Origin of the sequence: Sphingobacterium puteale, assembly GCF_050986225.1 — a bacterium.
Lineage (GTDB): Bacteria > Bacteroidota > Bacteroidia > Sphingobacteriales > Sphingobacteriaceae > Sphingobacterium > Sphingobacterium puteale.
Window position 1 is genome coordinate 1,095,758 of sequence record NZ_CP158959.1, and the last position, 57,671, is coordinate 1,153,428.

General features: G+C 40.4%; 36 protein-coding genes (2 of these 36 running past the window's edge). 4 read left to right on the forward strand and 32 right to left on the reverse strand.

Going from position 1 to position 57,671, the window contains the following annotated elements; translation table 11 throughout:
* A protein-coding gene (locus ABTV71_RS04545) for a hypothetical protein (RefSeq protein ID WP_433902362.1) crosses the window boundary here: on the forward strand, positions 1–505 show its 3' portion. 389 nt of this gene lie to the left of the window's left edge; 505 of the gene's 894 nt are visible here — the last part of the coding sequence; its start codon lies beyond the left edge, outside the window; it ends in the stop codon at positions 503–505.
* 36 nt (positions 506–541) lie between these two features.
* On the opposite strand, the gene ABTV71_RS04550 is transcribed toward ABTV71_RS04545, so the two are convergent.
* The 13 genes from ABTV71_RS04550 to ABTV71_RS04610 all read right to left on the reverse strand — a co-directional run bounded on the left by ABTV71_RS04550 (position 542) and on the right by ABTV71_RS04610 (position 13,424).
* Entirely contained in the window at positions 542–832 is a 291-nt protein-coding gene (locus ABTV71_RS04550) for a chaperone modulator CbpM (protein WP_108635895.1), read from the reverse strand.
* Positions 833–836: 4 nt separating this feature from the next.
* Positions 837–1,772 carry a DnaJ C-terminal domain-containing protein gene (locus tag ABTV71_RS04555; protein ID WP_121126263.1) on the reverse strand — a complete coding sequence of 312 codons (936 nt, stop codon included), beginning with the start codon at positions 1,770–1,772 and terminating at the stop codon, positions 837–839.
* A gap of 90 nt (positions 1,773–1,862) precedes the next feature.
* On the reverse strand, positions 1,863–4,547 hold the full coding sequence (locus ABTV71_RS04560; RefSeq protein WP_433902363.1) for a carboxypeptidase regulatory-like domain-containing protein: 2,685 nt from the start codon (positions 4,545–4,547) through the stop codon (positions 1,863–1,865).
* A gap of 221 nt (positions 4,548–4,768) precedes the next feature.
* Positions 4,769–6,343 carry a M28 family peptidase gene (locus ABTV71_RS04565; RefSeq protein ID WP_433902364.1) on the reverse strand — a complete coding sequence of 525 codons (1,575 nt, stop codon included), beginning with the start codon at positions 6,341–6,343 and terminating at the stop codon, positions 4,769–4,771.
* A 165-nt stretch (positions 6,344–6,508) separates the two neighbouring features.
* Entirely contained in the window at positions 6,509–6,955 is a 447-nt protein-coding gene (gene rpiB, locus ABTV71_RS04570; RefSeq protein WP_433902365.1) for a ribose 5-phosphate isomerase B, read from the reverse strand.
* Between the two features lie 13 nt (positions 6,956–6,968).
* Positions 6,969–7,829, reverse strand: a complete 861-nt coding sequence (tatC, locus tag ABTV71_RS04575; protein ID WP_121126267.1) for a twin-arginine translocase subunit TatC — start codon at positions 7,827–7,829, stop codon at positions 6,969–6,971.
* A 76-nt stretch (positions 7,830–7,905) separates the two neighbouring features.
* Positions 7,906–9,261: an acetyl-CoA carboxylase biotin carboxylase subunit gene (accC, locus tag ABTV71_RS04580; protein WP_108635889.1), complete on the reverse strand. Its 1,356-nt coding sequence runs from the start codon at positions 9,259–9,261 to the stop codon at positions 7,906–7,908.
* A gap of 71 nt (positions 9,262–9,332) precedes the next feature.
* A complete protein-coding gene (gene accB, locus ABTV71_RS04585) occupies positions 9,333–9,812 on the reverse strand; it encodes an acetyl-CoA carboxylase biotin carboxyl carrier protein (RefSeq protein WP_121126268.1) in 480 nt (159 codons plus the stop codon).
* A 75-nt stretch (positions 9,813–9,887) separates the two neighbouring features.
* A complete protein-coding gene (locus ABTV71_RS04590; RefSeq protein WP_104384883.1) occupies positions 9,888–10,877 on the reverse strand; it encodes a beta-ketoacyl-ACP synthase III in 990 nt (329 codons plus the stop codon).
* A 6-nt stretch (positions 10,878–10,883) separates the two neighbouring features.
* Positions 10,884–11,822 carry a phosphate acyltransferase PlsX gene (gene plsX, locus ABTV71_RS04595; RefSeq protein ID WP_121126269.1) on the reverse strand — a complete coding sequence of 313 codons (939 nt, stop codon included), beginning with the start codon at positions 11,820–11,822 and terminating at the stop codon, positions 10,884–10,886.
* A 106-nt stretch (positions 11,823–11,928) separates the two neighbouring features.
* Positions 11,929–12,120 (reverse strand): 50S ribosomal protein L32, encoded by a 192-nt coding sequence (gene rpmF, locus ABTV71_RS04600; protein WP_046672269.1) that lies wholly within the window; start codon positions 12,118–12,120, stop codon positions 11,929–11,931.
* A 14-nt stretch (positions 12,121–12,134) separates the two neighbouring features.
* Entirely contained in the window at positions 12,135–12,671 is a 537-nt protein-coding gene (locus ABTV71_RS04605; RefSeq protein ID WP_433902366.1) for a YceD family protein, read from the reverse strand.
* 102 nt (positions 12,672–12,773) lie between these two features.
* Positions 12,774–13,424, reverse strand: coding sequence for an epoxyqueuosine reductase QueH (locus tag ABTV71_RS04610; RefSeq protein WP_104385119.1), 651 nt, complete (start codon positions 13,422–13,424; stop codon positions 12,774–12,776).
* Between the two features lie 177 nt (positions 13,425–13,601).
* Here ABTV71_RS04610 and ABTV71_RS04615 point away from each other — a divergent pair, with 177 nt between their 5' ends.
* Positions 13,602–14,750 carry a hypothetical protein gene (locus ABTV71_RS04615; RefSeq protein ID WP_433902367.1) on the forward strand — a complete coding sequence of 383 codons (1,149 nt, stop codon included), beginning with the start codon at positions 13,602–13,604 and terminating at the stop codon, positions 14,748–14,750.
* Between the two features lie 13 nt (positions 14,751–14,763).
* Here ABTV71_RS04615 and ABTV71_RS04620 read toward each other — a convergent pair whose 3' ends face one another.
* The 5 genes from ABTV71_RS04620 to ABTV71_RS04640 all read right to left on the reverse strand — a co-directional run bounded on the left by ABTV71_RS04620 (position 14,764) and on the right by ABTV71_RS04640 (position 21,886).
* Complete coding sequence (locus ABTV71_RS04620) at positions 14,764–15,615, reverse strand: transglutaminase-like domain-containing protein (protein ID WP_317125739.1); 852 nt, start codon at positions 15,613–15,615, stop codon at positions 14,764–14,766.
* Between the two features lie 96 nt (positions 15,616–15,711).
* Positions 15,712–16,371, reverse strand: coding sequence for an ABC transporter ATP-binding protein (locus ABTV71_RS04625; protein ID WP_077437800.1), 660 nt, complete (start codon positions 16,369–16,371; stop codon positions 15,712–15,714).
* A gap of 28 nt (positions 16,372–16,399) precedes the next feature.
* Positions 16,400–18,802 carry an FtsX-like permease family protein gene (locus tag ABTV71_RS04630; protein WP_433902368.1) on the reverse strand — a complete coding sequence of 801 codons (2,403 nt, stop codon included), beginning with the start codon at positions 18,800–18,802 and terminating at the stop codon, positions 16,400–16,402.
* A gap of 211 nt (positions 18,803–19,013) precedes the next feature.
* Positions 19,014–21,416: an ABC transporter permease gene (locus ABTV71_RS04635; RefSeq protein ID WP_433902369.1), complete on the reverse strand. Its 2,403-nt coding sequence runs from the start codon at positions 21,414–21,416 to the stop codon at positions 19,014–19,016.
* A 245-nt stretch (positions 21,417–21,661) separates the two neighbouring features.
* Entirely contained in the window at positions 21,662–21,886 is a 225-nt protein-coding gene (locus tag ABTV71_RS04640) for a helix-turn-helix domain-containing protein (RefSeq protein ID WP_121126274.1), read from the reverse strand.
* A 136-nt stretch (positions 21,887–22,022) separates the two neighbouring features.
* Here ABTV71_RS04640 and ABTV71_RS04645 point away from each other — a divergent pair, with 136 nt between their 5' ends.
* Positions 22,023–22,694 carry a hypothetical protein gene (locus tag ABTV71_RS04645; RefSeq protein WP_147430514.1) on the forward strand — a complete coding sequence of 224 codons (672 nt, stop codon included), beginning with the start codon at positions 22,023–22,025 and terminating at the stop codon, positions 22,692–22,694.
* Positions 22,695–22,849: 155 nt separating this feature from the next.
* Here ABTV71_RS04645 and ABTV71_RS04650 read toward each other — a convergent pair whose 3' ends face one another.
* Both ABTV71_RS04650 and ABTV71_RS04655 read right to left on the reverse strand, forming a co-directional pair.
* Positions 22,850–25,246: an ABC transporter permease gene (locus tag ABTV71_RS04650; protein ID WP_433902370.1), complete on the reverse strand. Its 2,397-nt coding sequence runs from the start codon at positions 25,244–25,246 to the stop codon at positions 22,850–22,852.
* A 27-nt stretch (positions 25,247–25,273) separates the two neighbouring features.
* Complete coding sequence (locus ABTV71_RS04655) at positions 25,274–27,679, reverse strand: ABC transporter permease (RefSeq protein ID WP_183078798.1); 2,406 nt, start codon at positions 27,677–27,679, stop codon at positions 25,274–25,276.
* A 930-nt stretch (positions 27,680–28,609) separates the two neighbouring features.
* Between ABTV71_RS04655 and ABTV71_RS04660 the strand changes: the two genes are divergently transcribed.
* On the forward strand, positions 28,610–29,227 hold the full coding sequence (locus tag ABTV71_RS04660) for a fibronectin type III domain-containing protein (protein ID WP_121126279.1): 618 nt from the start codon (positions 28,610–28,612) through the stop codon (positions 29,225–29,227).
* A 35-nt stretch (positions 29,228–29,262) separates the two neighbouring features.
* Here the strand turns inward: ABTV71_RS04660 and ABTV71_RS04665 are convergent, their stop codons facing one another.
* From ABTV71_RS04665 to ABTV71_RS04720, 12 genes are all read right to left on the reverse strand, one after another.
* On the reverse strand, positions 29,263–31,647 hold the full coding sequence (locus tag ABTV71_RS04665; protein ID WP_433902371.1) for an ABC transporter permease: 2,385 nt from the start codon (positions 31,645–31,647) through the stop codon (positions 29,263–29,265).
* A 49-nt stretch (positions 31,648–31,696) separates the two neighbouring features.
* Positions 31,697–34,102, reverse strand: coding sequence for an ABC transporter permease (locus ABTV71_RS04670; protein ID WP_433902372.1), 2,406 nt, complete (start codon positions 34,100–34,102; stop codon positions 31,697–31,699).
* Positions 34,103–34,133: 31 nt separating this feature from the next.
* Positions 34,134–36,518 carry an ABC transporter permease gene (locus ABTV71_RS04675; protein ID WP_433902373.1) on the reverse strand — a complete coding sequence of 795 codons (2,385 nt, stop codon included), beginning with the start codon at positions 36,516–36,518 and terminating at the stop codon, positions 34,134–34,136.
* A 53-nt stretch (positions 36,519–36,571) separates the two neighbouring features.
* Entirely contained in the window at positions 36,572–38,965 is a 2,394-nt protein-coding gene (locus ABTV71_RS04680) for an ABC transporter permease (RefSeq protein WP_433902374.1), read from the reverse strand.
* Positions 38,966–38,984: 19 nt separating this feature from the next.
* The gene (locus ABTV71_RS04685; RefSeq protein ID WP_433902375.1) at positions 38,985–41,348 is read right to left on the reverse strand and encodes an ABC transporter permease; all 2,364 of its coding nucleotides are present in this window, start codon (positions 41,346–41,348) and stop codon (positions 38,985–38,987) included.
* 210 nt (positions 41,349–41,558) lie between these two features.
* On the reverse strand, positions 41,559–43,925 hold the full coding sequence (locus tag ABTV71_RS04690) for an ABC transporter permease (protein WP_433902376.1): 2,367 nt from the start codon (positions 43,923–43,925) through the stop codon (positions 41,559–41,561).
* Positions 43,926–44,004: 79 nt separating this feature from the next.
* Positions 44,005–46,386, reverse strand: coding sequence for an ABC transporter permease (locus ABTV71_RS04695; RefSeq protein WP_433902377.1), 2,382 nt, complete (start codon positions 46,384–46,386; stop codon positions 44,005–44,007).
* A gap of 59 nt (positions 46,387–46,445) precedes the next feature.
* On the reverse strand, positions 46,446–48,854 hold the full coding sequence (locus ABTV71_RS04700; RefSeq protein ID WP_433902378.1) for an ABC transporter permease: 2,409 nt from the start codon (positions 48,852–48,854) through the stop codon (positions 46,446–46,448).
* A gap of 37 nt (positions 48,855–48,891) precedes the next feature.
* Positions 48,892–51,294, reverse strand: a complete 2,403-nt coding sequence (locus tag ABTV71_RS04705) for an ABC transporter permease (protein ID WP_433902379.1) — start codon at positions 51,292–51,294, stop codon at positions 48,892–48,894.
* Between the two features lie 57 nt (positions 51,295–51,351).
* Positions 51,352–53,769, reverse strand: a complete 2,418-nt coding sequence (locus tag ABTV71_RS04710; RefSeq protein WP_433902380.1) for an ABC transporter permease — start codon at positions 53,767–53,769, stop codon at positions 51,352–51,354.
* Between the two features lie 85 nt (positions 53,770–53,854).
* Positions 53,855–56,230, reverse strand: a complete 2,376-nt coding sequence (locus tag ABTV71_RS04715) for an ABC transporter permease (protein WP_433902381.1) — start codon at positions 56,228–56,230, stop codon at positions 53,855–53,857.
* Between the two features lie 127 nt (positions 56,231–56,357).
* Positions 56,358–57,671, reverse strand: the 3' portion of a protein-coding gene (locus ABTV71_RS04720) for an ABC transporter permease (RefSeq protein WP_433902382.1). The gene runs 1,092 nt beyond the window's last position; 1,314 of the gene's 2,406 nt are visible here — the last part of the coding sequence; its start codon lies beyond the right edge, outside the window — the gene reads right to left on this strand; its stop codon occupies positions 56,358–56,360.

A 57,671-nucleotide genomic window follows, 5' to 3' on the forward strand; every position in this document is an offset into this window, starting at 1 on the left:
CTTTCAGCGGGAAGAAAACAGGGAAGGACGATATTTCTACAACATAAATGAATTCAAAGGGCAAAAGCTGTTGCATTTTGTTATTCCGTTCAATGACAGGCTTTGGCAGGAAAAGATGGTGAGTATGATCTTTCTGCTTCCGGCTGATTTCAATGACATTGCCTGGGCGAAGGATATTGTGCAATCCAACGTGGCCTTGTACCGCAATCGTTATATTTTTACGCCGAGCAGGACGGCGATACAATGCCCGGACGATGGAAGTCGTTCACATCTTGACTATAAGATTCCTGAGGAAAAGATTAACAAAACCGGATATATGCTGATGAAAGCATATGGAAATGTAGAAGGGAGGCGTACATTGGTGGTCTATCGGCTAATGAAGCCAAAAGATTTTTATGGCTCATTCGTTGTTTGTAAAGGAGATTATGAAATTCTCTATACGACGCTGCAGGATAAAATCGTCTGGCAGACTAAAATCAATACTGAGAAGGACGTGGTATTCTAATTATTCTATTTTATTGACGGGGATAAAAGCCCTGGATTAATAATCCAGGGCTTTTAATTTATTTTTGAGTAATAAGATTTCATTTTGCAGTTGTTCGACCTTATCCAATAAATGATTGGCTACCTGAATTCCCTGTGGATTTACTTCGAGATCGTAATATAGATTTGAGAAACGTTCCAGTTTCTTGAGTTCATCTTCGTCGATATATTGTTCTTCCTGCTGGATGACAATATGAATGAGTCCATATTCCTCCATGGTCTGTAGAAAAGTTGTTTCAACCTTTCTGGACTGACAGAAGTCTATCACTTTTATGAGTGTCGTTTCCATAAGATTATTGCTTTAGATCCTTCAATTGTTGAAATAGCGCTTTTTCGTCATCGGAAAGATTGCTGGGCATTTTGATGTTTAGGCTTACGTAGAGATCCCCAAATTCGCCTTCTTTCCGGTATAGCGGAAAACCTTTGCCCTTGAGCCGCATTTTTGCACCGTTTTGACTTTCGGGTTTGATCTTTAATTTTATTTTACCGCCAAAGGTGTCGAGTGTTGCCTCGCCACCTAAAATCGCCGTATAAAGGTCTACATCCAGCGAGGTGTACAGATCATTTCCCTGACGTTTGAAATTTGCATCGGGCGTGATGTTGATCGTAATATATAAATCGCCTTTAGGGCCACCATTGATTCCTTCGCTACCATAGCCCTTTAATTTGATTTTCTGACCATCCTCAACACCTGCATGAATCGTTATACGGATACTCTTGCCGTTGATATTAAAGGTTTGTTGGTGAGTAGTGTAGGCCTGTTGGAGCGTTAAACTCAGCTCAGCATTAAAGTCCTGTCCACGGAAGGTACTTTGTCTGCCCCCACCGCGTCGACTGCCAAACATCTGCTCGAAAAAATCCGAGAATTGACCATCATCAAAATTTCCGGTATACTCGTAGGAACCCGCACCGCCACCAAATGGGTTCCCGCCGGAACCAAAAGGATTGCCACCGCCCGATTGGGATTGTCGGTATTGCTGCTGTGCTTTTTCGTACTCCTCTCCATGTTGCCAATGTTCGCCATATTGGTCATATTTTTTACGTTTCTCGGGATCGGATAACACTTCATTCGCTTCATTGATCTCCTGAAACCGTTGTTTAGCCTCGTTATCATTGGGGTTGACATCAGGATGATATTTACGCGCTAGTTTTCGATATGCTTTTTTGATATCATCTGCCGAAGCCGTTTTATCAATGCCAAGCACTTTATAGTAATCTACAAAAGCCATAAATTATACGTGTTTTATCCTAAAGATAACAATAAATACAGGTAAAATGTTTCTGCTTGTGGTCAAATCAAACTTTTTCAGATAGACTTATCATTTGGTTTTTATGATATTGAATTTGTGGATATATCCGAGCATAAAATACTGCTTTAAGGTCATTGAACTTCCAAAATAAGTCATGTTCCCCTGACTTCCCCAGTAATTTTGTGTATTTTGATTCAGGATGTCAAAGCCGGTCAGTTTAACTTGAGACTTGTTTTTAAATGTATAGTACATTGAAGCGTTCAATATATGGTAGTTTTTTCTTCCATTTAATCCACTTGCTCTATTATCCAATGAATAAGTACTCTCTAACGAAAACCCCTGAATAGGATTGATATTTAATCCCATGCCGATCTGATGTGTTGAATAAGCTGTTTCAGCAAAGTCTGGATGGTTTTTGGTGGAATTTAAGTTTTTATTCCTGTTATAAGTATACTTGGGTTGAATACCGATCAGATTTCTCCAGGTAACGGAAAATTCCTGTGATAGATCTATTCCCACATTATTTGATTTATTGGAAATGTCATTGATTGTACTGTAATTTTCGAAATTATAAGCAGTACTGGTCTGGGAAAGGTAAAAATTCCAGTTTTCACCGCTTTTAAAACTATATCTGAAGAAACTATATAAAGAAGAATTATACCTGGAACCTGCTAGATAAGATTGAACGGTATAATGACCATTTTTGGCATCACGCCAGCTTCTAGTGCCGATGCTGCGTTCTTGGTAGTTAATATTTCCTCCGGTATTGAATTGGATCTTCGCGTTATAAGCATAAAAAGAGACGCTTGCCTGTTGCGTTTCTATGTTATCGAAAATAAACGCCTTCAATCGGGTTTGTAATGGGTTGAGGTCATTTTCAACCGTGCGAATTCCATTTGTGGCGGGCGATTGGATATTTTTCTGCCAACTGAGTGACAGACTTTTGTAACGAACGGAAATATTAGGAAGCCAATAGCCATTTTTGAACTTTTTATTTTCATTGAGCTGTTTGAGATCGAAATGATCATCCTTTATGGCGTAGGTGGTCCCTATATCAATAAAGATATCTTTGATGGGTTTCCAATAAAACTTAAGACCCGTGACATATTCTTGATAATTGTAATTAAAATTGTTTTCGAGATCGTTTCCATGGACCCTTCCGCTGTTGTTCTGATCAAAATAGAAAGTCTCGGTCTGCGAGCGGCTGTTTTTATTGAGGGAGAAAAATAGATTGAAATCTAACTTTTTCACAGTTTTGTTGAAATAACTGATCGTCGAATTGAATGCACGGGACTTCGTTACCGAACCTTCGTTTGTCCATAGGAGGGTTCTTGGATTAGGGTTGTTGTAAATCTCACTCAGTTGTTCATTGGTGCCATCCACATCATGATTGCTATAATTGATTTCATTGCGAAAAGAAAGGCTATGCTTTTTGTTAAACTGTTTTTCAATATAAAAACTATGTGAATAGTTAAATTGGGCCTGCTTAGAATCCCCCGTTGTCTGTGATTTATTTATGCTATCTTGCTGTGTATCAGTTTTTGAAAAGGACTTCGAGTCGCTGTGATCTCTATTGATCCTAATACTCGGTTTAAATTCAAGATAGGCGGTCGTATCCATTCGGTGCCGGAATAGGGACTTCAGATCATGACCTAAGCGTTTTTTGCGTTCCTCATAATTACTGTTATTGAATTGCTCGATGGAATCGAATTTAGCGATATTACTGGACTGGTTAGCATTTTCGGTGTTATTATGCTTCAGCATATACATGATGTTAAGTTTTGTTTTTGTGCCCCAGTCATTGTTGAGATTGAAACCGATACCGACATCATTTGCTTTCCCCGAATAATTTCGCCCGCCAAAGCTATCAAAACCATAACTTTCTGCTCGGCCCAAACCACCTTGCTGGTTTAATTCATTATAATCGAAACTCTGTCTATTGACATTGTTTCCAAAAGCCAGAAAACTCAATTGCAATGTATCCCGAAACGTGTTAAACAGTGCTCCTGCTTCGTAATGCCCTCTGGTGCCAGCACTTCCATATGCTTTTCCGAAGCTCGCTTTTAAAAACTCTTTCTTGACTTTAAGATTGATCGTAATTGGGAGTCTGTCTTCATCTTCGACATTGATCTTAGATTCGCCTTTGTCACGATATACTTGTACTGTTTTTATTAAAGAAGCATCCAGATTTCGTGTAGCGATGCGTACATCCGTAGAAAAGAAATCTTTGTCATTTACTTTGACTTTTGACACTTCTTTTCCCTGATAGTAGATGGTCCCGTCCATATTGACCTGTAATCCAGGGAGCTGTTTAATTAGTTCTTCTACATTGGCATTTGGCCTCGTTTTAAAGAAGTTTGTATTATATTCCAATGTGTCTTTGTTCATCCGGACGGGAGGGGCAACATTGACCACAACTTCATCGAGGCTTTTAGCCCCGAGTTTTAATTGCCCAAAATTATGTAATCCATTGTGAATACTAAAATCTTGGCTGTAAGGCGAAGCATTGATGTGTGATACAATCAAAATAAGCCTAGTTTCGGCCGGTAGCCGAAAAAACTCGAAGTTTCCCTTGGCATCTGTCAGCAAATACGAGATGACAGCGGAATCCTTTGGAGAGAGCACCGTGACTGTTGCTTTTTCGAGTGGTTCACCTGCTTGCGATAGTATTGTTCCGTTTGCTTTCCCCTTTGTCTGAGATAACGCGGGAATGGTAAAGAGAAGCAGAAAGTAGAAAATAAACAGTATTTTCATAAAGGTTATTTTGGTTATTGGCTTAGTACAATTACTTGGTACAATTATACTAAGTAGTAGGGGAAACAAAAAATAAGAGCCGGTATTAGGGCAGTGTTTTAACAGAGTTTAACACAAAAGGGATAATTTATCTGCTAGCGGAATAACTGGGATTGTGTAATAAAAAAAGGTCAGGTAAACTGCTTTACCCGACCTTTTTTTTATTATAGCGAAAACTATTTTTATTCTTTGTTGCTGTCTATTGCCAGACGGTTTTCTCTATTGGCGATCTGCCATGCTGTAAAAAAGATCAATTTTTCCCGTTTGACCATCAGTGGGAAGTCGATTTTGTCATAGGTGTCCGCGGGTGTATGATAGTCAGGATGAAGACCCGAAAAATAGAAGATGGATGGTATGCCTTTCTTTGCAAAGTTATAATGGTCAGAACGGTAATAAAGACGCATGGGATCTTTTGGATTGTCATACATGTAATCTATCTCCAACTTGGTGTTTTTGTCATTTTCATCTTTATTGATCTGATAGAGTTCAGAGCTTAGTTTGTCTGAACCGATCGCATGAATATAATCGTGATTTCCTTTGAGATGTTTGTCATCAACACGCCCGATCATATCAATGTTGATACAGGCTATGGTATTTGCCAATGGAAAAACTGGGTTTTCGGTATAAAATTTAGAACCGAGTAAACCTTTTTCTTCAGCTGCATAAGTAATAAAAAGAATACTACGCCTTGGACCATTGCCTGCGGCTTTTGCACGGGAAAAGCTACGTGCGAGCTCAAGTACAGCCGTTGTTCCGGATGCATTGTCATCTGCACCGAAGAAGATGTTTCCTTTTGAATCTTTGCCGTCGTGATCATAATGCCCGCCAATGACGACAATTTCATCTTTTTTATCAGTTCCTTCTAAATATCCCAGGATATTGGGGTCAGCTAAAGGTTTTGCATTTGTGCCGAACTCAGCTTTAAGGTTTGTACTGATCGCAAAGGAATTTGCCTGTCCGGAACGGTTGATTTTACCGACTACAGCCGCGAGATTTGTACGTGCCAGATTGAATATATAATTCGCTGCATGATCGGTGATGTTGACAACGGGGATCACGGGGGATTTTTCGGGTGCCGGCTGATCTACGGCCAGGTTATAGCGGCCTTCGGTAGCACGGTCTCCCGCATCTTCAAGTAGTTGGGAAAGCTGACTGTTGACAGCCAGCACCAACTTTGGTTTCTTCTTGAGAATTTCCTTTATTTTTTTATTCCTGCTTGTCGACCAGTCAGACGGTGTTTTTTTTCCGGTGATCCATGAATTTCCCTTGTCATCCGTAGGTTCACCTTCATTCAATAATAAGACAATTTTATTGGTCAGGTCTAAACCGCTGATGTCGGAATACTTTGGATCATCGATCCCATAACCAATGAAGATAATCTCATTGCTTTCAAAGAGCTTATCCTCGTTGTTACCGATGACAAAGATATCTTTTCCATTTAAGAATGGTCGGTCATTGATGCTAAAGTGCTTGACTTTAAAACTATTGTGTATAAGCCGAAGAGGTTGAAAATAAGTTCCATTTACTGGTGCTGAAAGGCCATATTTTTTGAATTCATTTGCGATATAATCCGCAGCCAGCTGACCGCCTTTCTGCCCAGTTCCTCTTCCTTCAAAGTCTACAGAAGCAAGTGTGCGCAGATGTTTTTGTGTAGATTCTACGGTGATTTCACTCGCGTACTTACTGCTGACATCCTGTGCCTGAGCACAGCTTACCATAGACAACGCTATCCAGATCAGGTTATGTATTTTCTTCATTTCGTATTTTGTATTTTGTATTGAGTCTCGAGAACCTGCTGCTGTAAGCTTGGGCTCTATTCTGTACGCAATATGTATATAAGATGATGAGTACACAATATAACTAAAAAAGCGGATGAAAAGTATGTTTTACCTTTCATCCGCTCCTTAAAATATGTTAATTTGTTAACAGCTGCAAGCTATTTTGTTGACACGATTGGCATGACGACCACCTTCAAATTCGGTTGTCATAAAAGTTGATACGATCTTTTTAGCAAGGTCAAGATCGATAAAACGAGCTGGAATACATACGACATTGGCGTCGTTATGTTGACGTGCTAATACTGAAATTTCCTCCAACCAACAGATTGCGGCACGGATATTTTGATGTTTATTGGCTGTGATCGCAACTCCGTTGGCACTACCACAGATCAATACACCTGCATCAGCCTCTTTGTTTTCTACCGCAGAAGCGACGGGATGTGCAAAATCTGGGTAATCGACCGAATCTGGCGAGTTTGTTCCAAAGTCAGTTACTTCATAACCCAATTCATTTAAAAAGTTAACCAATGCCGTTTTGTACTCAAACCCTGCATGGTCACTTCCGATCGCAATTTTCTTTACACTGCTCATTTCTCTTGTTATTTTATTTTTCTTGTGCTAATTTTTTTCTCTTAACATCTGCCGAAACCATGATACTTACTTCATACAATAAGAACATCGGAGCAGCAACAGTCAACATGGTGATAATATCCGCAGAAGGGGTAATGACCGCAGCTATAACCAAAATTATAACGGTTGCATAACGACGGCTGGCACGCATAAATTCAGGTGTCATAATACCTATTTTAGACAGAATAAACACCAGGATCGGAAGCAGGAAAACAATCCCACAACCTAATGTCAATGTAGCGATCGTAGACAGATAATTGTCGATGGTAATCTGATTCACGATTTCGTCACTTAAGGACACGTTCGCTAAAAAGTTAATGGATAATGGTACAACAATATAGTATCCAAAAAGTGCTCCTAAAAGAAACAACATGGAAGAGTAAAAAACAAATCCACGTGCAGAACGTCTTTCAACATCTGTCAATGCTGGTTTTACGAATAGCCAAATTTCGAATAAAAGATAGGGAAAACCCATCATCAAAGCCATCAAAAGACAGGAGTTGATCTGGAGCATAAATTGCCCTGCTAATTCCGTATTGATAATGTTAAAAGGTATTTTCTTGACACAGAAGTCGGCTAGATTGAACGCATCTGCGGCTTTGCACATCATGCGATAAGTCCAAAAATCGAGATTTTTGGGCCCCATGATAATATCGTTGAAAACAAAGTCATAAAATGTAAACGCGATACCGGCAAAGATACAGATTGCAATAGCTGAACGAACCAAATGCCATCTCAAGACCTCAAGATGGTCAAAGAAAGACATTTCTGCTTCTATATTCTTCCCCTTATTTTTGATAGCTTGTATTAAATCTTTCGAATTTGGTGTACTCATAAAAATTGTTTGGAAACAAAAATACCATTCTTATTGTAAAGAATGGTATTTTTTATGTATGTAAAGACAATTTTATTTAATCTTCTACAGGATATTCAGTTAGGTCAAATGTTTCCATGAATTTTGTAGTGAAATTGCCTGCTCTAAAGTTAGGGTCACGCATTAATCTCAAGTGCAGAGGAATGGTAGTTTTGATACCTTCGATGACGAATTCGCTCAATGCGCGCTCCATGGTACAGATTGCTTCTTCACGTGTTTGTGCGACACAGATCAATTTAGCAATCATAGAGTCATAGTTTGGCGGAATGGTATAGCCTGAGTATACGTGTGTATCTACGCGTACACCATGCCCCCCCGGAGAGTGAAAATTCGTGATTTTGCCCGGTGAAGGACGGAAATTGTTGAACGGATCTTCCGCATTGATACGACACTCGATCGCGTGCATTTCCGGTTCGTAATTCTTTCCGGAGATTGGAATACCGGCAGCAACCTTGATCTGTTCTTTGATCAGATCGAAGTTGATCACTTCTTCTGTTACGGGGTGCTCTACCTGAATACGTGTATTCATTTCCATAAAGTAAAAGTTGCGGTGTTTGTCAACCAAGAATTCTATTGTACCTGCACCTTCATAGTTTACGGCTTTTGCACCTTTGACAGCCGCTTCACCCATTTCGGCCCTTAATTCAGGCGTCATAAACGGTGAAGGAGATTCCTCGATCAATTTTTGGTGACGACGTTGGATCGAGCAGTCACGTTCTGATAAGTGACACACGGTACCAAATTGGTCGCCTACGATCTGGAATTCAATGTGACGGGGTTCCTCAACATATTTCTCAAGGTAGATACCGTCGTTACCAAAAGCAGCTGCGGATTCTACACGGGCAGAATCCCAAGCTGGCTCGAACTCTTCGTCTTTCCAGATGATACGCATACCACGGCCACCACCGCCGGCAGTAGCTTTAATAATAACAGGATAACCTATCTCATTGGCGAGTTTGATGCCTTCTTTTACGTTTGAGATCAAACCATCTGATCCGGGCACAGTAGGTACTCCAGCTTGTTTCATGGTGTCCTTTGCACGGGATTTGTCGCCCATTTTCTCGATTTGCTCCGCCGTAGCACCGATAAATTTGATACCATACTCTGCACAGATTGCCGAAAAACGCGCGTTCTCAGACAAAAAACCATATCCCGGGTGAATTGCATCTGCATTTGTCAATTCAGCTGCAGAGATAATATTAGGAATGTTTAAGTAAGAATCTTTACTCGGTGGAGGGCCAATACAAACCGCTTCATCAGCAAAGCGTACGTGTAAGCTGTCTCTATCTGCGGTTGAATATACTGCAACACTTTTGATACCCATCTCACGGCAGGTACGGATAATGCGCAGGGCAATTTCTCCTCTATTTGCAATTAATATTTTTTTAAACATTGTCTTGAATTATGAAGTTTACAAAAATGTAGCCCTTTGGAGGCTACATCATATTCATTTACGTTTGTAAATTACTTAGGCTCTACTAAGAATAATGGTTGATCATACTCAACAGGTTGAGCATCTTCGACCAAAATCTTAACGATTTTACCAGAAACTTCAGATTCGATTTCGTTGAACAATTTCATCGCTTCAACAATGCACAATACAGAACCTGTATTGATATCATCACCAATATTAACGAAAGATGGCTTACCGGGGCCAGCTGAACGGTAGAATGTACCGATCATTGGTGATTTGATTGTGATCAAGTTTGCGTCAGCGCTAGCAGCTGGTGCTGCAGGAGTAGCTACTGGAGCTGGTGCTGCAGCTTGCGCAACAGGAGCAGCAGCAACTGGTGCAACAGCCGGAACAGAAGCTGTAACGTACGTAGGCTCTTGATTTGTCTTTATTGTAATTTTAAAATCTTGCTCTTCAATCGAGACTTCATTCACACCTGATTTTGAAACGAATTTAATCAAGTCCTGAATTTGTTTGATATCCATACCCATAGTATTCTAGGTTTTGTTTGTTTCTTAAAAAATTCTAACTGTCAAAAGTAATAAATTATACCATAAAATGGACAATTAATACGCCCATTTTAAATAGATGGATCCCCAAGTGAAACCGCCACCGAAAGCGGCAAGGATCAGGTTATCTCCTTTTTTCAACTGAGATTCCCATTCCCATAAGCATAGTGGGATTGTCCCACTGGTGGTATTACCGTATTTTTGGATGTTTACCATCACTTTTTCGTCTGGAAGACCTACACGTTCGGCTGTTGCATCAATGATACGTTTATTGGCCTGATGGGGGACCAACCAGGCTATATCTTCTGATTTCAAGTTGTTCTTTTCCATTACTTCATGCGCTACGTCCGCCATATTGGTCACAGCAAATTTGAATACTGTACGGCCTTCTTGGTACGCATAATGCAATCCTGCGTCAACAGTAGCATGTGAGGCTGGATTTAATGAACCACCACCTTTAATATTGAGGTACTGGCCACCGGAACCATCGGTTTTTAAAATCGCATCCTGTATCCCCAATCCTTCTTCATTCGGTTCCAATAACACACAACCGCAGCCGTCCCCAAAAAGGATACAGGTATTGCGATCCTGATAATTGATGACCGATGACATTTTATCTGCACCGACAACAAGCACTTTTTTGTGTGTGCCTGCGGTGATAAACTGTGTTCCGGTATTTAAACCGAACAAGAAGCCTGAACAAGCTGCCTGAAGATCGAATCCCCAAGCATTTGTCGCTCCGATTTTATCGGCCAGAATATTTGCTGTAGCCGGAAACAACATGTCTGGTGTACTGGTACAGAAGATAATTAAATCGATATCCGTCGCTTCTATCCCTCTCTTTTTCAATAAACCCTGAACGGCAGGCACAGCAAGATCTGATGTAGCAAGCCCTTCACCCTTTAAGATGCGTCTTTCTTTGATTCCCGTTCGTGATACAATCCACTCGTCGTTGGTATCGACCATTGTTTCCAACTCTTTGTTGGTGAGGATGTAATCTGGAACGTAACCATTTACAGCCGTAATTGCGGCATGAATCTTTGACATAAATACTTAATTGAAAATAGATCTGATGCTGTCAATGAATTTAGACTCGATCATATCTCTTGAAAATAAAACCATATTTTTAATGGCCTCCGGTGTTGAAATACCATGACCAATAATAACAGGAGCATTGACTCCTAAGATTGGACTACCGCCGTACTGCTCGTAGTTGAATCGATCGAAGAAATCATCTTTAAAACCTTTTTTCAGGGTCACTACATAAAATGATTCTGCAAGTTTTAAGACCACATTGCCCGTAAATCCATCGCAGACATATACGTCGGCATGGTCACTGAACAGGTCGCGGCCTTCTGCATTTCCGATAAAGTTAATCTTGTCGTTGGCTTTAAGTAGGGGGTAGGTAGAGGTTGTCAGGATGTTTCCTTTTTCTTCTTCTTCTCCAATGTTCAATAATCCGACTTTAGGATTGGATACATTGAATACATGCTCGGCAAAGAGGCTGCCCAGCATTGCAAATTGATTCAGCATCTCCGGTTTACAGTCAGCGTTTGCGCCGACATCCAGTAAGAGTCCGAATCCTGATTTCAATTTTGGAACAATTGATGCTATGGCTGGGCGCAATACGCCTGGAATAGCTTTTACGCTGAACATCGATCCCACGAGCATAGCTCCAGTATTACCTGCGGATGCGAATGAGTCGATTTCTTTGTTTTTTAAATATTCAAATCCCTTCGCAATACTTGAGTTGGGTTTTTGAGTTATCGCTTTGGTTGGATGTTCACCCATCGCAATGACTTCTGGAGCTTCCACATATTCAAAGTCAGATGAATTTCCTCCGGCTTGATCGATGAATTGCTTAGTCTCTTCAGTTTTACCAAAAAGGACTATCTTTTGGTCTCCAGTAAGCTGTTTTTGTGCTTCAATAGCACCTGTTATCGTTGCTTTAGGAGCATAATCTCCTCCTAAAATATCTAAACCAATCTTCATCCGTTATTATTTAGTAAATCAATAATACGCAAAAAACATCCCAAAATAAAGCAAATTTCTAAAATATTGCTTGTTTGGGATGTTTTGGTGTTATGAAAGGTTTACCTTAGACAACAGCTGTATTTTCAATGATCAATTTACCGTTGTAGTACAAATTTCCGTCTACAGTGTATGCACGGTGTGGTAAATGAACTGCGCCAGTTTCTTTACATACTGTCAAGCTAGGAGCTTCAGCTTTATAATGTGTTCTTCTTTTGTCTCTTCTTGATTTAGAAGTTTTACGTTTTGGATGTGCCATCTCGTATTTTTGTTTTAGTTATTTTTAATATTTCTCAATGCTTCCCAACGTGGGTCGATAATTTCTTCTTCTTTTTGCTCCTCTGCATCTGGCTCGCTTGTAAATAAAGCCAGCATTTCAGGATCGCATGCTATGCCTTTTCCTTGCTCCTCACATTTCACGATATAGGGCACAGCTAAGTTGATGTATTCGTACAATAACTCAGCTATATCCAACTCATGGTCGCTTTTTGATAAGATCAACACTTCATCCGTGTTGTCTGTCCAATCTTCATCCGTGAATTTGACCAATATCCGTTCTTGAATTGAAATCGGTGACATAAACTCTTTCAAACAGGTATCACAAGTCAATTGAATCTCGCCTTGGATATCAAAATGCAAAATCAAAAGGTTTTCCTGTTTTTGCAATTCAACTTCTGCTTTCAGATTGCCATCTTTTACAATCGAATGTTCGTAGCAGTCAAAGAACTTTTTATTAATGTCAAATTCAAAATTGTGCTTTCCAGCGTTGAGTCCCGAAAAGGGAATTCTGTATTGTTTTAGATGTTTCACAATCTTGCATTTGAGCCTGCAAAGGTATGTATAAAATCATTAGGATCGAAATATTTTTTTAAATATTCCGGTCAAACGCTTTATATATACGCATGGCACGACTTATTCATAATAATTTTTACCTAACTCTATTTTTTCGCGTCCATTTGCCATGCGCCATTTATTGGTGTCACGTAGCGAATAGGCACAACCGCAATATTCCTGCATGTAGAACTTCTCTTTTTTGGAGACTTCTAACATTCGTGCCGAACCACCTTTCTTGCGCCAGTTGAATGTCCAGTACTCCATACCTTCATGGCGGGAGGCTGCACGTAGGCCACAGTCATTGATCTGTTCCATGTTTTTCCATCGGGAAATACCCAATGAACTTGAGATCACATCAAAGCCATTTGCCGCCGCATATTCTGCGGTTTTCTCGAAACGCATATCAAAGCACATCGTGCAACGGATCCCCCGCTCAGGTTCCTGTTCCATGCCTTTAGCCAGATCAAACCAATGGTCCACATCGTAATCCGCGTCAATAAAAGGGATATTGTGTTTTTCGGCAAACCGGATATTTTCATCTTTGCGCAGATCGTATTCCTTGCGAGGATGGATATTGGGATTGTAGAAATAAATCGTAAAATCGATATCTGAAGCAATCAACGCCTCCATGACTTCTCCGGAACAGGGTGCACAACAGGAATGCAAAAGCAATTTCTTGCCTTCTCCCGGTAATGCCAACTTCTCCCGTACAAATTCCTTCTTTTCCATAATGTATATGATATCAAAAACAAAGGCAATTTTAATCAAAAAGTAGCGGAATGACAAATATTTCCGTTTGAGTTCCCGTAATATATGCCCAAAAGAATCATATAAATTCATTGATATTCTGCATATATTAGTAGATTTGTATGTTAGACACAATAAGCTATTTATAATAAAAAATATATGAAATTTTCATTTCAAACCTGTGTTATAGTATTATTTGCCAGTTTAATAGGCGTTGCTTCCTGTAAAAAATTGGACGATGAACCCGATGTTGGTCAAGTATCACTTGTTTCAAGATTGTATATTTCTTTTAGGGATTATCAGCCGAATAGTTCCTCTATCAAGAATCTCTTTATTGTGGATCCTGCTGATACCAATAATCTGGATAATATCTATCAATATCTTTCTCCGGCAAAGGGTGGGGGAGCGGTTATATTTGACCCCGATGCAAAGGCTGTTTTTCAGGCGAGTGAAGGATCAATTGCTCAAGATACCTTTATCCAGCGTATTGCACTGGATGACGTTTATGGGATTCCGGGAAATGCAAGCGCTATTGGCTATACGGGGTTTAGAAATGTAAGAGGATTAGCCTATTACACCTATGCACAGCAAGTCGGTAATACAGGGTCAAGTGTGACCAATTTTCTGCTCGCTGCTACAGGTGGCAATATGTTATATGCGATAAGCCGTCCGGAGGGAAAAGGTTCAACAGGTGGTTCTAAGATCATCGACAAACAGATCAGTTTGGGAGATATTGAACCCGTCTCATTGAATTTATTACAGGGGAATACAGCTGATAAAAATGAAAAATGGGTGCTCATTGGATTTAATGATCAAGCTAAAAACAGAATTGGTTTTGCTGTCTACAAAGGACTTAAGCAGGAATTGATAGACCGAGCACGCGATACGATCATCAATAAGGATAAATTTCAGCCTGCATTGACTGTCTATGTGGAGGGAAAAACAGACTTACAAGCAGTATCTTATGCACCTAATAAAAAACTATTTGCTGTCGCTACCGGGAAAGGCGGGGAAGTATTGTTCTTTAGAAATCCTACGGAGTTGTTTGATGGAACTGGCGATAAAACCATCCAACCTGATTATGTGATCGGTGGTACGAATACAGGGTTGGAAGAGCCTGCGGGAGTTGCCATTGATGACCGTATTGAAAATGGTAAATTTCTTTATATTTCAGATAAGAAGAATAGGAAAATCAGCCGGTTTAAACTGGAGGATCAAGGAAATACAGCACCAGAATTAACAAAAACATATGGCACAATGACGCCAAATTATATCTTTTTGGACGCCAGAGAAAGACCAAATTTTTAATTTATAAAGACTGTCAAGCAAGCAATTCGAACAGTTCGCTGATCTCCTGTTGCTTGCTTGCACTTTCATGTGCTTCATAGGCCGACAATAAATTCCGAAGTGCACGCTTCATTATGGTCACATTGTCACAGGGATAGGTAAATTCCCGATCTGCACTTAGATTTAATTGTTTTAGGAACGAATTTACATCACTTTTTTGCATAATCTGCCCCCGGTTAAATGCATTGATGTAAAACAAAACATGTTCATTTCCTTCTTCATCCGTATCCATGTAAGCCAGGATAAAATGCTTGGGTAAATTGATCCCATAGATCGGGATATCCAGCTTTTGCGCAATAATGCTATAGATACAGGATAAGGTCAACGGATTCCCCTGCTTTGTGTCCAGAACCTGACCGATATAGGAGTTTTGCGGATGGTGATAATCCTTTGTATTGCCAGATAGCCCAAAGGAACCAAATAGCACATGGTTCAGCAGATTCACCTTCTCCAATGGACTCATATCGTATTGAAGTCCACGCCAGACCTCTGTTTTTAGATCTTCGATTTTCAACACGATTTTATGGTCCTCGTAAGAAGGATATTGATAGTTATTGAGAATGATAAGTCCTTCCAGGAGATTGAAGGAATTGCTCAGATTCCAGATCTGTAGCTCATTTTTGGTCTGGTCGAACTGAATTTCATGGATAATGTTTTCCAGTCGTCCCTGTACCCTTGGATCAAAGCTCGACTCCCAGAATTTCTCCAAATAAGGAACAATTTCAGGGCCTTGGCTTTTCAATTGATGCTCCACTTCCTGAATAATCTGTTGATCGGTATCGTCCAGCAGAAATATTAACGATTTCAGCGCTCTCTCATTCATCATAACGAAGTTAAAAAATTGAATTGAGAAATAATAAAAAAAAATCCCTACAGTATTCATGTACCAAGTAGGGATTATTCAGGTTAAATTGGCATACAATTATTTGAGCTGGCCATCCAGCATATTCACAATTCTTTTGCCGTATTCCGCATTTTTTTCGGAATGGGTAACTTGTATGATCGTGACACCGTCATCATTCAATTGTTTGAACAGTTCCATGATCTCTTCGCCTTGTTTGGAATTGAGGTTACCCGTAGGTTCATCTGCCAACAAGAGTTTCGGAGAGCCCGCCAATGCACGCGCGATACCAACGATCTGTTGTTGTCCTCCGGACAACTGAGCCGGAAATAGATCTTTCTTTCCCACAATACCAAAACGGTCAAGCATATCGGCCACAATGGCTTTACGCTCCTTGCTGGAAATGTCTTTATAGATCAGCGGTGTTTCTATATTTTCATATACTGTCAACTCATCCAGTAAGTGGTAAGCCTGAAATACATATCCAATATGAGATTGGTAGAGTTGCGTCCGTTTTTTTGCTTTCATCTCCAATACATTTTCATCCATAAAGATATATTCACCTTCATCGGGTTCGTCGAGCATGCCGATAATATTCAACAGGGTGGATTTTCCTGAACCCGAAGGGCCCATAATGGATATGAAATCACCTTCTGCTATATCTAAACTGACATCTTTGAGCACAAATGAGCGTGTACCACCGACGTTATACCACTTGAATAAATGTTTTAATTGTATCATTTTCTAGTATTGAGATTTTATTTTTTACTTATTCATCCCGCAGGCTATCTACCGGATTTGTTCTTGCAACTTTCAACGATTGGAAGCTAATGGAAATTAATATTAAGATAAATATGCAAAATATCGGGATCAAAAACGACCACCATTGTATATTGACATGATATGCAAAATTGGAAAGCCATTTGTCCATGAGTAAATATGCTAAAGGAAGGGCTATGCCGATACCGATCAGAAATAGCCTGAAAAACGGTTTATTTAATTGGACAAAGAGCAGCTGTGCCGAGGCACCGAGTACTTTCCGGATACTCATTTCTTTTTTGCGTAATGCGGCCTGATAAGCGGCCATGCTGAATAGTCCCAATGCAGCAATAATAACCGAAAGGCCTGCGAAACTATTAAAAGCAACCTGTAGTTCCTGTTGTTTCTTGTGCTGTAAGGCATATTGCTGATCCATAAAAGAATAGTCTAAAGGTAGATCTTTTGCAGATGTATTTTTCTCCCATTCCTTCTTGACCGTTTCAATTGCCCGATCGACCATTCCGGGTTTTGTTTTCACCATAAGTGTCGTTTGAAAGCGCATGCTCCCACACTCATTTTTAAATGAATAGATGGTAGGTTGAACGGCATTTTCAAAGCCATAGGCTTTACTATCTTTGACAAGGCCGACGATTTCGAAATTTGCGTCACAGCCACTGATTTTTGCGCCAATGGGATTTGAAAGTCCCAAATTTTTAGCAGCAGATTCATTGATGACCGCATAGTTGGAAAGGGAGTCACGGAGCAACTGATCTATTGACAAGTTGATATTCCCTTGTAGATTGGGGATATTTAATGTGTTGAAATAGCCCGGATCGATACCGACATGAGCAAAGGAAATATTCTTTTGTGCATAGGAGAACTCCATTTTGGGCGGTTGTTCCCCTTCTCCCGGGATATTTGTTGCGGAAGCCACCACCTCAATGTTCGGATCGTTTTCTAATCGCCGTTTCAATTGGTGGAAAGAACCATCAATTTTGGAGTCGTAATACATGCCTACTCCTTTAAAATTGACCACTTGCGCTGGCTCAAACCCTTTATCTGTATGCTGCATGTAATGTAGCTGGGCCCTAATGACCAGCATACCTGAAATAAACAGAATCGCCATGCTGATCTGAAAGGTTAGTAAAGCATTTCGGAATGTTCCTTTTTTAAGTATTGAAGATAATCCGCCTTTGAGCAGATTGACGGATTTGAAACCTGAAAGAACGATGGCAGGGTATATTGCGGAAAGGATTGTTGTCAATAGTACAGCGACACAGAGCTGGATAATGGTTTCAGAACTTAGAATATAGCTTCTGAGATCATCATTGAACCATCTTTGTAATATGTTCCCCGTAAGTGCCAAGGTCATGAAGCTCAATAGTGCCGCACTGCTGGTCAATATAAATACTTCTAGTAATAATTGCCTTACAATGGCCCAGCGCGAACTTCCCAATATTTTTTTGAGGGCAAGTTCTTTCAGGCGTTGATCGGCTTGTGCCATAATCATATTGGCAAAATTGGCGCATGCAAGCAGAAGGATCAACAGGGAAAGAATACCGATAATCCAAGTCATGATATAGGCCGTGTTGCTTCCGGTTTTCGGCCGCAGGTGCAGGTTGGCCAATGGATCCAAATAGATCTTGCCTTTGGCATAACCGGAAGAACGTATTTTATCTTTTGGGGCGATTTGCTTGTGATAAATCGTGTTGATCTGATCGGTCAGCTTAGCAATATCTGTACCCGGTCTGACCTGAATAAAAGTCTGGTATAAAAAAGGATTATTTTCAGCAAAGAGATCCTGTGGTTCACGGATAAAAAGAAGGTCGTAATCAATCATCGAAAGACCTTGCTTTTTGATGGTGCCGTAAATCGTCTCGCGCATACCCAGATCAAGGCTCATGGACGGAATGGAATGGGGGGTATCAAATGTTAAATCTTCCTTTTTGAAAAGCTGTTCCGCAATAGGACTTTTGACCATGGTCGCATCCTTTTGATCTTTGTTTTTGTAGAGCGGTCCGTTGGCATTTTCTACCTGAAAGATCCGGGCGGCAGAAGAATCTATTAATGCAGCATTTTTAATAAGCACGGTCTTCTCCCCAAAGAGTGGGTAGCTACCATAGTTGTAGACAATTTTTCTGCCGGCATATACGATATCCGGTAAATACTGTTTTAGCAGCGGAGCCAGGGAAGGCGAGGTTTCGTCCGTAAAAGCACCTTCGGCTTCCAGACCAATCTGATAGATTTCCTTATAGTTTGGATTCCATTTATCAAAGCTTGTTTCCCGGTTGATGTATTGATAGGAAAGGATAAAACCGGTAAAACCAAGTGTCAGTCCAATAATATTCAAAAATGTGAAACCCTTATTTTTTAAGAGTTTACGCCAAGCCAGTTTGAAATCATTTTGTGCCATGTTATCAAAAATACAATCCCCTTGCCAGTGTTTTAACTATTTTATTATGAGTTTGTTATGTGGTTTTGCTGCGTTTTTAATGTTCGATTTCGGACAGTTTTCGTTCGCAATCGAACATTCATCCCTCCTTAGCCGTTGGTTCATTGCCCACCACGCAACAGGCAAGGCAATGACCAAGGCCACAAACACCAATTTTTAAGATCTTCTGACTTTATTCATCCCTTAGACTATCGACCGGATTGGTCCGGATAGCCTTCCAGGTTTGATAACTAATGGTACCTAAGGCGATGAGGACTGCCCCCATACCCGCAAGAATAAAGTACATCCAGTTGATATCTATTTTATAGTTGAAATCTCTGAGCCATTGGTTCATTGCCCACCACGCAATAGGTGAGGCAATGACCAAGGCCACAAACACCAATTTTATGAAGTCTCCGGACAACAGTTTGAGCAATCTGATCGTACTTGCGCCAAGTACCTTCCGCACACCGATTTCTTTTGTCCGCTGTTGTGTCACATAGGTGGCCAGTCCAAAGAGCCCAAGGGCAGCCACAAAAATGGCGACGATTGCAAAACAGCTGAATATATTCTTGGTCCGTTCAACATCTTGATAAAGGGAGGCAAAACCCTCATCCAAAAAGCTGTAATTGATTTTTTGATCAGGTGAAAATTTATTCCATACGCTGTTGATCCCGTTCAGGGTCTCCTGTAGGTTTTCGGGTTTAACTTTAATGGATAAAAGTGAGGGATAACCCCGTAATACCATACATAAACCAGCGAATCCTTTACCTTTCAGCGACTCAAAAATAAAATCGTCCACGACACCAACGACTGTCCAGGTATTGCCATTGGTTATTTTTGCTCCGATGGGATTTTTTAATCCCAGGTCATTCGCCAATTTTTGGTTGATGATGGCAGCCGTGCTGTCTGTGGCCATTTTGGGATCGAAATTTCTACCTTTGGTCAGTTGCAACCCGAAGGTCTCAAGGTAATCCTGGTCAATCTCCCAGAACTGTCCCTGTATGGCCATGTCGATCTCCCGTCTGCCCTCATTCCAAAATGGGTTGCCATTTCTTTTGGCACCATCAATGGGGACTGGAATAAAATCGCCTAAGGAAACGGAACTTACATTTGCAATGGACTTCAGCTCATTTTTAAGGCTTGGGATCTGATTCCCCAATGTACCAATACCACGGAGGACAATGACCTGCTCCTTTTTGAAGCCTAAATCTTTTTCCAGGATATAGCGTATCTGTTGATTGGTCACCAAGGCACTTACAATAAGGATGATGGACGTAGCAAACTGAAAAATGACAAGGCCATTTCTGAATAATGAAGATTTGGCTCCGGTGGTCTTGTTTTTCAATGCGGCAATCGGTTTAAATCGGGATAGATACAACGCTGGATAGATTCCGGCCAGGCTGCCGATGAACATTATTGCCAGCAATAAAGATGGGAAAAAGTAAGGGGATGTCCATGGAATGGTCAGGGACTTATTGGCGAGACTGTTGAATATAGGCAACAAAACCCAACTCAACAATAGACCAACAAGCAAAGACAATACACTATAACAAATCGCTTCGAGCAGGAATTGTCCGATCAATAATGTCCTTGTCGAACCAATTGTCTTCCGGATGCCGATTTCTTTGGCCCGTGTAGCGGCATTGGCGGTCGATAGGTTAATAAAATTGATACAGGCAATCAGAAGAATAAACAATGCGACGATGGCAAAAGTCCAGACCATGCGGATATCTCCCCGATTCAATGTACTGACTTTATCGTCATCGATATCGGAAGACTTCAAATGGATGTCAAGTGCATTTTGTAAGTTGATTTTTGCCTGTTCGAATAAAGGATTGAGCTTACGGCCTGATTTCTTATATTCAGGTAAATAGTGCGCTTTATAATTTTTTAAAATCTCCTTTTCTGTTTGTTCAATATTGACATTTGGTTTTAATTTAACGTAGACTGTGTAATTGTTGCTGAGCCATTGGTTCTGTTCACCGGGATAAAAGGGTTCGCCTGCGAGCGACATGAAGAAGCTATAACCTGCTAAAGTGGAGTTTTTGGGTATATCTTCGATCACGCCGGTAATGGTATAGAGCTTGGATCTGTTATTGTTCAGATAAATGGTCTGTCCGATAGGATCATTTTTAAAGTATTTTTCCGCTTTACTTTTCGTAATGACAAGTGTATTGGGCTTATCCAATGCATGGGCAAGAGTTCCTGAAACCATGGGAGTCGGAAACATGTCAAGAATAGACTGGTCAATATAGACAAAGCCATCATCATAAAAGCTTTGCGGGTTATCATTCAGGGAGAGCTGGTTGCTTCCAGCGCCAAATAAAGGGTTAGGGAGTATTCGGCCCGTTTGTTCGATGGAGGGAATTTCGGCTTTCAATGTTGGGGCAACCGGTGCAGAAAGTGACACCCAACGTTGTATTTTACCTTCGATCGGAAGCTGAATGACCAGACGATAAATTCGATCCATCGTTGGATAAAATTTGTTGTAACTCGTCTCTTGCTTGATGTAAAGTACGATGAGCATACAGATTGCGATACCAAAAGCAAATCCTCCGATCTTTATAAAAGAATAGAGCTTATTTTTTGCCATGTTTCGCCAAGCGATTTTAAGACTATTTCCTATCATAACAATACATTTTTAAGATCTTATTGATCGATCGGTAATCGACCAGTCAATCTAGACATTAGACTGAAGTCAATTGTATTGCCATTTTGTTAAGTTGTTGTTTTTTAGTGTTTTGTCTTTTTTGTTGGGTTTTGTGGATGTACGATATCGAACAGTTTTACGTCCAATACCGCACAGATCATCTGGTTAAAGGGCTCTAGGAAGGTATCCTAATCCTCAATCTCTTTCAGTTGGAGATGTTCGCAGAGTTCGAGCATCATTTTGGCTGGGTCCGTATCGATGGCCAGGGCGATCAAGTACATTTCATCTAAACGTAATTTAGCCGTTTCGGTCATGGTTAATTCATTGATCCTCGCTTTACTTAATCCAGTTTTGCGGGCAATCTGGGATTTATTCACAGACTTCTTCGCTAAAAATTCGCCTAGTTTGGTCATTGTGTTATCTTAATATTTTATTGTTTTGTATAGATAAATATATATAATGTTATTTTTATTTATACAAATGTTTTTGTTTTTGAAATATTTCCTGTTCTTTTGTATTGAAAATCTATATATTTTTAACGCGCCAATTATGAAAGCAAATAAAATTCAGACAAAAGTGTACAAGAGAGAATGCAACGAACTTGAAATATTGATATTCTACAGGATGATATTACAACGTATTTCAAGGCATCTGTCACCCGAGGAAGTTTCATTTTTGATGGGCAAGCCATTGGATTTTATGAGTAAAGTCGAGAGGTTCAGGATTAAAAAAATTTTTATTCAGGATGTAGTTGTCATGCACCGCGCTTTAGCTGTAAACAGTATTAATTCATTGATGCATCTTGGGGAAGATATTTCATCGCAGGACAATGCATATGAATTACATGTGACAAAATTAGCCGACCGGGTTATTTACGAAATGTATAAAGTTGATGTAAAGCAGGATCAAAAAATAAAGGAATTTAAGTTAATAGATATTAGACATGATATTGATCCCTATACAAATTCAACAACGGAGGAGGTCAAAAAGATAAGGATTCTTTTAGATGAGCAAATTGATGCGGGATATTTTAGTGAGGAAAGGATCGCATATGAGATCCACAATTTGTGTTGTGAGAAGCTTGAGAAATATATACAGCCTAAAAATCTGATGTTAGTTTTAGATGAATTGCTTCAAGGTAACGAGGAGAGACGGATTGTTCGTAAAGAAACTGGATATGGATTCGGCTATGTTTTGGCTACTCACGCAAAATCGACTTAAAAGAAATAAGCAATTTTTAGCTGTTCACTGCGAACAGTTAAAAATTGCTTCAAAGATCCTAAGCCGTAGGTACACCAATTATAAACTTTCATTCCCAATCGGTTAATATAATAGACAGGCTTTTCGAATTTCGCACACCTACGGCTTATTTTTTCTTATTCATCCCGTAAACTATTGGCGGGATTGATACGGGCTGTCTGGAAGATCCGGACAGCGATAATGGCTAAAGTTGTCAATCCGATAAACATTCCGGTGAAAACAAATAGCGCGATCGGAACATCAATATGATAGTAGAAGTTTTCCAGCCATTTGTGTGTAAACCACCATGCGATTGGGAAAGCTATTAGAATAGCGATCAGCAGAAGTCTAATAAAGGATCTGGAAATCATATAGGTGATCGTATTTACCGAAGCACCAAGCACTTTACGGATACCAATTTCTTTCACCCGCCGTTCTAGTGTATAAATGGCAATTGCTACAATCCCTAAGATTGCAATCAGCATACTGGAACCCGTAAAAAGTGCCAATTGCTGGTACTGTTTTTTCTCTTTGTTATATTGATGCTGTACCTGGTCTTCCTGCCAGTTGATCTGCGCGGTCCGGTTTGGAAAAAATTTATTCCAGGTATTGTTTACCAGCGCTAGTGCTTCCTTTTTCTTGCCTTCTTGAACGCGGATAAGCATACAGCCGCCTTCCCATTCATTTTGCGCTTTAATCGCAAAAGGACCGATCGGAAACTTTAAACTGGCACCGTTAAACTCCCTAAATATACCCACTGGTGTATTTTTTAGGAGTTCCAAACTTTTATTGAGTTTAAAAGGTAGCCGCTGGGCGGTCCCTTCGGAAATGAGCATATTTGTAAATACTGGCTGCCCATTGTGTACCGAATCTGTATATGGTCTGTCCAGCGCATAGTCCGCACTCAAAGGCCGGCCGTCAAGCAGCTTTATGCCCATTGTTTTGATGTAATCATAATCCGCATAGACAAATACAATAGGAAACTCTTTCTTCGGATCATTGGGGTCGTTTACTATTTTAAAGTCCGCGCTCCCGCTAAAGGGGGTCCAGCTTGTAAGGCTCGCCGATGTGATGTAAGAATTTTGTAATAGTTCCTGTTTGAAAGCCTGATCCTTCCCCTCCCAGGAGGTATAGTTGATGGCCAAGAGATTTTTGGGCTCGTAGCCAAGATCTTTGTTGTACAGGTAATGCAATTGTGCCCGCATGGACATCATACATATCGCTACGACGATGGCAATGGCAAACTGGACAATCACTAGTACTTTGGTAAATGCCATATTTAGCGGGAGCTTGAAGATAGAAAGCTGCTTCCGAAGTTCCAGTGATGGCCGCGTTTTCGAAAGGGACAAAGCAGTAGGTAAACTGCAAAGCCATCCAAGAACGATCCAAATGGATAATAGTCCACCAAACATAAATAAGGAATGTTGGTAGCTCATGGTCAGCGGATGTTCTAAATAGTGCTCAAATGCAGGACAGATAAGCACATAACAAAAAAATGCCATCACAAAAGAGCCGGCAAAGAGTATGGTACTCTCTATGCCCATTTGTAAGATCAGGTTTTTTCGGCTTGCTCCCAATACTTTGCGGATACCTATTTGCTGTGTACGTTTTAAGGCATGGGCAAAGCTTAGGTTGATGTAATTGATACTGACCAATACAAGGATCAAGATGGCTATTCCTGCGAGCAGATAAATGTCTTGCATAGGGTTCTCCCATCCTGTAATACTTTGTAAATGTATATCCTTGATTGGCTCGATAAAAAGATTAAAACTTTTCGCCCAGTCATTCAGTTTTTGTGCGTTGTACCACTTGTTGACTTTGTTTGAAAAGCTATTCACATCTGTTGTGCTTTTCAGCAACAGAATTTGTGTTTGCAGCGAACCGCTTTTTTCTGGATTGAATTCATTCACCTGAGACATCAGCACAAAGGCTTCTGCCTGAACGGAAGAGTTATGGGGCATATCCTCAATAATGGCATTGACAAAATAGGCTTCCGGTTCTCCTTCCTGTGGTTTATTATAGAATGTACTACCGAGTACGTCTTTTCCGCCGAAGTACTTTTGTACAGCAGAGGCTGTCAAAGTGATGTTTTTTGCTCCGGCAATGATCTGTTTCGGATTGCCTGCGACGATTTTTGTATCAAAAAGGTTGAAAAAACCGCTGTCAATTTCTAGTGTGCTGATTTCAGCTAATTGTTTTGACAGCCTGTTGACCGTTAATTTTTGCGAGTTACTGTTGATCGAGGTATAGCCTAGTATTTCAGGGAAATTAGTTTTCATAGCCGCTGAGATACCTTCAGGAGCCCCTGAACTATTGTTTGTGAAACCTTCCTGCGTTTCTTTGGGTACGATTCGCATTCGGTAGAGCTCCCTGGAATTGCTCCATTGTCTGTCGAAGGAAAGCTCATCAACAACAAGTGCACTGATTAACATAAATACCAACAACGCAATGGTTAAACCAAGGAGGTTTGATAGCGAATAGATCCGATTGTGTGTCAATGTTCGCCAGGCGGTTTTAAGATGGTTTTTTATCATACGGTTTATATGAATTGGTTTCTGATATTATTCATCCCTTAATTTTTCGACCGGATTAAACCGGGTGGCCCGAAATACAATGTAGCCCACCAGTAGGCCAAGTACGGTCAGCAGTATGCCAAGTGGTAACAGGTAGGTGAATGCATTGATTTCTATCCGGATGATATAGTTCTGCAACCAGTGTTGCATCAGCATATAGCTTGATGGGGCGGTAACCAAAACCGCCAACAGAAATATGCCATAGTACTCCTTTGAAAATAACAGCATCAAATGTGCTAATGAGGCGCCCAGTACTTTACGGATACCAACTTCTTTGTTCCGGAGATGAATCGATAGGGAGATCAGGCCGGTCAGCCCCAATACAACGATCAAAAGTGAAACAGCGCTCGCGATCTGTGCCGCCCGGTGCAGTTGCAATTCCGTTTCGTATAAACCTTTGATGCGGTCATCCATAAATTGATATTTAAATGGCGCATCAGGCATTAATTGTTTCCATTTCTTTTCCAGTCCTTGCACGGCGCTGGACAGTTGGCCCGGTTTTAAACGGATACTTAGGTATCGGTATTGGAAACTTTCATGGATATCTGTCCAGACAATGGCTGGAGATGCACGGTGAAGAGAATTTGCGACAAAGTTATCGGTGACGCCTACAATGGTCAACTTATCTGTTGGATCATTTAGTGCGATCTGTTGACCGATCGTACTTTGAGCATCACTGAAACCAAAATCTTCCATTGCTTTTTTATTGATAACAACGGGTCGATTAGTGGTACCGATAACCGCATTTTTAGGTAAAAAGGTACCCGCCAATAAGGGGATTTCATAGGTTTCCAGAAAATAGCCGTCACTGTTGATCCGTTGAACCTGTATGTCCGTGTCGTTGTTATTGCCAAAAGCCGGTTGCATATTGAAGCCTAATAGCCCAGGTGTTTCATAAGAAAGACTCACGGACCTAACAGCTGATTCCTGAAGTAGCTCATGCCGGATGCTCTCCATCTTCCGGATGCCATTTTCGGACCAGTCCCTTGGTGCCTGTACCGTCAATAGATAGTCTTTGTTATATCCTAAGTTGCTGTTTATGAATAAGTGGACCTGTTTGGTGATAATCAGGGTACAGACCAAGAGTAGTAGGGCAACGGCAAACTGAATGAACAGTAGCACTTTTCGAATCAATTGCTTGTCACCCAAGGCGGAGAACTGATTTTTGACCGAGGGGAGTATCTTGATATTGGACAGTTTAATTGCCGGATATAGTCCCACCAGGATACCGACCACGATGGTTAACAGACCCAATGAACAAAAAAAGTATGTCGGTAAATTGATCAGTGACGGCAGTTCGCGCATCAGTACATGTGCGAACAGCGGGCGTATGATGCAATAGATGGGCAAACTGATCAAAGCCGCAATTGCTACGATAAGGATATATTCTGTCATCAATTGCCTTACCAATTGTAGTCTGGAAGAACCCATAATCTTGCGCACACCGATTTCCTTCAGTCGTGTAATATGCTGTGCAATACTAAAATTGATAAAGTTGATGATGGCCATGACCAGGATAAAAATGGCTATCCAGATTAGCGTTTGAATCATCTTGCGGACAGCGCCCTGATTATCATCTAGGTAATAGCTTTTCAATGGTTTTAGGTCCGGGCTGTATTGGCTGGCGAATTCCTGATCAGTGTTTTTATGCACCAGGGTCTGGATCGCTGCATCCAGTTGTTGCGTCGTCACTCCGGCTTTCAGTTCGAGATAACCTGCAATGTAAGGATTATTCCAGTTGTCCACGGATCTGCCGAAGTATTGTTCGTTGGCAATGGGCAAGAAAATATCCGAATGCATATCCTTTGTTAGATCCATGACTGCATTTTGTACGCTGCTTTTTATAACCGCAGTAATTTCAAAATCATGTTTTTCGCCTCTGAAATTTTTAATCTGCAAGGTTTTTCCCAGAACATGTGTATTTCCAAAATATTTTAAGGCGGCCCGGTCAGTGATCACGACAGAAAAGGGATTATTCAGTGCGGTATTCGGATTACCTGCTAGAATTTCAAATCCAAACATGGTCAAAAGGCTAGGATCTCCGAGTGCCATTCCTTCTTCATGGATCGTAGCACCATTGGCTACAATACCAGTTAATCCATCGATACGGTAATAATCGGCTACCAAATTTGGATATTCTTCATATAGGGCTTTGGGCAGCGCTCCGATCGTAGTCAAATTGATCCCAAATCCTTCCTTCTTATATTTGCTCTGCAATAAAAATTGCTGATCTATATTTTTGATCTTGCTGTTTACCTGATGAACATCCCAGATATAGGCTCCGACCAGCAGTAAAAAAGTAATGCCAAGAGTTAATCCGATTAGGTTGATCAGGTTTTGAATTTTTTTCTTTCGGATATTCCGCCAGGCAATTTTGAAATTTGTAAAAGTCATTGTCACTCGTATAAGGTTTATTTCCATCACCGCAAACAAACTGTCTGCAGGCTTTGGCTTTTGCTAATTTGTGTACGATAATACAAATCCTTAGCCAAGTGTATATTTATTTGACTGTTAGTTTTTTAAGGTGGTTTCCGTTGCGTGAACTGTCCGATTTCGGACAGTCGATGTGCATCCGTGAACACCTTGATCTGATCGATTCCTCGAACGAATAGCAAATAACCAGACAGGTAAGTAGGAAAATTAAATGGAATATTGTAAAAATATAGCAGCAATTGGCTGCATCCAATGAACAGTTCCCTTTTATAGATTATATATTTCGGTTTTCAAGAGGAGAATCGTTTTGTACTAAATAACTATATCCTGTTTTTTACTTGAGAATGGGAGTTTCTCGTTAATAGAAGGAGTCATTAAATGAGATGTTCAATTTTTTCAATTTGATTTGTGTCATGTTTAATTTGGAAGCGTCGACATCATATTGGTTTTATACCTTCCCTAGATGAATTCAGCAAATGTTTAATGAATGATAAGTACTATGTTTATATTATTCGGCTTTAGCTCAGCTGTAAAATTGAATTCCTAAAGAGGGATCTCCGATAGCTCAATTGTTTTCTGTTTTTTCAGATTAAGACTGCGAACTTTTCCATCTGTATTTTTCAAAATATAATTGGTTTTTTGATTTTTCAAATAATCTTAATGTGGATGATACCGGATCGCTCCGTTTCGGAAAAAGGATGGTTATTGGTATATAATGCAATATTTGATACAAAATCTTGTTTGAAATCAACAAAAATAGGGGTAAAATTGTCCCAAAATCTTTTTTGGACTTCCTGCATTTTGGGACAATTTTACCCCCTATCTCCGAGACTCCTATCTGTATCTTTGCTTATGTAAACAATTTTATTGAACCCTTTAATTCTTAAAAAGATGAGTCAAGTTACACTTAATGAAAGAGGATATAAAGATGTAGAGTTAATGCAGGTCGCGGAACAGGTGTTGAGTAAAATGGCTGCTGAAACCGAACTGTTTGCGGCCCCTGTACCCGCATTGCCAATTTTGGAGGAAGCGCTCCTTGCTTTCCGGAATGCCGCAACGGAAGCCTATTATCGGGACACACGTGCTATACTGATCCGTAATCAAAAAAGAGCTGAACTGGTGTACGTACTGAAAGAACTGGCTAAATATGTAGATACGATCGCCAATACTGATCCGACGATTATTTTAGCTGCAGGTTATGCTGTCAGAAAACCCAAGACTTCCTATGGTGGAGTGGTTCCCAAAGCGGGGCAACTAATTGCTCGTCCCGAGGAGGTGGGCAGTGGGCGCGTGAAGCTAAAAACACAACGATGGCGGGGAGCACGCATGTATCAGTATCAGTTCCGTATCAAAGGTCACAATGTAGACTGGAACACGCAGCTCTGTTCGAAAAGCAGCTGTATTATCGATGGGTTGGAGTCCTTTCGGGAATATGAGTTTAGGGTCTCCTATATCGGAATAGACCCGACTCCAAATTATAGTGATATCATCAGCAGTTATGTACTTTAGTCAGGATTTATTCGAATATGGGACAGCTTCCTTTCCTATTCGTCCCTTAAACTAGCAACAGGATCGGCTGTAGCTGCTTTTATAGATTGTAGGGATACCACGGCAATCGTTAAAATAAGCCCAACGCAAAAAGCCAATACAAAGATCCACCAGCCCATACTGATCCGAAATGGGAAATTGTCCAGCCAACGGTTCATAAGATAATAAGCCAGCGGTGTCGCAACTACAAAGGCGATGGTGATCCATTTGAAGAAATCTTGTGACAACAATACAATAATACCTGTTACCGAAGAACCTAACACTTTCCGGATTCCGATTTCTTTTGTTCGTTTCAGGATGCTGATGGAGAGCAATCCCAGAAAACCGAGCATACTGATGCTTATCGCTACGATAGCGGCGATCCAGATCAGTTTTTCCAGTAATGCTTCTTTCTTGTAGAGTTGTGCAATCTGCTGGTCATAGAATCTGTATTGGAACACTTCATCGGGATACCAGTTTTTCCATTGTTGTTCCAGATCTTTCACGAGCAGCTGATGATCGGTACCTTTTAGTTTAATCGCTACATTTTTTAACCGTGTTTCGTTATAGCCAATTACTGTAGGGGAGATGGGTTCGTTCAGTGAATTAGTGCTAAAGTCCGCAACAACACCTACTATTGTTCCCGCTTGTTCTTCATTCAGTCCACCCGCGTTTAAAGACTTGCCGATAATAGCATTGGGATCCTTAAAGCCCAATGCGGTAGCCATATTCTTATTGATCAGAAATTCTGGCTTCTGCGGATTATCGTTGAAATTTCTTCCCGCCAATAATTTGATGTTAAATGTGCTGATATAGGCAGAATCCCCGATAGCATATCGGGCAGGCCATTTCTCCCATTCCGTTCTGTTGTCGAACTGGATGGTTCCACCCCAGACCTTTTCAGATGAAGGGGGATTATCGCTAAAAGTATACGATTGAATATCGGTTCTATTGCTGATGAAATGAGCGATTTTTGCTTTTGATTGGATCATTTTTTTTGTGAACGGAAGCAGGATAACCTGTTCCCTGCTGAATCCAATATCTGTATTTTTGAGGTGATTTACCTGTAAGACAATAACGAAAGTGGCAATCAGCAGCGTCATGGCGATCACATTCTGAAACACAATAAGCGTTTTGCGGCTAAAACTCCAGGGGCCTATGGTCAGCTTTTTCAGTGCCTGCTGGATGTTCATCCGGTTGACGAAAATCAGCGGATAGATGGAAGTTAATAGACTGGTTAAAATCCATATAATACCAATGATCCCTATAAATGACAGGGGATGGATAATCTGTATAGGTTCATTCGGAAAAAGAGCCTGATTTGCCCAATTTGAAAAGATCAGCAATAAAACTAAGGCAAAGATAACAGCAGCAGCGGTCAGGATCAGGGTTTCGATCAGAAACTGAATATACAGCTGTTTTTTGGAACTGCCCAATACCTTTCTCACGCCCATTTCTACACTGCGGTTCATTTGTCTGGCAAAGGTGATGTTACTGTAATTGACCAAAGCCATGATACTGACTCCTATGGCAATTGCGACCAGAATATTCAGCAGTGTACGTTGTGTTCCCTTGCCGTAATCGGTGTCAAAATGGTAACTTGTCAATGGCAGGAGTTTATAATTGAATGTCTGTAGTACATCTTTATGCCAATACTTGGCAACAAGCGTACGAATGGCCTGCTCGACGGTACTTTTATCGGCGGCGTTTTTTAAGGTGACAAGAATATTATTACTAGAGTTGGAGTAGCCCCAATTGTTAAAGAAGCCATCATCCCGAGGGATCTGCCATAAGGTGGTGACAGAACTTTGTGAAAAATAGATTTCTGAACGGAAGTCTGAATTTTTGTTGCTGTCATCGATGATACCCACGACTTTTACGGGGAATTTGCTGTCGACCAAGATCGTTTTGCCTAAGGGGGTATCGTTATTAAAATAAGTTTTGGCAATTGTTTTGGTCAACGCGACGGTGTTAGGCTGGTCCAGATCTTTTGGGGATCCCTCCAGCCAGGGGAAATTTAAGGTGTTGAAATATTCTGATGAAACAAATGCTGCTTTACCTTCTGTTTTATACAATTGGTCCCCTATCCGCAGCGTCAGATCTTTATTGTCCATATACAATGCTGTTCGCTCCACTTGTGGAATTTCACGTGAAATAGCGTTGTACATGGCATAGGATCCACCTTTGCTATGCTCTACCTGCTCTAGTTTGAGATCCTGTACGACCAGAAAGGTGCGATCTTTATCGGTATGAAACTGATCAAAACTATATTGGAAGCTGTTATAACTATAGATAAATAAGCTACATGCAATTGCCAGCCCTAAACCAGCAATCGTTAAAAAGGTATAATAGCTATGTTTCAATAGTTGCCGTAGCGCTGATCTGAAATATGTTTTAATCATAATTTTATTGTGTTGCGTTTACAATATCATTTTTTTGTCGTTTTGGCGGTTATTCCTCCCGCAGGCTGTCAACTGGATTTGCTACAGCTGCCTTGATGGCTTGCGAACTGACTGTCAACAGTGCGATCAGTACAGCAAGTAGCCCTGCAAGGGCAAACATCCACCATTGTATTTCAATGCGGTAAGCAAAATTTTCCAGCCATTTGTACATTGCCCACCAGGCTATCGGTGAAGAAATCACGATGGCGATCAGGACAAGTTTGATAAATTCCACCGAAAGCATCTTTGTAATACCTGGAACAGAAGCGCCGATGACTTTACGGATACCGATTTCTTTCCGACGCTGGTTTGCTGTAAAAATAGCTAATCCAAATAAACCCAGACAAGCGACAAAAATCGTCAGTCCGGCGAATATGCTCAACAATTTTCCTGTTTTGACTTCGGCCTGATAGGTTTGGGCATAGCGCTCATCGAGGAAAGAATAGTTGAATGGAATATCGGAAGGGAAGGCGTCGTATTCCGCTTTCAATTTTTGAATCAGCGCTTCGGTATCTTTTGTCTCTGTTTTGACAATCAGACTCCCAGCCTGATCGCCCAATACCATGACCAAGGGTGAAATGGGTTCGTGTAACGATTTAAAATGGAAATCTTTGACAACACCCACGACACGATAGGTTTTATTATCCTTATTGGTCAATGTACGGCCAAGGCTTTTTCCCTTCCAGCCCAGATCTTTTGCTGCGGTTTCATTCACGATAATGGATAAGGTATCGTTACCAAAAGCTTTCGAAAAATTTCGTCCCTCATGAAGCTGCATACCCATTGCAGCAATATATTCCTCGTCTACATCATAACGCAGTGTTTTGACCCATTTTTCTGTATTTCCGTCCGGATAGACAAAGAAGTTATTGTTGTTGGTTTCTCCAGCGGGTAGGTAAGATGAACGGGAGATATGCTTGATACGGCTGTCTTCGGATAATAGCTTGACGTAAGTTTTTTCGTTTTCGCCCAAGGGCCAACTCTGGATCACAATGACATTCTCTTTTTCATAACCTAATTTGATGTTCCGCATATAATCGAGCTGCCGGATGACAACTACGGTACAGAAAATGAGGCCTACGGAAATAATAAACTGAAAGACGACAAGGCTGCTCCGGAGGTTGAACCGTTTTGTAGACCGCAACAAACGTCCTTTTAATACAACCAAAGGGTTGAATGCAGCTAGATATAATGCAGAATAAGTACTCGAAAATAGACCTACCAATAAGCCGAATGCGAGCAGGAGGGGAATGATTTTGGCAAAATCGAGCTGATGGATTGCAATGGATTTACCCGATAATTGATTAAATAGAGGAAGAGCCAATAAAACAATTCCGACTGCCAGAAACAAGGCCAAATAGGTCAGCAAAATGCCTTCAGATAGGAACTGACGGATCAGGCTTTGCTTGTCAGCACCGAGTACTTTACGTACACCGACTTCCCGACTTCTCCGGAAACCGCTGGCTGTAGACAAATTCATAAAATTGATCGTAGCGATCAATAGCATAAACAACGCTATAGCACTAAAAATATAAATATATCGGATATCACCGGATGGACTGAGGTCGTAGCCAAAATTGGAATGCAGATGGATATCGGTCAGGGGCTGTAAATAGAGACCTATTGTATTGCCTGATTTTTTGTAATCCTCATAACTCATCCCGAATCCGGCCATAAACTGAGCCCCAACATGTTTGTCAAATAAGGTCGTTAAGTTTTTTTCTAGATTCTCTAAGGCGGTATTTTCCTTGAGGAGTGCGTAGGTATAGTACTCGGATGTCATCCAGGAATTTGAACGGGAGTCTTCCAGTGCCGCCATTGAGGTGAAGATATCAAAATGGAAGTGCGAGTTTTTAGGGATATCCTTCATTACTCCGGTAATTTTTAGCATATTTTGGTCACCTTTTATGGCGAGATCCCGACCTACGACGTCTGTTGTTCCAAAATATTTGCGTGCCATGGATTCAGATATTACCGCCGTATAGGGCATCTTCACGGCAGTATTCGCATCACCTTTGATAAGAGGCAAGGTGAAAATCTTAAAGAAGGAGGCATCCACATAGGCCATCTGTTCATCACGAAAAACCTTATCACCAACCGTAAATAAGGGGGCTCCACCTTGTCTCAAACGTGCTATTTCCTGTACTTCGGCTAATTCAGCTTTCATTGTGGCTGCCACAGGGGGCATAACATGCGCCTCATTCATCGTTCCCCCTTTTACCGTACCGCGAAAGACCACACGTACAATTCGATCCGCATTTGTATTGAACCGGTCAAAACTGAACTCATCAGCCACATATAGGCTTATCAGCAAGCAGATCGCAATACCCAAGGCTAACCCAGTGATATTAATGATCGAGGTGGAAGAATTTCTTCTTAGATTCCGCCACGCTATTTTTAGATTATTCTTTATCATAATGGGATTGTATTCGCTGTTCATATTTCTACTATTCATCCCGTAAACTATCGACAGGGTTAGCTATTGCTGCTTTAATAGCCAATGTACTGACCGTAAACAAAGCAATCAGTGTCGCTAAACAGCCTGCTAATGCAAATATCCACCATTGTATATCGATACGGTACACATAATCGGCTAGCCATTGATTCATAATCCACCAAGCAGTAGGTGAGGCTATGAGCAAAGCAATACAGATGAGTTTAATGAAATCGCGGGACAATAGCTTAATAATTCCGAATACAGATGCACCAAGGACCTTTCGGATGCCGATTTCTTTTTGTTTTTGTATCGTTGCGAAGGAGATCAGTCCCAGTAAACCTAGACATGCGATGAGGATCGCCAGCCCCGAAAATAAACCTGTCAGCTTCATCGTACGTTTTTGACCGGCAAATTTTAAGGCATACTCTTCATCAATAAAGTGAATGTCTATCGTGTAATCTGGATTATATTTTTTAAGTAGCGATTGAATCATCTCTATACTTTCCAATAAGCTTTTAGCTGTATTTAGTCGTATATGGAGATAATTTGCGGGAACGATAGGGCCCTGGATCATCATTGGTTCGATATCTTGATAAGGTGATTGCCAAACAAAATCCTCAATAACGCCTACTACGTGATAGGTACGCTGGTACTCAGTACCCTTGGCAGCCGTAATTTGAGTACCAAGGGGCGTGGATAATCTCATTTTGGTAACAGCAGCTTGATTAAGTAGCAGCGCACTGGAATCAGAGGGATAGGTGTAAATGTCAATATCTCGTCCCTGAATCAATTTGACCCCCATTGTCTTCGTGAAATGAACATCTGTCGCCATATTGTTAAACACGATATCATAGTCTTCTGGTCGGTCATTGGGCCAGGAGTATCCCCAGCTATTACTTCCCGAACGACTTATTCGCCCCCAGGATTTAGTCATGCTTGTGATAATATTTTGTTGGAACAATTCATTCCTGAACGCTTCGTAATTTTTATTTAAATTTCCCTCTAGAGGTACGTATACTAGGTTGTTACGATCATATCCACTTTCTCGATGCTCTCCAAAGCGGATCTGCTGACCGATGATAAAAGTGCATATACCAAGACCTATTGATATGGTAAACTGTAGAGTGACAAGTATTTTTCTGGGCTGGAGACCTGACTTGGTCTTTATAATATTCCCTTTTAACGTTTTTACCGGATTAAAAGCCGATAGCACAAAAGCTGGATATAATCCTGCGCAGAGAGAGCAGAAAAAAATAGTGGCAAGAAATAGGCAATAAAAGAATATTGGGTAATCTGTAATTGCAAGATGTCCGTTGATGAGTTTATTAAAAGATGGAAGTGTTAAGAGAATAAACACTAACGCTAGTAATCCAGCTAAAAAGGTTATGATAAAGGATTCTAATAGAAATTGTTGCATGAGTGATTTTTTCGATGCGCCAACTACTTTGCGTAGGCCAATTTCTTTGGCGCGCCTTTCGGCTCCTGCGGTACTAAGGTTGATAAAGTTTATACAGGCTATCAGGAGAATGAGTATGCCAATCAGTCCAAATAGCTGTAGCGTGGTAATATTGCCTGCAACCATCTGTCCATTGACCGATTTGTTGTAGAGATGCCAACGGCTGGCGGGATAGAGATAGATCGTTGCTTTTGTAGTTTTGTTGGTATGCTTAGCAACCAGATTTTCAATGTTCTTATTGACAGAGGTCAATAGTGCCTCTTCTTTTAGAAGCACATAAGTCTCATGATTATAGGCTGTCCATGAATCCGTAAAAGTCTTGCCTGTTTTGTCCAAGTAATCCACAGAACAGATAAAGTCATTTCCATAGAATTTGGAATTAGAAGGAATATCTTCGATAACCGCTTCGACAGTCAGGGAAACGGTGGTGTCCATCTCAACCCGGCGTCCAATGACATCTAGTGTGCCAAATAATTTTTTAGCAGTAGAAGCAGTTAGCACCAATGCGTCGGGACGGGATAATGGGGTGGAGGAATTTCCTGTTAGGATTTTGAAATCGAAGAGTTTTAAAAAAGCTGCATCTACCGCTATCCCAGAGGAGCCGAGGCCCGGTTCAGCATCGTGGTGGATAAGGTGGTTAATATTCCAGGTACGCACCACGTGTTCGATTTCAGGATGTTCCTGTTGTAAGATAGGACCGAGTACATGCGGGGTACCTCCCCAAGTATGCTGCTTACCATCAAATACGTCTCTTGTATATACTTGATATAGGCGGTCCGCTTTGGTGTAGAAACGGTCAAATCTTATTTCTGAATTGATCCAGAGGGCGATTATCAAAGAGACTCCCATCCCCAAGGTCAGCCCTAGGATATTGATAAAAGAGTATCCTTTGCTTTTCCAAAGGTTTCGCCATGCGGTTTTGATATAGTTTTTGATCATCTTTTTAGTATTGGGTATAGCGGCTCGAAATTTTTAATTTTTTATGTTGATTATCATTCATCCCGTAAACTATCGACAGGATTACTTAAAGCAGCTTTAATTGCCTGATAACTTATGGTAGCCATACTGATTAATATTGCCACCAGTCCGGCAAAAACAAAATAGTGCCATTGGATCTGGATGCGGTAACTATAATCCTGCAACCATTTGTCCATGGCCCACCAGGCGATCGGTGAAGCGATCAGGATTGCAACAATTACCAATTTAATAAAGTCCACGGACAGCAATGAAGTTACTTGTGTAACACTTGCGCCGAGCACTTTGCGCACGGCAACTTCTTTCATACGCGTCTCAGCCATATAGGCTATCAAAGCGAGCAGACCAAGACAGGAAATAAAGATGGTCAAACCTGCGAATACCATAGAAAGCGTGCCTATGGCTTTTGTTTCTTTGAATTTTTCTTCGTAAGTCTTATCAATAAATTGGTACTCAAAGGGATAATCCGGATTGAATTTTTTAAAGATTGATTCAATTGTTTTGAGGTTATCCGAGATGTTATTGTTTGTATTCAATCGGTAATGAATCGTTGTAAACCAAGCCTGCGGTCCTAATATTACCATTGGCTTATTATCGCCAAAAGGTGATCCAATGATAAAATCTTTGATTACTCCAACCACAGTCCATTTAGTACCATCACCATCAACAATGCTGTTTATGGGGTTTTTGAGATGCAGGCTTTTTACTGCAGATTCATTTAAAATCAAAGCGGTACTGTCCGTCTTAAATTTATAGATATCGATATCGCGACCTTGGATGAGTGTGAGACCAAGGTTTTTTACAGCATCAGCATCGGTACTAAAACGGTTGTAAGAAATTCGTTTGTCTTCTTCGGTCGGTGTGCCAGATGTGAATCCCCAACCATTGCTGTAAAAATCTGTTACCGGCGACATGTTCTTTGATACAGAAACAACCGCGTTGCTGGCCAATAATTCGTCTCGCAGAATTTTATAATTCTTTTCCAGATCGCCTTTTATGCTGCTGTAAAGCAGGCCATTTTCATTATAACCACGGTCACGTTGTTTGGTATATTGGATCTGTTTTGCTACAATGACTGTGGCGATAATCAGTATTATAGCTAGGCTAAACTGGATAACCACTAAGATTGAGCGAATGCTAAGCCCCCTTGTCTTGGATACAAATTTTCCTTTTAATGTCTTGATAGGCTGAAAAGAGGAAAGGAAAAAGGCTGGATAGGTGCCTGCTAAAATCCCAGTAAATAACGCAAAGACGATTAAAAACAACCAAGTCTGTACATTTAATAAAGAAAGACTGAGCTGTTTTCCGACGAGCTCATTAAAGAATGGCAGCACAATGACAACGAGTATAGTTGCCAGAACCATCCCAATCATGCTGATGAGGATGCTTTCAATAAGGAACTGCGCCATTAAGCTTTTTTTATTTGCGCCGATTACCTTACGTACACCAACCTCTTTCGCCCGCCGTTCAGAACGTGCTGTACTCAGATTCATAAAATTGATGCTAGCAACCAATAGAATAAAAATGCCGATCCAGGCAAACAGCTTGACGATGTCAATACGTCCTGATGTATAATTTCCTCCCTTACCACTATTGTAAAGGAAAGAATCTGGATAAGGAAAGGCAAAAATCTCACCTGTATTCCTAGGAGAGAGACGGCCCTCGGCCTTATTGCTTGTATTGATATGATCTTTCAGGTAAGTCCTGATTTTGTCGTTAAATGCTGTTAAAGAGGTGCTTTCTTTTAATAAAACATACGTGTTTATTGAGTTATTGCTCCAGTTGTCGTCTACATAACCAATTGTTTTAGCATATTCAAAGGGAAGGAGGATGTCAAATTTGAAACTCGAATTGCTGGGAAGATCTTTGAGTACAGCCTGTACAGCGACTTGATTAACCGAATCTATTCTAACTGATTTTCCAATGGGATCCAGATCGCCAAACAGCGCCTTCGCATAACTTTCAGTGAGGACAAGTCCTTTTGGATTATCAAATCTAACATTCTGATCGCCTTTGATAAAAGGGAAGGAGAACATCTTGAAGAAGCCGGGATCAACAAAAACAGTATTTGCAATCAATTTTTTTTCTTTAAATGTCGTTAAAAATTGATACCCCTCATTGTACCTTGTAAACTCTTCAATATCCGGGAAATCGGCAGCTAAGGAAGGAGCCAATATTTTTGGAGTATAAGACCAAGCTGATTTTTCACCCTGAAATTCATCGCGATTGTTTAAGGAGTAAATACGGTTGCCCTTTTCATGGAAACGGTCCATGCTCAACATGTTCTGTAACCACAGCGCGATAAGTAAGGCGCCTGTCATTCCGATTGCCAGACCGAGAATATTAATAGCTGAAAAAGCTTTGTTTTTTAACAAATTCCGCCACGCGATTTTGATGTATGTCTTGATCATGTTGTTTGTCTTGAAATAATTATTCGTCCCTTAATGTTTTGACCGGATTGTGGTTTGCTGCTCTGATTGCTTGTGAACTTACTGTCACGAAAGCGACAACCAAGGCTGCTAAGCCTGCTAATGCAAAAATCCACCACTGTATTTCGATTCGATAAGAGAAATCCTGCAGCCATTTATTCATTGCCCACCATGCAATAGGTGAGGCAATTAGAATAGAAATAATAACAAGCTTGACAAAATCTTTGGATAGCATCGCCGTAATTCCGCTTACTGAGGCGCCCAGTACTTTACGAATACCAATTTCTTTGGTCCTCAGCTCGGCGATATATGATGCTAGTCCAAATAAACCCAGACAGGAAATAAAGATCGCTAGCCCCGAAAAGATGAAAGCGAGCTGGGCTGTTTGTTGTTGGTCTTTGAATTTAGCGGCAAATTTTTGATCGACAAATTGATACTCGAAGGGATACGCGGGATTGAATTTTTTAATAATTTGTTCGATTTTTTTGAGCTGGTCGCTCATCGAAGCGTTGGGATTTGTACGGATAACAAGATTAAATAGTGCTGTCTTATTCGCGTATATAAGCATGGGTTTTACCGGGTTATAAGGAGAGCCGCTGATATAGTCGTTTATTACGCCCACGATGGTATAGTTTCTGTCTCCCCATTCGAGATAACTCCCTATTGGATTTTTCAACTTCATTTCTTTGACGGCAGCTTCATTCAGCAGTGCAGCGGTACTATCTGCGGCTAATCTTGCATAATCGATATCACGTCCTGCTATGAGCTTTAATCCGAGTGTTTTGACAAAGTCACTTTCCGCTCTTCCCAGATCAAATCCCATTTTTTTCTCCTGCTCAGGAGTAGCTCCTGCCCAAGAAAAACCACCCCAGGAATTTCCAGAACTACCAGTGATGGACAATCCTATCCTTGTGACGGCTGCAGCCACTCCATTATTGATCAATTCTGATCTGATCGCCTCATAGTTTTTCCCTAAATCACCTTCCATTCCGATTTCGAGCAATTGAGCGGTATTATAGCCAACGTCTCGCTGTCCGGCATATTCAATTTGTCGCCTGACGACAATGGTAGCAATTATCAGTATAACAGCTATGCTAAATTGAAAAACAACCAATAATTCCCGAAAACTCAATGAAAACTTTTTTGACCGCGCAAATATTTTTAAGGATTTAATGGGTTTGAAAGCGGACAGTACAAATGCCGGATATAATCCAGCCAATAGTCCCGTTATGAAGATAAAGCCTATCAACGACAGCCATATTGTTGTATCGGAAAATGAAAAGGCTAACGGTCTATCTAAAATCTTATTAAATAACGGGAGTGTAAGCTTAGTCAATACTATCGCGCTTAAGCCTGATATAAATGCTAACAGGATTGATTCTGTAAGAAATTGAACAATTAAATTGAGACGTCTGGCTCCTACAACTTTTCGTACAGCAACCTCCTTTGCTCTTTTTTGGCTGCGGGCGGTACTAAGATTGATAAAATTAATGCAGGCAATCAATAATATCAATAGACCAATTCCTGCAACCAGTTTAACCTGATCAATCTTTCCCCCAACTGGAATACCTTGTTCAAATTTTGAATACAGATGCATTTTGGATATTGGATACAGAAATAGGGATCCGCCCAATTCGCCGTTGGTCTTTTTCTTGATAATATTGATGAGCTTATTATTGAAAGCCTCAATATTGGTTCCCGATTTTAACTGCACATAGGTTGAGAATGTTATCGTATTCCAATTTGGTGAATATTTGCTAGGATCAGCTAACGGGATCAGATAATTAAAATCGAAATTGGTATTACTTGGTAAATCTTGCATCACAGCAGCCACTTTATAGGGCTCCTTATTGTCGAGCATAATGGTTTTATCCAATGGATCAATATCCCCAAAGATATTTTTTGCCAAACTTTCTGTTAAAACAATATTCTTTGTTTCTGCTAGTGCATGTTGATTATTGCCCCGTCGAAGTTTGAAATCAAATAGCTGCAGAAATGACGGGTCGACCTCATTTCCTTTTGATTTGATTTTTTTATCATCAAACGACAGTAGTCTGTTTGTACTAAAATACATGCGAGCTGCACGTTCTACTTCTGGGTAATCTTCTATTAGGGCAGGAGCTGCTCGCCCTGAGGTGACATCCATTAGACTTATTTTTCCCTCATCATTTTGATATTTATTCCAAAGTTTATACAGGCGATCTTTATTGCTGTAAAAATTATCGAATTGCAACTGGTTTTGCACCCATATGCCAATAATCAGTACAGCAGCCATACCAATGGAAAGCCCAATGATGTTAATTGCAGAGTAGCCTTTGCTTTTCCACAAGTTTCGCCATGCAATTTTAAGGTAATTCTTTATCATCGAATTGATATTTTGAATTTTTCACAATTTACTATCCCATAATTCATTTATCCAAATAGATTGTATGCTGGGTATACCTTGATAGAAATAGCTAATTCAATTCGTTTGCCATAAGTATAACTTGTTGATTATTAATTGGTATTTAGTTTTTGTGAGCCTATGATATGTTCGGAAACGGACAGTCTGCTGTCCGTCGCCGAACAGGTAGATCTACTCGTTCCGTAATGTGATCACGGGGTTAGTCAATGCTGCTTTAATGGCTTGATAACTAACTGTTAGGAGGGTGATGACCAGTGCAGTTAATCCTGTAAAAGCAAATACGGTCCAGCTAATTGAAATGCGATAAACGTAATTGTCGAGCCATGTTTCCATTAATAGATAGGCTAGAGGAGCGGCAACAAGAAAACCGATCAATGTCAACCAGACATACTCTGTGCATAATAATTTCCATAAGCCAACTTCTGATGCGCCAAGAACTTTGCGGATACCAATTTCTTTTTCGCGTTGCTCGGTCAGAAATGCCACCAGAGCATATAAGCCAAGACAGGAAATCAGAATCGCGAGGCCTGTAAAAATGCTTGTCAGGCTTTTAATCATTTCCATTTGCTCAAATTGTTTGGCGTATTCTTTATCTGTGAATGTATAATCAAAAATGAGATCTGGATCAAAGCGATTGAACTGTTGTGCGATTGCTTTCATCGTCTGACTGATATCTTGCTGTTCATTTAGTCGAAGTGTTATTTTATTTTTTGGCAGAAAATCAAAAAAATAGGCCGTTGGCGTAATCGACTTGAATGGTGATTCAGATAAGGTATTCTGTATAATACCGATAATTGTGTAGTTAATCCCTCTTTTAGACAATTGTTTGCTCGTCAAGTCTGTAACCTCCATAAATTTCGCAGCCGCTTCATTGATAATTACGGCAGTTGAATCTGTCTTGAAATCTTTGGAGAAATTTCTTCCCTTCAAAAAATTCCATTGTACCGTGTTGGCGAAATTTTCATCTACAGTGGAAATGCCCATAATGGATCCTTCCTTTGTTTCGTTCCCCTGCCAGTTAAAACCGCCGCCAGTTAAAGTGAGTTTGTTTACAAAATTCGAAGTAAGTGAGGCCTCCTGAATCAGGCCTTCATCAATCAGTTCTCTCCTCAGGATCTCAAAATTTTTGGAAATTAGCGGACTGCTGCTAGTAACGTTGACTAAGTTTGAGCTTTTATAACCAATCGGACGGTCTTTTGTATAGTGCAATTGTTTTATCACCAGATAGGTTGCAATCATTAAAAAGATGGAAATCGCAAATTGTACGACAACCATTCCTTTTCTGGCATTGAATCCTCTTTTGCCGATGTTCATCTTCCCTTTCAGCGCAAGGATCGGATTAAAAGAGGATAAGAATAGCGCGGGGTATATTCCAGCCAGGATTCCAATAGAGAGAATCCCGAAAAAGGAGTATATGTAGAATTGAATGCTATTCAATGGAATGGTTAATTTGGTATTGGTAATGGTATTTATCCATGGAAGAAACAATGTGCTCAATAAAAGCGCTAGCAGAAAAGCACAGTACACAGATAGGATGGATTCAACTAAAAATCCGGCAATCAGTTGCCAACGGTTTACACCAACAGATTTTAGAATGCCAATCTCCTTTCCCCTTTTTAAACTTCGGGCCGTACTGAGGTTAATAAAATTGATACTGGCCAACAAAAGAATAAATACACTGATCCAGGCAAACATCCAGACATATTGAACCTGTCCACCGACATTTTTGCCATTTTTAAAAGCGTCATAGAGGTGCCATTTGGACATGGGGTGCAACAGGATCTCGGGGTTTATATCCGTCAGATTTGTTCTAAAGATGCTGGTTAGTTTTTGCTCTATCCCGGGGATATTTTGCGGGTTTTCGATTCTACCAAAGGTACTAAAGAAGCAGTTTGACCATTTTTCTTCGATACCCTCATTTTTATGGAGATAATCAGCAAAAGGTAGGATATACTCCAGTTTGTGAAATGTATTGTTTTCAGGAATGTCTTTAAAAATACCCTGTATCGTATATTGTTCGTTTCCGTTGAGTTGAATAGTCTTCCCGATAAGATCAGTAGTCCCCAATAACCTGTTGGCCAATGATTCAGAAATAATCATGGTGGATGCTGCAGTTGGGGTAGCGATATTTCCCTGTACAGCTTCGAACGAAAATAGTTCTGAAAATTTGCCCATTGCATAAAATCCTGTCGCATTCAATTTTTTTTCACCTATTTTAATGGCAGAGCTTTCAGCATCTGTAATCAATGTGACATCTTGGATTTCATCCTTAAAATCAGATTCCATCAACTTTGCTAACGGGATGGGGGTGGAAGTTCCATCCGTGGATTTTTCATTGTTGAAAGTGCCGGTCATCATCAGCTGATGGATCGTATCATAATTTTTGTAATGCTGGTTGAAGGAAAACTGTTTCAAGATCCACAGGGTGCTCACCAAAGCAACCGTAAATCCCAAGGACAATCCGAGAATATTGATTGCCGTATTTAAGGGGTTGCGTTTAAGATTGCGTAAAGCAGTTTTCAAAAATAATTTAATCATGACGGTGTTTGATGGTTATGTTTGTTGTTTTGGTGTATTGATTAATTCTTCAATATATGTTGATTTTTATGAATAAAAGCTATTCGTCTTTTAAACTCTTGACGGGGTTAGCGATAGCTGCTTTAATCGATTGAAAACTAACAGTAAACAAAGCAATAATAATCGTTAGTAGGCCTGCACCTAAAAATATGGTTATCGGCACTGTAGTTCTGAAGGCAAATCCGTCCAGCCAGTTCGAAGTGAAATATAACGCGAGAGGAATTGCGATAATATTAGCAATAATGATCAAAAGCAAAAATTCTTTATTCAGCATTTGGATAATATTGAAGACCGTCGCACCGAGGACTTTTCTGATGCCAATTTCCTTGGTTTTCAGTTGTGCGGTATACGTACATAGTCCAAGAAGTCCAAGGCAAGAAATCATGATCGCTATGATGGCAAAGAAATTAAATAATGTTCCTTGTTTTTGCTCGCTCATATACTGCTGTTGGTAGCTTTCGTCTAAGAAGCTATAACTGATCGGCATATCGTCATAGTAACTTTTCCAGATCTGCTGCAGTGCGAGCAATGCCGATTTGGTTCCGGCAGGGTTTGTTTTTATATAAAGCTGCTGACAATCTTTTGGGCTAAATTGAAAGACCATGGGTTCGATTTTTTGGCGCACACTCGCGTAATTAAAATCTTTGACCACACCGATAATGGTTCCCGGAACAGTTCGGATCCGTAAACGGGTACCAAGGGGATTCTTTAATCCCATCTCGCGGACAGCGGTTTCGTTGATAAGAAAATGCGTAGAATCTGCAATCGAGCCGGTGAAGTTTTTTCCCTGAGCCAGTTTTATCTTGAAAAAATCAAGCGCAAATTGATCCGAATAAGTAATGCTGAACCAAAGATTCGAATTGCTGGGTTTTCCATCCCAATCGTTATCACCCGTAGATCCTCCACCATATACCATATCCCTCCCAAGCCGAATGACATCACTTACGCCTTTATTTTTTAGGAGATCACTTTTAACGGCCTCAAAATGTTGTGCCATTTTCGGTGCCATGGAGACAGCTATGATATTGCTTTTTTCATAACCAAGGTTCTTGTTGCGTATATAATCCAATTGTCTACCGATGACGACCGTCATGGTGATGAGAACGATAGATACCGTAAATTGTAATACCACTAATATCTTTCTAAAATTTGATTTCTTCATTCCGAATCTGCCCTTTAGTACTTTGATCGGATCAAAGTTTGAAAGTAACAATGCCGGATAAATGCTGGTCAACAGTAATGTACCTATTAACATGATTAAAATATAGCTCCATAGATCAATACTATATAACTGCAATGAGATATGTTTGCCAGAAAAATTGTTAAAAAAGGGAAGAAAGATAAAAACGATGCTGATGGCCAGAATGGCGGCGATCGTGAAGTACAGTGTCGTCTCCAGCATAAATTGGAAAAATAACTCTTTTCTTCCGGCCCCGATAATTTTACGGATACCAACCTCTTTGGATCTGGACAAGGACCGTGCGGTAGAGAGATTGATGTAATTGATACTGGCAATAATAAGAATCATCAAAGCGACTCCAATAAAGATTCGAACAGTGCCTATCCCACCATCACTACCATCCATCTGATACAGATGTACCTTTGATAGCTGTTGGGTAACATATGGAACAGGGGTATCTTCCGGTTTATTGCGTTCGTGTATCTTTTGTAATTTCTGGGCTACTGCTGCGGGGCTGGCATCAGGTCTCAGCTGGAGGTAGGTCTCAAAGGAAAAGTTGGACCAATCGGTATCCATTGATGACAGATAAGTTTTATTGTCATAGGTGGTTTTGTTTTTGACGTAGGCATATTCGTTAAAGCGTGATAAGGGAAGCAGTACCTGAAATTGAAAGGAAGAATTTTCGGGATAGTCAGCGATAACTCCGCTGACTACACATAGATCTTCTATTCCCAGTATGACAGCTCTACCGATTGGATTTTCATTGCCAAAATATCGACGGGCGGTAGTCTCAGTAAGAACAACGGAATTGTTGTCGGAAAAAGGTTGTTTCTGGTTACCCTGAATGAGCGGAAAATCAAAAACACTAAAATAACTTGGATCTACAAAAGCGAAATTCTTTTCTCTAAATCGTTTGTCTTTATACTTGATGGCGGCGTCACCGATCCGAAAGATACGTACAGCGTCCTTAACCTCAGGGATTTCTCTCTTGGCAAAACTCCCAACTGGGGCAATGATAGATCCAAATATTCGTTTTGAGATCCCGGTTCCGCCCTCGATTCCGATTTTGTAGATTGAGCCTTGGTTCTTGTGAAAACGGTCAAAGGATAATTCATCCTTTATCCATAGTAGTAGGAAGATTCCCACAACTAATCCTGCAGTCAACCCGAGGATATTGATAGCGCTGTAGAATTTGTTGGAAAAAATATTGCGCCATGCGGTTTTTATAAAGTTCTTTATCATTGTGATCTGTTTTTAGATTAAACATTAACTGTACACCATTTTCGTCGCCATTATCTGATTTATTCATCTCTTAGACTATCTACTGGATTTGCTCTTGCGGCCATTATACTTTTAGTTGAGAGCACAAAGCTTGCGAATGCAATCAAGCTTAGAGCTGACATGCCAAAAATCCATGGGTTTAGATCGGTACGATATACAAAATCATTGAGCCAATGGTGCATAAAGTAATAAGCGATCGGGAACGCAATCAAACAGGCTATGGCCACCAGTGCTAATAAATTTTTAAGCAATAAGAAGGTAATCTGTAGCACTGAGGCTCCTAACGCTTTGCGTATACCGATTTCTTTTGTCCTTTGATTGGCGGTAAATATTGCTAGCCCAAATAAACCTAATCCTGCAATAAATACAGAGAGCCCTACCGCCCAAGATAAGAGCTTAGAGAGCTGTTTCTCTTGTGTATAAAAGTTTTGAATAACCTCATCCAAAAAGCGTAGATCCAGTTCGTCATCAGGGAAAACCGATTTATAGCATAAAGTGATCTTGTCAATTGCAGACTTCCAGTTTTCCGGATGTTTTTGGTCCAATGCAATATGGAGCACATATCCTGTCTTGCTGCCTGTATACAGGACCGGTTTAACCCCTTGTCGTGCAGAAGCCAAATCAAAATCTTCCATTACACCAACGATGATATTTTGTCCATTTTCGAAGGTTTTACCAATGGCATCCTGAGGATTCTTGATATGTAGTAACTCCAAGCCTTTTCTATTGATCAACATTTCACTTGTTGAATCCCGTAAACGGACATTTCTTCCTGCTAAAAGTGGAATTTTATAAACATCTAAATAGTTCTCATCACCTGACCGGCCATCGAAGGTCAGGGATTCCTTGTCTGGCGATTGATCGTAAGTGATAGCGGTAGTCATCCAGCCATTCATTGCAGGGGCGATATTCCCAAAGCTGATGGCCTTGATATCTGTTAGCTTTTTGAGCTCGTTTTTAAGGATGACACCTTTCGCAGAGTTTTGGAAGGACCCTGGGATGTAAATATTGACAATGGCATCTTTCTGAAAGCCCATATCCTTATGGGTGACATAGTTGATTTGGCGAACGACAATGAGCACACAAATGAGAAAAGCCTGGGCCATGACAAACTGAAAGATGGTTAGTGCTTTGCGCAGCCACGAGCTACGGGAAAGATTGGTGTTTTTTCCGAGTTGGTTTTTGAGCGCCAGTACAGGCGCATATCCAGTCAGTACCCAAGCAGGATAAAATCCGGCTAATAAGGATACTAAGATCAATTGCCCGAACAGAAAGAAAACAATAACTGTTTTGTCCAAACGATCCAAATTTAAGTTTTTGGGAATAAATCCTTCGAAGACATGTAAGAATAAAGGAAGCAATAGTACAGCAAGTAATGTTGCAGATAAGGTAATAAGGAATGTTTCTAGTAGGAACTGTTTGATCAATGTCGCCTTAGAACTACCTAGTGTTTTGCGGATGCCAACTTCCTTGGCCCGTTCAATAGACTGAGCTGTGGATAGGTTAATGAAATTTACAGCACCCAAAGCGAGGAGGAAGAAGGCCAGTAGGATCAGATTACGAAGCGTTCCCGGGTGAGTAGCGTCATAGTTGAATCTCGGGTCAAAATGCACATCTGCCAACGCTTGCAACTCAAGTTTATCGCTGATTTTCTCTCCTTCTTTATATTTATATTTTTTAAGAAGATTAGCGATATTGCGTTCCAATAGAGGAGAATTAGGCTGTGTTTTTGTTTTAATGAGTACCTGATGCGTGTCGGATATACTATTCCATGCGTCCCAGCTATACATATCTTTCAGATTATTGTTTTGTGGGATTGTTGATTCGGCAATGAAACTGTCAAAATTAAAATCTGAATTATGTTGCGGGTTTTCAATGACTCCAGCCACTTGCAATGGAATACTATCTGCATAGATGACTGTTCTACCGATTACATCTGAGGGGGATTCCTTACCGTAAAATTTTTCCAAAGCCTTTTTTGTAAGTACAATATTGCCAGCTGTATTTAAGGTCTGAGCATTTCCAGCTAACCATTTATAGGGAAAAATATCGAAATATTGACTATTCGTAAAAACGATCTGTTGTTCTTTTGGAAAAACCTGAAATTTGTCTGTTGCCGAAGAAATCTTAAGCTTCTGCACATGGCTACGATAAATAGGGGCTACTGCTTCCAAGTTGGGTAACTCAGACTGCATTGTACGTACTAATGGTACGTAAACACCTGCATTTTTAAACTCACCGTTGCTGACAATACGGTAAACCTGTTCACGGTTTGGAACATGTTTATCGAAACTATAGTCGTATTGAATCATCAAAAAGATGACTAATGTCGCTGTGATGCCAATGGCTAAGCTCATGACATTGATACATGTAATCAACTTGTGCTTTTTCAAAAAACGATAAGCTGTTTTTAGTGAGTTTCCAATCATTGTCGTTTAGTTTTAATTGATTCAACCAGATGAAGATCTATTCGTCCCTTAGACTATTTACCGGATTCAATAGCGCGGCTTTAAATGTCTGAAATCCTATAGTGATAAATGCGACCAGTGTTACTATTAATATCGCAATCAGGTATGCCCACCAAGGCATCTCAATATGATATACAAAATCATTTAACCAATTATTAAAGAGATAATAAGCGATTGGTCCAGCAATAAGAAAAGCAAGCAAAATCAGTTTGATATAATTTGATGACAATAGATGAATAATACCCGGAACACTGGCTCCCAGAACTTTGCGGATACCGATTTCTTTGCTTCGGGCTTCGGTGGTATAGGCTGCTAATCCCAACAGACCGAGACAGGCTATAAAAAGTGTAAGAAATGAAAACATGCTCATGATATTGGATGAGCGGATTTCATTTTCATATTGGCGTTGGACATGTTGATCTAAAAACGAAAAATCAAAAGCAGCTTCGGGAGCGACAGTCGTATATATCTTCTTTATTTGGTCGATATATCCTTGAACATCTGTGGTTTTATAACGGATCAACAAGTTGCGTGGTGATTCTGAGGGATCATTCATGGTGTAGTAGCTGTAACCTCCGATTTCGGATTTAAGGTTTGTATAATTAAAATCCTGAACGACACCGGTGATGATCGAGTTGGTTGGACTCATCTCAGTGATAATATGCTTCCCAATGGCTTCTTGCGGTGATTTATAGCCTAAATATTTCAGTACTTTCTCGTTGATCAGTACATAGCAGGTGGAGTCTGGACGTCCCCATATGTCAGGTAATTCTGTTCCGGCAAGTAGTTTTAATCCAAGTGTATTTACTGTATTTCCATAAGTAACACAGCTCAGGGTCGGTAAACCCTGTTTATCCGTGACGAGTTTATAAGTTGTTTTTCCGCTTTCGTTACTTCCGGGTACGGACTGTGCGAATGTGGTGGACAGCGTATTTGATAAGCTTTGGACCTGTTGATTGAGCGTGTTGAGCTTTTCCAGACTCCGGAAAGAACGGATGGGGACCGAGACCACATGTTCAGGTTGATAGCCCAGGTCTTTATTTCGAATAAAATTCATCTGGGTGAGCATCACGGAGATGCCGATGATCAATATAATCGAAATGGTAAATTGGCATACCACCAATATTTGTCTGATCAGGACTGTTTTCCCTTGTTTGTTGTAGCCTTTATTCATTAATGCGATCGATTTTATTTTCGATAAGAATAAGGCTGGATAGCTGCCTGCGGCAAACGTAATCATAAACCAGGATAAGGCCAATATCCCGAGCATATCCCAGTTCAGGAGTTGTTGAATAGTAATGTTTGTGTTGCCGATTGAATTAAATAGCGGGATCAAAAGAATGGCCAATACCACACCTAATGTCATTGCAAATAGACTAATCGTAGCGGTTTCCACAAAAAAACGGACAATCAGTTGGCTTCTAGTAGCTCCAAGTACCTTGTTTACACCCACTTCTTTGGCATTCTTCTGTGATTTTGCGGTCGCTAGATTCATGTAATTGATACAGGCAATGGCGATGACAAGAAAAGCAAGAACGGATAGTGTTCGAATGGTGTCAATGTTTCCTATGCGTTTGGTGACGCCCTCTCCGAGATTCGATGAGTAGAGATGCACCTTTAACAGGGGTTGCAGGAAAAACTGGGTGTAATACCGGTGGTCTTTTTCAACATACTTGTCAATCAGCTTTGTCGCTTGTTGAGCGACCATAGCCGGATCGCTTCCTTTTTTTAATAATATATACGTTTCATAACTGGCATTACTCCAATAGACATTTTGCCCCATCCAGGAATCCATAATATTCATGACCATATTACAGTCCAGGGTGCTATTGGCGGGAAGATCTTTGAATACACCGGTTACCTGTACGGTATCTCTTTGGTTGATGGAGATAAGTTTCCCTAATGCTCCGTTGCTTCCAAACAGTTTTTCCTTTGTTGATTGGGAGAGGACAATACTTTTCTTGTTTGAAAACGCAGTATGAACATTCCCTTCTATAAATTGGAAATCAAAGATGGAGAACAATGTTGAATCGGCTAGATACAATTGCTTCTCACTAAAATTATCCATTCCGGCACGGATAGAAGCCGTAGCTCCAAAGCCATCTTTTACAAGTCGTACCATATTATCAACTTGCGCAATATCAGATTTGAGGGCAGGCCCAACCGCATTGGGCAGGTTAATCATTTTCTCCCGATTGTATTCTGCCGACAGCTGCATGTGCAGACGATAGATATTATCAGCTTTTGAATACATGGTATCAAAACTCAGTTCCTGACGGATAAAAGCAAATAGCAGAAGAGATACACAGATGCCAATCGCCAATCCGCTAATATTAAGGATGCTGAAAAATCGGTTGGCCCGAATACTTCGCCAAGCTGTTTTTGTGTAGTTCTTGATCATGATCGTATCTATTTGTTTCGTGCTGATATATTAAGTTTATTCTTGCTTGTATACTATTTATTCGTCTCTCAGACTGTCCACTGGATTTGCTTTAGCGGCTTTAAATGTTTGATAGCTAACGGTGATCAGGGCAATGAATACAGCTGACAATCCGGCAAAAGCAAACATCCACCATTTTGGTTCAATATGGTAGGCAAAATTATCCAGCCACTTGTTCATTGCCATCCATGATAATGGTGTAGCGATACAGATCGCGATGACTAATAATCTGATAAAGTCAGAAGAAAGCAGCAGCACTAAATTGTATATGGAAGCACCAAGCACTTTGCGCACCCCGATTTCTTTGGTACGCTGTTGAGCCGTATAGGTCACCAATCCCAGTAAACCTAAGCAAGCAATAAAAAGAGCGAGGCTTGAAAAGGCTGTAAAGAGTCTTCTGAAGTTATAATCGGCTTCGTATTGACGGTTAAAATTATCGTCTAGGAAACTATATAGAAAGGGACGGTGAGGGACGAGTTCAGTCCATAATTTGCCAATTCGGTCGATTGTTTGCTGATTGATATTTTTTAGATTCACGGCCAGATAACGGCTGCTACTTGGTTCAAGTCGTAGTGCCAATGGCTCAATTTTGCGATGCAGGGATAGGTAATTGAAATCTTTTACAACGCCGATGACCGTGCCTTCTTTGCCCCACTGTCTAAATTGTTTTCCGATGATATCCTGTGGATTTGAATAGCCCCATAATTTGGCTGCTGATTCATTGATCACCAGTGAATGGGCGCTATCTGCTGGGAAATCGCGTGAGTAAGCTCTCCCCGCAGCCATCTTGATGCCCATATTGGGGATAAAGTCTATATCTATTTCATAGAGTGAGGGAGCGAAATTGGTCATTTTGCCGTCCGTTGACATAATCTCTGTTCCGGCATTTGGAAAAAATGTTCCCGGAACAGTGCGCGAAGCTGTCACCGACTGTACATCTTTATCTTTTGCAAGTGTATTTTTGATCGCCTCTAAGTTATTGTTGACTTTTTCATCGAAATTATAGTCGATGATTAGACGTTGTGCTTTTTGAAATCCAAGGTCTTGCTGTTGCAGTTGATTCAATTGGGAGAATACAATCACAGTACCTGCAATCAATGCAATAGAAAGACAGAATTGAAAGACGACGAGCCCCCGACGTAATAATGTCCCACCTTTACTGTTGCTAAACGTCCCCTTCAGAACTTTAATCGGTTTAAAATTTGCCAGAATCAATGCGGGGTAGCTGGCGGCTAATAGCCCGGTTATAAGTGTTACCAAAAAGAAAATCGTCCAGGTCGTGCCATTAAGGAGGGATGAATAACCAAACTGTTTACCGGAAAAAGCTTCCATAAAAGGGAGAAAGGCAATGACCAAAGCGATAGCTAATATACCGCCGATAAATACGAGTACCAGCGACTCAGACATAAACTGGAGAATCAGATTGCTTTTATTGGCACCAATGGCTTTTCGGACACCGACTTCCTTGGCACGCTCCATGGATCTGGACGTAGCAAGATTCATAAAATTGACACAGGCGATCAGCAGGATAAATCCACCTATGATCGCGAAAATATATAAATTTTGAAAGCTACCCGTTGTTCCCGGTTGGCGATCAGCAGTGGAGTGCATGTAGGCCTGAAGCATGGGCTCGAGGTGAAAACTGTATTTTGAATTGGCGTTTACTTGTACGGGGACATTTCGTTTGAGAAAGCCAGGTATCTTCTGATTGAATTTTGTAGGATCAAATTTTTTCGATGTCAAAAAGTAGGTGTAAAAATCTACATAGTCCCAGCCTTCTTTTTCGAAGACATCAGGTCTTGCTTTCCGGAAGGTACTCATAGATAACAGCGCATCGAAGGTAAAATGTGAGTTGGCAGGAACATCTTCCATTACAGCTGTTACGGTATACAGACCTGCATCAGCCCGACCTGCTGCTAATCCCCCTTCAATGGTTTTGCCAATGGGATTCTGGTCACCGAAATATTTTTTAGCTGTGCTTTCTGTCAATACAACAGAATATGCATTTTTTAATGCTGTATGTGGATCTCCGGCAAGGACTTTCCAGCTGAATACATCGAATGCTGTAGAATCCATGAAAAATACATTTTCTTCCTGGAATCTATTTTCCCCTTGTTTGAGTAGGATGGACGTTTGCCCGGAGAACTGAACGATCTTCTCGATTTCTGGAAAGTCGGATTTCAGGGCTTCTCCGATTGGGGCATTTCCCCAGATCTGATGTTGTTCTGTACTACCGACTTCTTTATAATCATGTACAACGCGGAAGATGCGGTCTTTGTTGACATGATATTTATCGTAAGAAAGTTCATTCTGTACATAAATAACAATTAATAAACAGCAAGCCAAGCCAATGGCGAGACCTACAATATTTATGGTGGCATAACCTCTATTCTTTAGAATATTGCGCCAGGCTATTTTAATATAATTTTGTATCATGATCGCTGTTTTTTATGAAAGTTTGGGGTTATCCTTTCTATCTTTTTCCGAGATATTATAACCTCCCGACATATCATTATTTTATTTATTCGTCTTTTAAACTATGTATCGGGTTGGCCAATGCTGCTTTGGCTGCTTGCAGGCTAATCGTAAATAAGGCAATGCTCAGTGATAATATACTACCTAGAATAAAGGTGAATACATTGAGATTAATTTTATACGCAAACGTCTGCAACCAGCTTATTGAAAGATAGTAGGCTATGGGTGCGGCAATGAGAATAGCAATAAATACGAGTATAACGAATTCTCGGCTTAATAACTTGACAATACCAAATACAGAGGCTCCCAGGACTTTGCGGATGCCAATTTCTTTGATTCTTATTTGGGCAGAATAGGTACTTAAAGCAAAAAGACCCAAAGCAGAAATGAAGATGGCAACTCCAGCGAAAAGGTTAAAAAGAAATGCTGTCCGATTTTCAGATTTATAGATTTTGTCAAATTGATCATCTATGAAATTATAACTGAATGGTCTTTCAGACGGAGTTGTATTATATATTTTTTCGATTGTCTTGATGGCTTCAGGAATATGATCTGCGTTTGATTTGATATACAATGTCCCTTTAAATTGACGTGTCCACAATACAATCGGTCCTACTTTTTCTTTCACGGATTTAAAGTTGAAATCCTTTAAGACACCGATTACTTTGCCCGGAACTTCATGTAGGCTCATTTGAGCGCCAATATATGGCGGTTTAAGTCCCATTTGTTTTGCTAAGGTTTCATTGATGATATAGCTGGACGAATCCGATGGAAGTCCTGTGAAGTTGGTGCCGGCGACAAATTTCATTCCCATGAGTGGAATAAAGTTTTGGTCGATGGTCGCACGCCCTACTATAGCTTGGTTCTCTTTCGTTTTATTGGGCCAGTTAATGTCGCCAGTAGCATTGCCATAATCCATTATGGAATAAAATCCAGACAGTGAGGCCGCAGCTATGGATGTAGACTGTCTGAGTTCGGATATAATAGCGTCTGCATGTTTGATATGTTCATCTGAGAGCGGAACTGTAAATACTTGGTCTTTAGCATAACCTAAATCCATCTTACGCATATAGGAGAGCTGATTTCTGATGACAATCGTACAGATGATCAATATAATGGAAATGCTAAACTGGATAATGACCAATGCTCTCCTAAGTCTGTTTGTTCCGTCTTGCTGTGTTGACTGTCCTTTTAGCGATTGTACCGGTTGGAATGAAGCAAGATAGATCGCAGGATATATGCTCGAAAGGGCGAGTGTACCTAATAAAGTGCAAGTAAGGTAGATACAGATTTCGGGATTGCTAAGTGTAAAGGCCAAAGACTTTCCTGCCAATTCATTGTAACATGGAATTAACAGTAAGATCAATAAAATAGCAAGGATAAGCGCTACGCTGAAGATGATAACAGATTCTATTACAAACTGAAAAAAAAGCTGCTTTTTGCTTGCTCCAATTACTTTTCGAATGCCGATCGTTTTAATTCTTTCCAATGAACGTGCCGTACTCAGATTGATATAGTTTACTGCTCCGATGATGAGCAGGAGAATTGCGATCACCGAAAAGATCTGTACAGTACGACGTGCGGTTTGGTTTCCTTCTGGACTAATGAGATGGATATCTTTTAAAGCAGCCAATCTATATTGTATGGTAACTTCTGTTTTCTGTGCTTTTTTATAGTAATCACTTATTTTTGCGGCAACCTGTGCTGGGTCTACATTTTTATTTATTTGAATGTAGTTGCTGAAATAAAAATTTCCCAAGTCTTCATCAATTGTTTTCCATTCACCATTCCCTCCGTTTTCAGTAAATCGTTTGGCATAAAAGGTGAGTGGAATAACTGCATCAAACCTGATGCTTGAGTTCTGTGGAATATCTTGTAGTATGGCACGGACGATAAAGGTGGTATTATTTTTTCGGATACTTTTGCCGATCGGACTTTCTTCGCCAAAGAGTTTTTTAGCAAGGTTTTGGGTAATTAGAATTGCCGCGAGATCCTGTTGAAAATTTTCGATGGATCCAGCATGTAAGGGAAAATTAAAAAGAGAGAAAAAGTTTTGATCTACATAGACCAGATCTATATCCGAATAAGTTTGCTTTTTTTTGTCATCCACTAATGTAGCACTCTCTTCTAGATTTACACGACTTGCATTTTTTACTTCAGGCAACTGTTGTGCAAACTTGAATAAGGGCGCCGGGGAGGTCGGCCAAACTTGTTCTTTATCATTGTTTTGTAGTATAGAATTGACCGTATAGATCTGTTCATAATCCTTATGAAAGGTATCAAAGCTCTTTTCATCCTGCACCCACAAAATAATAAGCGTAGAGATTGCCAAACAAATTGCCAAGCCTACCATATTGATGATGCTGTAGAATTTCTTTTTGTTCAATTCCCGAACGGCCGTTATAATATAGTTTTTAATCATGCGGATTAGTTTTGAAATTTTAGACCTTATATTTTGGTTATATCTGTTTGCTCTTTTTACTAAATAGAGATTGCAATGGGCTCATTATTGAGACCCATCACTTTCTCTGATCACTATTGAGCCTCTTTTATTCATCTCTTAAACTGTTGACTGGATTGGCACGTGCGGCCCGTAATGATTGAAAACTTAATGTCAAAAATGCTATCCCTATCGTGAGTATCGCAGGTATAAAAAACAACCACCATTGTATCTCAATTTTAAATGTAATATCCTGCAACCATTTGTGTATGACCCACCATGCAATTGGTGTTGATACCAAAATTGAAATAATAATCAGTTTGAGGTAATCTTTAGACAGTAGGCCAATGATGCCCGTAACGGAACTTCCCAATACTTTGCGGATTCCAATTTCTTTAGTACGTTGTACAGTTGTTATCGTGACTAAGCCGACGAGGCCAAGGCAGCTCAGCAATAAGGTGATTGCTGTTGCCAGATTGATAATCTTGGACAATCGCATATCCGTTTCGTAAAGTGATTTGATCTCTTGGTCATAAAAGCGATAGCTGAATTTTGCATGTGGATAAATGCTTTTCCATTCTTTTTCGAGGTTTGCCAAGGCAGTCGACCATTTTTTAGGATCATGGTCCAGACGGACATTGATGTGTCCCAGCGGACCTCTATTGGTTGAAACCTCCATCACAATAGGGTTAAACTGTTGATGAAGATCTTTGCTGTGGAAATTGGCTATAACACCTACAATTTTTACATTTTTGTCCCTGGAAATAACAGCTTGTCCGATTGCTTCGTCAACATTTTTATATCCCAGTTCGGTCATGGCTTTTTCGTTGATTATGATCCCCGAACTCGTATCAGACATCATTAATTTGCGGCCGGCAAGAAGTTTTATATCGTAGAGGTCAATGTAATCCTGATCAACATACTTGTATTGCATGATTCTATTTTTGATTTCCTCTTCGCCATATTTACGGATTCTATTTCCCCAATAACTATCATCCATAGGAAAATGTCCCAAGGAGACACGGGCGATTTCCGGATATTTGGATAAGGCCTGCTTAAATACAAATGGATCTGTTGTTGCTTTATCAGCAGCCCGATTGGGAATTGATACGGTGACAATAGCATCTTTAGTAAATCCCAGATCGCTCTTGAGCATATGTTTGATCTGAATGGTGATCACGAAAGTGCCAATAAGGAAAACCTGAGCGATAATAAACTGAAAAATAATCAGTCCTTTGCGGAGGTATACGCCTTTGTTTGAGTTATTGGATAAACTCTTTATTTTCATGACTTCGATCAATTTTACTTTGTTGATCAATATCGATGGATATACTCCAGCGAAGCATGTGATTAAGACAAGTAACCCAATGATGAACAACAACAGATTGAACTGATCGTTGTAGTTGTTGATGTCCGAAGGGAT

Excerpts from the sequence above, each read along its gene's own strand:
- ABTV71_RS04555 (WP_121126263.1), bottom strand. The coding sequence starts at position 1,772 with ATGGCTTTTGTAGATTACTATAAAGTGCTTGGCATTGATAAAACGGCT.
- ABTV71_RS04630 (WP_433902368.1), bottom strand. The coding sequence starts at position 18,802 with ATGGCACAAAATGATTTCAAACTGGCTTGGCGTAAACTCTTAAAAAAT.
- rpmF (WP_046672269.1), bottom strand. The coding sequence starts at position 12,120 with ATGGCACATCCAAAACGTAAAACTTCTAAATCAAGAAGAGACAAAAGA.
- ABTV71_RS04690 (WP_433902376.1), bottom strand. The coding sequence starts at position 43,925 with ATGATTAAATTATTTTTGAAAACTGCTTTACGCAATCTTAAACGCAAC.
- ABTV71_RS04655 (WP_183078798.1), bottom strand. The coding sequence starts at position 27,679 with ATGACTTTTACAAATTTCAAAATTGCCTGGCGGAATATCCGAAAGAAA.
- ABTV71_RS04615 (WP_433902367.1), top strand. The coding sequence starts at position 13,602 with ATGAAATTTTCATTTCAAACCTGTGTTATAGTATTATTTGCCAGTTTA.
- ABTV71_RS04680 (WP_433902374.1), bottom strand. The coding sequence starts at position 38,965 with ATGATCAAGACATACATCAAAATCGCGTGGCGGAATTTGTTAAAAAAC.
- accC (WP_108635889.1), bottom strand. The coding sequence starts at position 9,261 with ATGTTTAAAAAAATATTAATTGCAAATAGAGGAGAAATTGCCCTGCGC.
- plsX (WP_121126269.1), bottom strand. The coding sequence starts at position 11,822 with ATGAAGATTGGTTTAGATATTTTAGGAGGAGATTATGCTCCTAAAGCA.
- ABTV71_RS04590 (WP_104384883.1), bottom strand. The coding sequence starts at position 10,877 with ATGTCAAAGATTCATGCCGCAATTACGGCTGTAAATGGTTACGTTCCA.
- ABTV71_RS04560 (WP_433902363.1), bottom strand. The coding sequence starts at position 4,547 with ATGAAAATACTGTTTATTTTCTACTTTCTGCTTCTCTTTACCATTCCC.
- ABTV71_RS04670 (WP_433902372.1), bottom strand. The coding sequence starts at position 34,102 with ATGATAAAGAATAATCTAAAAATAGCGTGGCGGAATCTAAGAAGAAAT.
- ABTV71_RS04705 (WP_433902379.1), bottom strand. The coding sequence starts at position 51,294 with ATGATCAAGAACTACACAAAAACAGCTTGGCGAAGTATTCGGGCCAAC.
- rpiB (WP_433902365.1), bottom strand. The coding sequence starts at position 6,955 with ATGAGCAGTGTAAAGAAAATTGCGATCGGAAGTGACCATGCAGGGTTT.
- ABTV71_RS04710 (WP_433902380.1), bottom strand. The coding sequence starts at position 53,769 with ATGATACAAAATTATATTAAAATAGCCTGGCGCAATATTCTAAAGAAT.
- ABTV71_RS04565 (WP_433902364.1), bottom strand. The coding sequence starts at position 6,343 with ATGAAGAAAATACATAACCTGATCTGGATAGCGTTGTCTATGGTAAGC.
- ABTV71_RS04610 (WP_104385119.1), bottom strand. The coding sequence starts at position 13,424 with ATGGAAAAGAAGGAATTTGTACGGGAGAAGTTGGCATTACCGGGAGAA.
- ABTV71_RS04640 (WP_121126274.1), bottom strand. The coding sequence starts at position 21,886 with ATGACCAAACTAGGCGAATTTTTAGCGAAGAAGTCTGTGAATAAATCC.
- accB (WP_121126268.1), bottom strand. The coding sequence starts at position 9,812 with ATGGGTATGGATATCAAACAAATTCAGGACTTGATTAAATTCGTTTCA.
- ABTV71_RS04620 (WP_317125739.1), bottom strand. The coding sequence starts at position 15,615 with ATGATGAATGAGAGAGCGCTGAAATCGTTAATATTTCTGCTGGACGAT.
- ABTV71_RS04715 (WP_433902381.1), bottom strand. The coding sequence starts at position 56,230 with ATGATTAAAAACTATATTATAACGGCCGTTCGGGAATTGAACAAAAAG.
- ABTV71_RS04665 (WP_433902371.1), bottom strand. The coding sequence starts at position 31,647 with ATGATTAAAACATATTTCAGATCAGCGCTACGGCAACTATTGAAACAT.
- ABTV71_RS04635 (WP_433902369.1), bottom strand. The coding sequence starts at position 21,416 with ATGGCAAAAAATAAGCTCTATTCTTTTATAAAGATCGGAGGATTTGCT.
- ABTV71_RS04700 (WP_433902378.1), bottom strand. The coding sequence starts at position 48,854 with ATGATTGGAAACTCACTAAAAACAGCTTATCGTTTTTTGAAAAAGCAC.
- ABTV71_RS04625 (WP_077437800.1), bottom strand. The coding sequence starts at position 16,371 with ATGATACAATTAAAACATTTATTCAAGTGGTATAACGTCGGTGGTACA.
- tatC (WP_121126267.1), bottom strand. The coding sequence starts at position 7,829 with ATGAGTACACCAAATTCGAAAGATTTAATACAAGCTATCAAAAATAAG.
- ABTV71_RS04550 (WP_108635895.1), bottom strand. The coding sequence starts at position 832 with ATGGAAACGACACTCATAAAAGTGATAGACTTCTGTCAGTCCAGAAAG.
- ABTV71_RS04675 (WP_433902373.1), bottom strand. The coding sequence starts at position 36,518 with ATGATCAAAAACTATATCAAAACCGCATGGCGAAACCTTTGGAAAAGC.
- ABTV71_RS04645 (WP_147430514.1), top strand. The coding sequence starts at position 22,023 with ATGAAAGCAAATAAAATTCAGACAAAAGTGTACAAGAGAGAATGCAAC.
- ABTV71_RS04650 (WP_433902370.1), bottom strand. The coding sequence starts at position 25,246 with ATGATAAAAAACCATCTTAAAACCGCCTGGCGAACATTGACACACAAT.
- ABTV71_RS04695 (WP_433902377.1), bottom strand. The coding sequence starts at position 46,386 with ATGATAAAGAACTTTATAAAAACCGCATGGCGCAATATTTTTTCCAAC.
- ABTV71_RS04685 (WP_433902375.1), bottom strand. The coding sequence starts at position 41,348 with ATGATAAAGAATTACCTTAAAATTGCATGGCGAAACTTGTGGAAAAGC.
- ABTV71_RS04660 (WP_121126279.1), top strand. The coding sequence starts at position 28,610 with ATGAGTCAAGTTACACTTAATGAAAGAGGATATAAAGATGTAGAGTTA.